This is a genomic window from Roseateles aquae, from assembly GCF_032337115.1.
Classification (GTDB): domain Bacteria; phylum Pseudomonadota; class Gammaproteobacteria; order Burkholderiales; family Burkholderiaceae_C; genus Roseateles_C; species Roseateles_C aquae.
Window position 1 is genome coordinate 111758 of sequence record NZ_JAVXZY010000012.1, and the last position, 56871, is coordinate 168628.

The 56871-nt window shown below is 67.7% G+C and carries 45 protein-coding genes (1 of these 45 running past the window's edge); 24 read left to right on the plus strand and 21 right to left on the minus strand.

Annotated elements, in window-relative coordinates:
* Window positions 1–941, minus strand: the beginning of a protein-coding gene (locus tag RQP53_RS22395) for an aminotransferase class V-fold PLP-dependent enzyme (protein ID WP_315652931.1). The gene continues 1351 nt to the left of window position 1, outside the view; the window shows 941 of its 2292 coding nt (coding positions 1–941); it begins with the start codon at window positions 939–941; the stop codon falls past the left edge of the window.
* Window positions 942–1136: 195 nt separating this feature from the next.
* Between RQP53_RS22395 and asd the strand changes: the two genes are divergently transcribed.
* Window positions 1137–1994 carry an archaetidylserine decarboxylase gene (asd, locus tag RQP53_RS22400; RefSeq protein ID WP_315652932.1) on the plus strand — a complete coding sequence of 286 codons (858 nt, stop codon included), beginning with the start codon at window positions 1137–1139 and terminating at the stop codon, window positions 1992–1994.
* Window positions 1995–2206: 212 nt separating this feature from the next.
* Window positions 2207–3346 carry a hypothetical protein gene (locus RQP53_RS22405; RefSeq protein ID WP_315652933.1) on the plus strand — a complete coding sequence of 380 codons (1140 nt, stop codon included), beginning with the start codon at window positions 2207–2209 and terminating at the stop codon, window positions 3344–3346.
* 34 nt (window positions 3347–3380) lie between these two features.
* On the opposite strand, the gene RQP53_RS22410 is transcribed toward RQP53_RS22405, so the two are convergent.
* Complete coding sequence (locus RQP53_RS22410) at window positions 3381–4280, minus strand: LysR family transcriptional regulator (RefSeq protein WP_315652934.1); 900 nt, start codon at window positions 4278–4280, stop codon at window positions 3381–3383.
* Between the two features lie 743 nt (window positions 4281–5023).
* Between RQP53_RS22410 and RQP53_RS22415 the strand changes: the two genes are divergently transcribed.
* Window positions 5024–6040: an aldo/keto reductase gene (locus RQP53_RS22415; RefSeq protein WP_315652935.1), complete on the plus strand. Its 1017-nt coding sequence runs from the start codon at window positions 5024–5026 to the stop codon at window positions 6038–6040.
* On the opposite strand, the gene RQP53_RS22420 is transcribed toward RQP53_RS22415, so the two are convergent.
* Window positions 5995–8292: a putative bifunctional diguanylate cyclase/phosphodiesterase gene (locus RQP53_RS22420; RefSeq protein ID WP_315652936.1), complete on the minus strand. Its 2298-nt coding sequence runs from the start codon at window positions 8290–8292 to the stop codon at window positions 5995–5997. The genes RQP53_RS22415 and RQP53_RS22420 overlap by 46 nt on opposite strands.
* A 147-nt stretch (window positions 8293–8439) precedes the next feature.
* Here RQP53_RS22420 and RQP53_RS22425 point away from each other — a divergent pair, with 147 nt between their 5' ends.
* From RQP53_RS22425 to RQP53_RS22445, 5 genes are all read left to right on the plus strand, one after another.
* Window positions 8440–9765 (plus strand): tryptophan--tRNA ligase, encoded by a 1326-nt coding sequence (locus RQP53_RS22425; RefSeq protein ID WP_315652937.1) that lies wholly within the window; start codon window positions 8440–8442, stop codon window positions 9763–9765.
* Between the two features lie 13 nt (window positions 9766–9778).
* Window positions 9779–12319, plus strand: coding sequence for a serine/threonine-protein kinase (locus RQP53_RS22430; RefSeq protein WP_315652938.1), 2541 nt, complete (start codon window positions 9779–9781; stop codon window positions 12317–12319).
* 102 nt (window positions 12320–12421) lie between these two features.
* Window positions 12422–14122: an AMP-binding protein gene (locus RQP53_RS22435; protein ID WP_315652939.1), complete on the plus strand. Its 1701-nt coding sequence runs from the start codon at window positions 12422–12424 to the stop codon at window positions 14120–14122.
* A 93-nt stretch (window positions 14123–14215) separates the two neighbouring features.
* Window positions 14216–14695 carry a hypothetical protein gene (locus tag RQP53_RS22440; RefSeq protein ID WP_315652940.1) on the plus strand — a complete coding sequence of 160 codons (480 nt, stop codon included), beginning with the start codon at window positions 14216–14218 and terminating at the stop codon, window positions 14693–14695.
* Between the two features lie 204 nt (window positions 14696–14899).
* Window positions 14900–15565: a VC0807 family protein gene (locus tag RQP53_RS22445; RefSeq protein ID WP_315652941.1), complete on the plus strand. Its 666-nt coding sequence runs from the start codon at window positions 14900–14902 to the stop codon at window positions 15563–15565.
* A gap of 2 nt (window positions 15566–15567) precedes the next feature.
* Here the strand turns inward: RQP53_RS22445 and RQP53_RS22450 are convergent, their stop codons facing one another.
* From RQP53_RS22450 to RQP53_RS22460, 3 genes are read right to left on the minus strand one after another with little or no spacing between them, the layout of a single operon-like run.
* Window positions 15568–16665, minus strand: coding sequence for an MBL fold metallo-hydrolase (locus RQP53_RS22450; protein WP_315652984.1), 1098 nt, complete (start codon window positions 16663–16665; stop codon window positions 15568–15570).
* A 34-nt stretch (window positions 16666–16699) separates the two neighbouring features.
* On the minus strand, window positions 16700–18388 hold the full coding sequence (locus RQP53_RS22455; RefSeq protein WP_315652942.1) for a mechanosensitive ion channel family protein: 1689 nt from the start codon (window positions 18386–18388) through the stop codon (window positions 16700–16702).
* Between the two features lie 40 nt (window positions 18389–18428).
* The gene (locus RQP53_RS22460) at window positions 18429–19040 is read right to left on the minus strand and encodes a LysE family translocator (protein ID WP_315652943.1); all 612 of its coding nucleotides are present in this window, start codon (window positions 19038–19040) and stop codon (window positions 18429–18431) included.
* 417 nt (window positions 19041–19457) lie between these two features.
* Between RQP53_RS22460 and RQP53_RS22465 the strand changes: the two genes are divergently transcribed.
* Window positions 19458–19943 carry a hypothetical protein gene (locus RQP53_RS22465; RefSeq protein ID WP_315652944.1) on the plus strand — a complete coding sequence of 162 codons (486 nt, stop codon included), beginning with the start codon at window positions 19458–19460 and terminating at the stop codon, window positions 19941–19943.
* A gap of 113 nt (window positions 19944–20056) precedes the next feature.
* On the opposite strand, the gene RQP53_RS22470 is transcribed toward RQP53_RS22465, so the two are convergent.
* Window positions 20057–20497: a hypothetical protein gene (locus tag RQP53_RS22470; protein WP_315652945.1), complete on the minus strand. Its 441-nt coding sequence runs from the start codon at window positions 20495–20497 to the stop codon at window positions 20057–20059.
* A gap of 389 nt (window positions 20498–20886) precedes the next feature.
* Here RQP53_RS22470 and RQP53_RS22475 point away from each other — a divergent pair, with 389 nt between their 5' ends.
* The 3 genes from RQP53_RS22475 to RQP53_RS22485 are packed head-to-tail and all read left to right on the plus strand — an operon-like array spanning window position 20887 to window position 23539.
* The gene (locus tag RQP53_RS22475; RefSeq protein WP_315652946.1) at window positions 20887–21546 is read left to right on the plus strand and encodes a response regulator; all 660 of its coding nucleotides are present in this window, start codon (window positions 20887–20889) and stop codon (window positions 21544–21546) included.
* On the plus strand, window positions 21546–22976 hold the full coding sequence (locus RQP53_RS22480; protein WP_315652947.1) for a sensor histidine kinase: 1431 nt from the start codon (window positions 21546–21548) through the stop codon (window positions 22974–22976). The genes RQP53_RS22475 and RQP53_RS22480 overlap by 1 nt, the downstream gene beginning before the upstream one ends.
* Window positions 22973–23539, plus strand: a complete 567-nt coding sequence (locus RQP53_RS22485) for an outer membrane beta-barrel protein (protein WP_315652948.1) — start codon at window positions 22973–22975, stop codon at window positions 23537–23539. Before RQP53_RS22480 ends, RQP53_RS22485 begins: the two co-directional genes overlap by 4 nt.
* Before the next feature lie 288 nt (window positions 23540–23827).
* Here the strand turns inward: RQP53_RS22485 and RQP53_RS22490 are convergent, their stop codons facing one another.
* The gene (locus tag RQP53_RS22490) at window positions 23828–25090 is read right to left on the minus strand and encodes a D-alanyl-D-alanine carboxypeptidase family protein (protein ID WP_315652949.1); all 1263 of its coding nucleotides are present in this window, start codon (window positions 25088–25090) and stop codon (window positions 23828–23830) included.
* A gap of 1031 nt (window positions 25091–26121) precedes the next feature.
* On the opposite strand from RQP53_RS22490, the gene RQP53_RS22495 reads away from it, so the two are divergent.
* The 3 genes from RQP53_RS22495 to RQP53_RS22505 are packed head-to-tail and all read left to right on the plus strand — an operon-like array spanning window position 26122 to window position 28894.
* Complete coding sequence (locus RQP53_RS22495) at window positions 26122–26523, plus strand: GntR family transcriptional regulator (protein WP_315652950.1); 402 nt, start codon at window positions 26122–26124, stop codon at window positions 26521–26523.
* Window positions 26520–27449: an ABC transporter ATP-binding protein gene (locus RQP53_RS22500; RefSeq protein WP_315652951.1), complete on the plus strand. Its 930-nt coding sequence runs from the start codon at window positions 26520–26522 to the stop codon at window positions 27447–27449. The genes RQP53_RS22495 and RQP53_RS22500 overlap by 4 nt, the downstream gene beginning before the upstream one ends.
* Window positions 27449–28894: a hypothetical protein gene (locus tag RQP53_RS22505; RefSeq protein ID WP_315652952.1), complete on the plus strand. Its 1446-nt coding sequence runs from the start codon at window positions 27449–27451 to the stop codon at window positions 28892–28894. The genes RQP53_RS22500 and RQP53_RS22505 overlap by 1 nt, the downstream gene beginning before the upstream one ends.
* A gap of 45 nt (window positions 28895–28939) precedes the next feature.
* Here RQP53_RS22505 and trxC read toward each other — a convergent pair whose 3' ends face one another.
* Together trxC and RQP53_RS22515 are read right to left on the minus strand one after the other, a co-directional pair.
* The gene (trxC, locus tag RQP53_RS22510) at window positions 28940–29353 is read right to left on the minus strand and encodes a thioredoxin TrxC (protein ID WP_315652953.1); all 414 of its coding nucleotides are present in this window, start codon (window positions 29351–29353) and stop codon (window positions 28940–28942) included.
* 30 nt (window positions 29354–29383) lie between these two features.
* Window positions 29384–30328 carry a LysR family transcriptional regulator gene (locus tag RQP53_RS22515; protein ID WP_315652954.1) on the minus strand — a complete coding sequence of 315 codons (945 nt, stop codon included), beginning with the start codon at window positions 30326–30328 and terminating at the stop codon, window positions 29384–29386.
* 81 nt (window positions 30329–30409) lie between these two features.
* Here RQP53_RS22515 and RQP53_RS22520 point away from each other — a divergent pair, with 81 nt between their 5' ends.
* Both RQP53_RS22520 and RQP53_RS22525 read left to right on the plus strand, forming a co-directional pair.
* Window positions 30410–30577 carry a hypothetical protein gene (locus RQP53_RS22520; protein WP_315652955.1) on the plus strand — a complete coding sequence of 56 codons (168 nt, stop codon included), beginning with the start codon at window positions 30410–30412 and terminating at the stop codon, window positions 30575–30577.
* 12 nt (window positions 30578–30589) lie between these two features.
* Window positions 30590–30985, plus strand: a complete 396-nt coding sequence (locus RQP53_RS22525; protein ID WP_315652956.1) for a hypothetical protein — start codon at window positions 30590–30592, stop codon at window positions 30983–30985.
* On the opposite strand, the gene RQP53_RS22530 is transcribed toward RQP53_RS22525, so the two are convergent.
* The 6 genes from RQP53_RS22530 to RQP53_RS22555 are packed head-to-tail and all read right to left on the minus strand — an operon-like array spanning window position 30954 to window position 43264.
* The gene (locus RQP53_RS22530; protein WP_315652957.1) at window positions 30954–33404 is read right to left on the minus strand and encodes a CHASE domain-containing protein; all 2451 of its coding nucleotides are present in this window, start codon (window positions 33402–33404) and stop codon (window positions 30954–30956) included. The two genes, RQP53_RS22525 and RQP53_RS22530, sit on opposite strands and share 32 nt — an antisense overlap.
* A 34-nt stretch (window positions 33405–33438) precedes the next feature.
* Window positions 33439–34470: a GGDEF domain-containing response regulator gene (locus RQP53_RS22535; RefSeq protein ID WP_315652958.1), complete on the minus strand. Its 1032-nt coding sequence runs from the start codon at window positions 34468–34470 to the stop codon at window positions 33439–33441.
* 18 nt (window positions 34471–34488) lie between these two features.
* A complete protein-coding gene (locus RQP53_RS22540; protein ID WP_315652959.1) occupies window positions 34489–34914 on the minus strand; it encodes a response regulator in 426 nt (141 codons plus the stop codon).
* A complete protein-coding gene (locus RQP53_RS22545; protein ID WP_315652960.1) occupies window positions 34911–37835 on the minus strand; it encodes a GAF domain-containing protein in 2925 nt (974 codons plus the stop codon). Before RQP53_RS22545 ends, RQP53_RS22540 begins: the two co-directional genes overlap by 4 nt.
* A complete protein-coding gene (locus tag RQP53_RS22550) occupies window positions 37832–40864 on the minus strand; it encodes an ATP-binding protein (protein ID WP_315652961.1) in 3033 nt (1010 codons plus the stop codon). Before RQP53_RS22550 ends, RQP53_RS22545 begins: the two co-directional genes overlap by 4 nt.
* Window positions 40865–40873: 9 nt before the next feature.
* A complete protein-coding gene (locus tag RQP53_RS22555; protein WP_315652962.1) occupies window positions 40874–43264 on the minus strand; it encodes an ATP-binding protein in 2391 nt (796 codons plus the stop codon).
* Window positions 43265–43503: 239 nt separating this feature from the next.
* Between RQP53_RS22555 and RQP53_RS22560 the strand changes: the two genes are divergently transcribed.
* Window positions 43504–45084: a sensor histidine kinase gene (locus tag RQP53_RS22560; RefSeq protein WP_315652963.1), complete on the plus strand. Its 1581-nt coding sequence runs from the start codon at window positions 43504–43506 to the stop codon at window positions 45082–45084.
* Window positions 45081–45773, plus strand: coding sequence for a response regulator (locus tag RQP53_RS22565; RefSeq protein WP_315652964.1), 693 nt, complete (start codon window positions 45081–45083; stop codon window positions 45771–45773). Before RQP53_RS22560 ends, RQP53_RS22565 begins: the two co-directional genes overlap by 4 nt.
* Before the next feature lie 104 nt (window positions 45774–45877).
* Here the strand turns inward: RQP53_RS22565 and RQP53_RS22570 are convergent, their stop codons facing one another.
* Window positions 45878–46483, minus strand: coding sequence for a chalcone isomerase family protein (locus tag RQP53_RS22570; RefSeq protein WP_315652965.1), 606 nt, complete (start codon window positions 46481–46483; stop codon window positions 45878–45880).
* A gap of 79 nt (window positions 46484–46562) precedes the next feature.
* The gene (locus RQP53_RS22575; RefSeq protein ID WP_315652966.1) at window positions 46563–48119 is read right to left on the minus strand and encodes a methyl-accepting chemotaxis protein; all 1557 of its coding nucleotides are present in this window, start codon (window positions 48117–48119) and stop codon (window positions 46563–46565) included.
* A gap of 350 nt (window positions 48120–48469) precedes the next feature.
* On the opposite strand from RQP53_RS22575, the gene RQP53_RS22580 reads away from it, so the two are divergent.
* Together RQP53_RS22580 and RQP53_RS22585 are read left to right on the plus strand one after the other, a co-directional pair.
* Entirely contained in the window at window positions 48470–50365 is a 1896-nt protein-coding gene (locus RQP53_RS22580; protein ID WP_315652967.1) for a potassium transporter Kup, read from the plus strand.
* Between the two features lie 67 nt (window positions 50366–50432).
* Complete coding sequence (locus tag RQP53_RS22585) at window positions 50433–51302, plus strand: ParB N-terminal domain-containing protein (RefSeq protein ID WP_315652968.1); 870 nt, start codon at window positions 50433–50435, stop codon at window positions 51300–51302.
* A gap of 162 nt (window positions 51303–51464) precedes the next feature.
* Here RQP53_RS22585 and RQP53_RS22590 read toward each other — a convergent pair whose 3' ends face one another.
* Window positions 51465–51977 carry a flavin reductase family protein gene (locus RQP53_RS22590; RefSeq protein WP_315652969.1) on the minus strand — a complete coding sequence of 171 codons (513 nt, stop codon included), beginning with the start codon at window positions 51975–51977 and terminating at the stop codon, window positions 51465–51467.
* A 184-nt stretch (window positions 51978–52161) separates the two neighbouring features.
* On the opposite strand from RQP53_RS22590, the gene RQP53_RS22595 reads away from it, so the two are divergent.
* From RQP53_RS22595 to RQP53_RS22605, 3 genes are all read left to right on the plus strand, one after another.
* Window positions 52162–52602, plus strand: a complete 441-nt coding sequence (locus RQP53_RS22595; protein ID WP_315652970.1) for a hypothetical protein — start codon at window positions 52162–52164, stop codon at window positions 52600–52602.
* Window positions 52603–52646: 44 nt separating this feature from the next.
* Entirely contained in the window at window positions 52647–54251 is a 1605-nt protein-coding gene (locus RQP53_RS22600; RefSeq protein ID WP_315652971.1) for an AmpG family muropeptide MFS transporter, read from the plus strand.
* 90 nt (window positions 54252–54341) lie between these two features.
* A complete protein-coding gene (locus RQP53_RS22605; protein WP_315652972.1) occupies window positions 54342–55313 on the plus strand; it encodes a M48 family metallopeptidase in 972 nt (323 codons plus the stop codon).
* A gap of 15 nt (window positions 55314–55328) precedes the next feature.
* Here RQP53_RS22605 and RQP53_RS22610 read toward each other — a convergent pair whose 3' ends face one another.
* Both RQP53_RS22610 and RQP53_RS22615 read right to left on the minus strand, forming a co-directional pair.
* The gene (locus RQP53_RS22610; RefSeq protein WP_315652973.1) at window positions 55329–55985 is read right to left on the minus strand and encodes a Crp/Fnr family transcriptional regulator; all 657 of its coding nucleotides are present in this window, start codon (window positions 55983–55985) and stop codon (window positions 55329–55331) included.
* A gap of 98 nt (window positions 55986–56083) precedes the next feature.
* Window positions 56084–56770 (minus strand): helix-turn-helix transcriptional regulator, encoded by a 687-nt coding sequence (locus RQP53_RS22615; protein WP_315652974.1) that lies wholly within the window; start codon window positions 56768–56770, stop codon window positions 56084–56086.
* Window positions 56771–56871: the final 101 nt, after the last annotated feature.

Genomic DNA, 56871 nt, shown 5'->3' on the forward strand with positions numbered 1-56871 from the left:
GAGCTGAGGCCGGGCACCGAGAAGTTCAGCGTGGTCGGCAGGCTCAATGGCAGCGGGGCATTGAACACCAGGCTGGGAAAGGCCTGCTGCAAGGCCTCGGCCAGGCGGGCACGGAAGCGCTCCAGTGTGGCCGGGTCGCGGAAGCTGCGGCCATCGTCCAACGCGGCCAGCACGGCGCCGAGGGCGGCAATGCCGGACATGTTCTCGGTGCCCGAGCGCAGGCTGCCTTCCTGGCCGCCGCCGGCCATCAGCGGCGTGAACGGCGCCGCCTCGCGGACGTAGAGCAGGCCGATGCCCTTGGGTGCATAGAGCTTGTGGCCGGAGAAGGGCGCGTAGTCGATGCGCCGCCCGGCCAGCCGCAGGCTCAGCTTGCCCAGGGCCTGCACGCCGTCGACCATCCAGAAGCAGGTCGAGCCGGCCAGCGCCGCTTCGATGCCGTCCAGATCGCTGATCACGCCGGTTTCGTTGTTGGCGGCCATGGTGCAGACCATGCCGGCGCGGGCGGCATGGCGGCGCAGAAAGTCCAGGTCGTGACGGCCATCGCGGTCGACCGGAATGGCCTGAATGTCGAGATTCAGGCCGAGCAGCTGGTTCCAGTGCTTCAGCGCTTCGGGCACCGCCTTGTGCTCGGTGGCGCCATAGAGCAGCAGCTCGGCACCCCGATCACCCAGCTCGCGGCGGGCGCGCAGGGCGCTCAGGGCCGACAGCACGCTGGTCTGTATGCCCTCGGTGGCGCCGCTCAGGAACAGCAGCTTGCCACCGCCGGTGCCGAGCAGGCGCTGGGCGCGCTGGCGCACCGCATCCATCAGCGCGCGGGCCTTCAGCCCGGTGCTGTGGATGCTGCTGGGGTTGCCGAAGTCTTCCGCCATGGCCGCCAGCGCGGCCTGGCGGGCCTGGGCGAGGACGGGGGTGGTGGCATTGGCGTCGAGATAGATTTCCATGCAGGGCTCGCTGAAGGGCCTGGCGCCATGACGGTCTGTCGCGGCCCAGGCAGGCATTCGCGCCGGCTTGTGGCCAGCAGGTCGGCAATGGTACTCAGCCGCCGCCACGTCGTCATTCGTCAATGGTGAGGCCGGCCTACAATTCCGGGCCGGTTTGCTCCTTGGTACCGGTATCAAGAGAAAGTGATTGACGCCGTGTCCGACCGCCTTGCCGTCCTGCCCCAGTACCTGATGCCCAAGGGCCTGCTGACCCGCCTGGCCGGCAGCTTTGCGCGGGCCCAGCTCGGCGGCCTGACGACGGCCGTGATCCGCCGCTTCATCGCCCGCTACAACGTGAACATGGCCGAGGCCGCCAATCCCGATCCGGCCGCCTATGCCAGCTTCAACGATTTCTTCACCCGCGCGCTGAAGCCCGGCGCCCGGCCGCTGGCCAGCGGCGCGCTGATCTGCCCGGTGGACGGCGCCATCAGCCAGTTCGGCCCTATCGAGCGCGGTCAGATCTTTCAGGCCAAGGGCCACAGCTTCAGCGCCACCGCGCTGGTCGGCGGCGATGCGGCGCTGGCCGCGCAGTTCGACGACGGCTATTTCGCCAACCTCTACCTGAGCCCGCGCGACTACCACCGCATCCACATGCCCTGCGCCGGCCGCCTGCTGCGCATGATCCATGTGCCGGGCGAGCTGTTCTCGGTCAACCCGACCACCGCGCGCGGCGTGCCGGGCCTGTTCGCGCGCAATGAGCGGGTGGTCTGCGTGTTCGAGTCCGACGCGGGCCCGTTCGTGCTGGTGCTGGTCGGGGCCACCATCGTCGGCTCGATGGCGACCGTCTGGCACGGTGTCGTCAACCCGCCGCGCCCTGGCCAGCCGCGCAGCTGGCATTACGAAGACGGCGACATCCGCCTTGCCCAGGGCGAAGAAATGGGCCGCTTCCTGCTCGGCTCGACGGTGGTGATGCTGTTCCCCAAGAGCCGCCCCCTGCAGTTCAATCCGGCCTGGCAATGCGAAGGCACGCAGCGTGGCAGCGCGGTGCGGCTGGGTGAGTTGATGGCGAGCTGAACCTCGGACCGGCGCGATTCCGTCCACTAGCCCCCCAATTGAGGGGCTGCGTCTGTGTATGGATGGAAGCCGCCAAGACTGCGGGTTAGCATCGTCCCCGCTTGCCGTGAACCACCCCGACAATCAAACGGCAGTACGCATGACTGTCCCGCTGTCGGCGCTTCAGCAAGCCGGCGCAGGGGCGTCGCTCTATCCATCAAGAACACACATCGATGAAGCTTCTTCTCGCCGGCATTCCTATCGCCCTGGCCCTGTTTGCCAGCCAGGCTCAGGCCCAGGCGTCGACACCTGTCTACACGTGGCGCAATGTCAGTCAGGCGCTGGGCGTTCAGGCTGAGAACCTGCAGATGAATGCGCGCGGGCAGCTCTCGGGCAGTGTTCGCTACGAAGGGCATCACTTTGCCTTCCTGTCCAACAGGGACCTGACTGGTATTCAGCGCTGGCCTCAGCTTGGCGCTTCAGACAGCATCGCCAAGGCCATCAACGGTGCTGGGCAGATCGCAGGAACGGCAAAGCTTGGCGAGTACAACTGGCAGGCCTTCGCGACCGAAGCGGGCGGCGAGCACCCCTATCTCTTGGCCGGAGCCCGAGGCGAGTTCAACGCGGCGGTTGGCATCAACGAGGCAGGTGCTGTGGCTGGCAATCGCGGCTATTGGGGCGGGCAGCCCAACAGCGCCACGAAGTGGATCGATCATGGGCAAACCGTGATCGAGCTGCCCTCGCTGGGTGGCGCCAGTACGCTGGCGGCGGGCATCAATGCGGCGGGTCAGGTGGTCGGTGAAGCGCAAGACCAGAACGGCGATCTGCATGCGGTGCTGTGGAGCGTCAGTGGCCGGGAGGTGCAGGACCTGGGCACCTTGGGTGGGCGTTGGAGTACCGCCAGGGCCTTGAACGACCAGGGGCTGGTCGTGGGCGGCTCGTTCACGGGTGACGCGGTCGGCTTTCACGCCTTTGCCTACGACAGCGCCAGCCAACAGATGCGCGACCTCGGTACCCTGGGGTGGGGCCAGAGTTTTGCCCGCGCGATCAACAACACAGGCATGGTCGGTGGCACGCTGGCGAACGGCTTTATCAGCCCGTCCGATCCCTCGCTCATCGGCCACGCCTTCATCACTGGGGCTCATGCCCAAGGCATGTGGGACCTCAACAGCTTTGTCCATCTGCAAGACGGCCACTATCTGGCCGATGTGCTGAACATCAACGACGCGGGCCAGATTCTGGCCTTGGACGAACAAGGCGCAGGCTATCTGCTGACACCACTGCCCTTGCCGGTGCCCGAGCCAGCCGCGTTCAGCTTGCTGCTGGCCGGCCTCTTCGCGCTGCGCGGCGTGCAACGACGTCGCGGCCACTGAGCCTGATCGTCGCTGTCGCGCGCGGTGTTGCTTGCTAGGCCAAGGCCGGCAGCATCGCAATAAAGGCGCGCAGCGCCGGGCTGGTCTGGCGGCGGCCGGGGTAGTAGAGGGCGAAGCCGGTGCCGTCGGGGCACCAGTCGCCCAGCACCTGGACCAGCCGGCCGGCGGCGAGGTGCTCGCGGGCCGCGCATTCATAGACATAGGCATAGCCCACGCCTTCCAGCGCCGCCGCGAGCGCGACGCTCTGGTCGTCGACGATCAGCGGCCCGGGCGGGTCGAGCTTGAGCGCAGCGCCGTCGCGCGGATCGCTGAATTCCCACTGGAACATCGCACCGCTGGCAAAGCGCTGGCGCACGCAGGGCCGCTGCATCAGCTCACGCGGCTGCAGCGGTGCGGGCTGCGCCACCAGCACACCCGGCGCGGCGACGACGACAAAGCGCTGCGCCGGCCCCAGCGGCACGGCCACCATGTCTTGCGGCAGCCGCTCGGCAAAGCGCACGCCGGCATCGAAGCCCTGAGCGACGATATCGACCAACGCATCCTGGGTGCACAGCTCCAGCTCGATCTGTGGATGGGCGCTCAGAAAGCGCGCCGCGATCGGTGCCAGCAGCAGCCGCGCCGCACTGCGTGGCACCGACAGGCGCAGCACGCCGCTGGGCGCTTCCTTCATCGCTGCCACGTTGGCAAAGGCCTGATCCAGGCTGGCCAGCGCCGGCGCCGCCTGCGCCAGCAGCCGCTCGCCGGCCGCCGTGAGCGCGACGCTGCGGGTGCTGCGGTTCAGCAACGCCACCCCCAGCTGCGCCTCCAGCCTCTGCATCGCCTGACTGACCGCCGAGGGGCTCAGGCCCAGCGTCAGCGCGGCGCGGCGGTAGCTGCGGGCGTGGGCGACGGCGGCGAAGATGCGCAGGGGTTGGAGTTCGGGGGTGGGGGTCATGGGGGGATTGTTGAGCAAGTCTGCGTCCCATAGGACTGCGACTCGTGAGCGGTGCCTTTGTTTCTTTTTTGATTCGCTTCGCGTAGGTGCCGAAGTGGCGTGCATGTGAGCCCGCCGGGATTCCGCCCCGGCTGGCGGGTAACTTTCTTCTGTCCGGCGACAGAAGAAAGTCACCAAAGAAGAACGCCTGAACGTGCGACTTTACTGAGCAGGTTGCTCGCTAGCGCTCGAACCGAGGTAGCGACACAAGGGGCAGCTGATCACCGCTAGACGGCTCATAGGGCGGTTCGGCATGCTGGGCTCTGGCAGAACAGCCAACAGCCAACAGCCGCATGTCTTCGGATGATTGGGTATTCGGTCTTCTTCCAGAGCCCAGCATGCCGAACCAGCGGTGTAGCCGTTTGGCGGTGATCAGCTGCCCCTTCGCGCCAGTGCTTGCCACGAGCGTGAGCGAGCGTGCCGCTCGGTCAAGTCGCACGTTTGCATTTCGGGCTCTCTTCTTTGGTGACTTTCTTCTGAGCCAGCAGAAGAAAGTTACCCGCCAGCCGGGGCGGAATCCCGGCGGGCTCTCACGCACAACGTAAGACCACCAGCGGATAGCTGCTCAACCAAAGCCAAGCCGGCACAACGAAACAGCCCCCCACTGTTAAGCCCCACCACACACCCCATTCACCTCCCCACGACTTGTGCCCAAGCCCCCCCACCCCGACGATGCAAGCACCTCTTCCAAGGATGCTGAAACGATGAACACCACTGCCACAACCACCCGCCCCCTCACCACCCAACAAGTCCCCGCCGTCGGCCTCGGCTGCATGGGCATGAGCGAGTTCTACGGCGATAGCGACGAGGCGGAATCGCTGGCGACGCTGCATGCGGCCTACGAGATGGGCGTGCGGCACTTCGACACGGCCGATACCTATGGCTCCGGCCACAACGAGCAGCTGCTGGGTCGCTTCCTGGCCGAGCTGGGGCCGGCGCGGCGCAGCGAGCTGGTGCTGGCGACCAAGTTCGGCATCCAGCGGCCGCCGGGCACCTACGAGCGCCACATCGTCAACTCGCCGGCCTATGCGCGGGAAGCCTGCGAGGCCTCGCTGCGCCGGCTCGGTGTCGAGCAGATCGGGCTCTACTACGTCCATCGGCGCGACCCGGCGCTGCCCATCGAGACAGTGATGGGTGCATTGGCCGAACTGAAGCAGCAAGGCAAGATCGCTGCCATCGGCCTCTCCGAGGTCAGCGTTGAGACGCTGCGCAGGGCCCATGCCGTCCATCCGGTGGCGGCGCTGCAGAGCGAGCTGTCGCTGTGGGAGCGCGGTGCCGAGCGTGAGATGCTGGCGCTGACGGCCGAACTCGGCACTGCCTTCGTCGCCTACAGCCCGCTGGGCCGCGCGCTGCTGACGGCCGAGCTGCCGGCCACGCAAGACCTGGCCCCCAACGACTTCCGCCGGGCATTGCCGCGCTTCAATGGCGAGGCCGGCGAGCACAACCGCCAGCTGGCCGAGCGCCTGGCCGCGCTGGCGGCCGACTGGGGAATGAGCGCCGCGCAGCTGGCACTGGCCTGGGTGCTGGGCAGCGGCGAGCATGTGCTGGTGATTCCGGGCACGCGCCGGCGCCGCCACCTGGCCAGCAACTGGGCCGCCGGCACGCTGCGGCTTGGCGCGGCGCAGCGTCAGCAGCTGGACCAACTCTTCGCCCCCGGTGCCGTGGCCGGCGCGCGCTATACCGAGCTGGGCTGGGTGGGCATCGAGTCAGCGCGCGACTGAGCGGCGAGCAAGGCCGTCGCCGCCGCCGCCGGCAGCGGGCGGCCGAGGTAATAGCCTTGCAACTGCGTGCAGCCCAAGGCCTCCAGTGCGCTGGCCTGCTCTTCGGTCTCAACGCCCTCGGCCACGATTTCCAGGCCCAGCGACTGGCCCAGCGCACAGGTGGCGCGCAGCACTGCGGCGGCGTCGGGCCGCGGCAAGGGCTCGACCATGCTGCGGTCTATCTTCATCGTGCTGATCGGCAGCTTGCGCAGCATGGTCAGCGAGGACTGGCCGGTACCGAAGTCGTCCAGTGAGCACAGCACGCCGGCCTCGTGCAGCAGCCGCAGCTGCGGCAGCACACGATCGAGCTGGCCGATGGCAGCGGACTCGGTGATCTCAACCTCGACGGCGGAATGGGGCAGCCTCGCCTCATCCAGCGAGCGCAGCAACCGGGCGGCGAAGTCGACATCTTCGAACTGCAAGGGCGAGACGTTGACGGCCACCGTTGGCAGCTCACCGAACTGGCGCTGCCAGTCGCACAGCTGCCCGATCGCGATGGCCAGGATCAGTTCGCCCAGCCGCTTGATCTGACCGGTGCGCTCGGCCGCCGGCACAAAGTCCATCGGGCTGATTCTTGTGCCATCGGGCCGCTGCCAGCGCACCAGCGCCTCGAAGCCGCAGAGCCGGCGTGCCCCGGCGCTGAACTTGGGCTGGTAGTCGAGCACGAACTCGCCGGCGGCTATCGCCTGAGCCAGCGACTGCTCGGCCTGCAGCCTCGCCTCGGCAGCACGGTTCATGCCGCGGTCGTAGAACACCGAGGCATTGCCGGCGATCTGCTTGGCGCGGTGCATGGCGGCGTCGGCGGCGCGCAGCAGCGCGGTGCCGTCGCGGCCGTCCTGCGGATAGAGCGCCACGCCGGCGGACAAATGCACCAGCAGCTCATGGCCCTCGACCCGCAGCGGCGTGCCCATCAGCGCCAGCATGTGCTCGACCTCGGCCTGCGCATCCTCTGGAGTAGCCACCTGTTCGATCAGCAGCAGGAATTGATCTTCGCCCAGTCTGGCCAGCTGGGTGCCGGGGGTCAGGCCTTGCCGCAGGCGCTGCGCAATCGCCTGCAGCAGCGCATCGCCGACCTGATGGCCCAGCGTCTCGTTGACCAGCTGAAAGCGGTCGACATCGGCCGAGATCAGCGCAAACGGCTGGCCGCGGGCGCTCAGCCGCTGCAGCTGCTCGACCGCATGGTTGCGGTTTGGCAGATCGGTCAGCTCGTCGTGCAGGGCCTGGCGGCGCAAGGCCTCCAGCGCCGTTTGCCGCGCCGTGTCGTCGATCATCACCAGCAGCTCGGCCGGCTTGCCGTCCCAGTCGATATGGCTGGACAGGCTGCGCAGGAACAGGCGCCGCCCGTCATGCGTCTGCCGCAGGCCCTGCCAATCAATCCTGGCGTCGGGGTCAGCCAGCACGGCGGCGTGGCGGCGCAGCGCCTGCTCGCGATCCTCGGCCTCGACCAGCTCGGTCACCACATCGGCACGGCGCGCAGCGGCCAGTGTCGGATAGCCAAAGATCTGCAGTGCGGCTGGATTGGCGTAGAGCACGCGGTGCTCGCGCAGCACCGCCAGGCCCTGCAGCGAATGCTCGGCCAGCCGGGTGAAGCGCTCGGCCTGCTCGGCCGCCTCGCGGTGGGCGCGGGCCACGGCGACGATGATCAGCGCCAGGCTCAGCACCGTCTGCACGACCAGGCCGGAGCCATGGGTGATCGGCGAGCGGCTCATCGGGTCGAGCAAGGGCCCGCTGACATGGACCATGCCCGAGGCGATGAAGCAGGCGGCCAGCGCCGTTTCGCTGCGCCGGCCGTGCAGGCCAATCCAGGCCGCGCACAGCCAGTTGCCCAGCGCCAGCACGGCGGCGGCCGCGGCAATGCCCCAACGCATGTCCTGGATGCCGATCAGCGCCGTCGCCAGCGTGACCACCGCCAGCGTGATGCTCCAGAAGCGTGCTGACCAGGGCCGGCTGCGGTACTGGCTGGCGCCGGCCATGTACAGATACAGCGAGGCCATCACCGCCGCCGAGGCGCCAAAAGCCTGGGCCTTCAGACGCAGGCCGGCCATGTTCGGCTCGGCCATTCCCAAGCCCAGCGCCAGGCCCACGCCCAGCAGCAAGGCGCTCCAACCCCACAGCCGCACATAGCCGTAGCGGCGGTCGATATGCCAGAGCACCAGCAGCGTGGCGCCCATCAGCACTTGCAGGCAGGAACTGATCAGAACCAGATGACTCATCCGGGATCCTTGCCGCCATGACAGCCGCGGCATCGGGCCATCCTAGCCGAGGCGACCGGTCCAGGGCCAGGCTTTCCCCCGGGAGCGGGAGCCGCTTTGCTGGGACAATGACGGCTTTGTTGCCTTTTGCACCCACAGCTGCACACCATGACCCAGCGCGTTCTGACCGGCATCACCACCACCGGTATCCTGCACCTCGGCAATTACGTCGGCGCCCTGCGCCCGGCCATCGCGGCCAGCCGCGAGGCGGGCGTCGAGAGCTTTTTCTTCATGGCCGACTATCACGCGCTGATCAAGTGCGATGAGCCCGAGCGCATCGAGCGCTCGCGCCTGCAGATCGCCGCCACCTGGCTGGCCGCCGGGCTGGACACCGAGCGCGTGGTCTTCTACCGCCAGAGCGATATCCCCGAGATTCCCGAGCTGACCTGGCTGCTGACCTGCGTGACCAGCAAGGGCCAGATGAACCGTGCCCATGCCTACAAGGGCGCGGTCGACGCCAATCTGGCTGCCGGCGAGGACGCCGATGCCGGCATCACCATGGGCCTGTACAGCTACCCCATCCTGATGGCGGCCGACATCCTGATGTTCAACGCCCACCGCGTGCCGGTCGGCAAGGATCAGGTTCAGCACATCGAGATGTGCCGCGACGTGGCCCAGCGCTTCAACCATCTGTTCGGCCGCGGCAGCGGGTTCTTTGTGCTGCCCGAGGCCCAGGTCGACGCCGAGATGGAGCTGCTGCCGGGCCTGGACGGCCGCAAGATGAGCAAGAGCTATGACAACGTCATCCCCTTGTTCGAAGGCGGCGCACGCGCGCTGAAGGACGCCATCGCCCGCATCGTCACCGATTCGCGCCTGCCCGGCGAGCCCAAGGAGACCGAAGGCTCGCACCTGGTCAGCATCTACGACGCCTTTGCCACGCCGGCCCAGCGCGAGGCCTTCCGCGCCGAGCTGCGCGCCGGCCTGGCCTGGGGCGAGGCCAAGCAGCGCCTGTTCGAGCTGATCGACGCCGAGATCGGCCCGATGCGCGAGCGCTACGACTCGCTGATGGCCAATCCCGAGCGCATTGAAGAGATCCTGCAGCAGGGTGCGACCAAGGCCCGCGCCATCGCCGCGCCCTTGCTGGCACAGCTGCGCGAGGCCGTCGGCCTGCGCCGCTTCCAGCCGCTCAAGGCCGCCGTGCAGGAGGCCAAGCTGAAGGCGGCGCTGCCGGTGTTCAAGCAATACCGCGAGGCCGATGGCAAGTTCTACTTCAAGCTCAACAGCGCCGAGGGTCAGGTCTTGCTGCAAAGCCAGGGCCTGGAGCAGGGCCGTGAGGCTGGCCAGTGGGTGGTGCGGCTGAAGCGCGAGCCGGCCGCGCTGGCTGAGGCACCGGTGCAGCTGGGCGAGGGCGTCAGCGCGGCCGCTGTGGCCGAGGCGCTGTCCGCGCTGGCGGCGGCCGAGCTGGCCGCGGAAGCAGCCAAACAAAAGGCCTGATCCCGCGCCGCCCATGAGCGCCGCCGAGCCGCTGCCCGACGAGGCGCCGCGCATCCAGGGCGGCGATCGCCTCGGCGCCTGGCGGGTGCAGCGCCGCATCGGCATGGGCGCGATGGGCGAGGTCTGGCTGGCCCGCCGCGACGACGGCCTCTACGAATCCGAGGCCGCGATCAAGCTGCTGCGGGCCGATGTCAGCGGCCCCGGCCTGGGGGCCCGCTTTGCCCGTGAGCGGGCGTTGCTGGGGCGGCTCCACCACCCCGGTATTGCCCGGCTGCTGGATGCCGGTCACGCCGAGGGCCAGGCCTATCTGGTGTTGGAGTTCATTGCCGGGCAGACGCTCAGTGCCCATGTGGCGCGCCGCCATCTGCCTGTGGCCGAGCGGGTGCAGCTGCTGATCGGCATCGGCCAGGCGGTCGAATACGCCCATGGCCAGCTGATCGTCCATCGAGATCTGAAGCCGGGCAATGTGATCGTCAGCGAGGCCGGCCAGCCCAAGCTGCTGGACTTCGGCATCGCCGCCATGCTGGAAGATGAGGAAGCCGGCGACAGCGCGCTGACCCGCGTTGCCGGCCGCCGCCTGACACCGGCCTACGCGGCGCCGGAGCAGATCCTCGGCGCACCGCTGGGCGTGGCCGCCGATGTCTATGCGCTGGGCGTGATGCTGTACGAGCTGCTCAGCGGCGAGCTGCCGTTTCGGCCCGAGCACGACACCCGCCAGGCGCTCGAACATGCGGTGCTGCACACCGAGCCGCGGCGCTTTGCCGAGCTGATCGCCGCCGGCCAGGCCCGCGCCGGTGGCCCCGGCCTGCCGCCCGATGCGCGGCTGGCGCTTGGCGACCTGGAGGCCATCTGTGCCAAGGCGCTGCGCAAGACGCCGGCCGAGCGCTACGCCAGCGTGCGCGCCTTGATCGACGATTTGCAGTGCTGGCTGGATCACCGCCCGGTCAGCGCGCGGCGCGAGGAATGGCGCTACCGGGCCAGGCTCTGGCTGCGCCGCAACCGGGTGGCGGCGCTGGCGGCCAGCGGTGTGCTGCTGGCGCTCAGCGCCGGCCTGGCCGTCAGCCTGTGGCAACGCCAGCGCGCCGAGCACGAGGCCGAGATCGCCGCCCAGGCCACCGACTATCTGGGTGAGCTGCTCGCCTCGGCCGACCCCAACACCCATGGCGGCAAGCCGCCGACGGTGCTGGACCTGCTGGAACGCAGCCGCGCCGAGCTCGATCAGCGCTTCGCCAGCCAGCCCGAGCTGCAGCTGCGCCTCTACAGCGTGCTGACCGACACCTACCGCTCGCTGCACCGTTTCGACATTGCGCTGGGCCTGGGCGAGCGTGCGCTGGCGCTGGCCCGCTCGCTATGGGGCGAGCGCGACCCGCGCAGCATCGAGGCAGCGATGGACCTGGCCAAGGCCTACACCGCGCAGAACAACCCCACCCGGGTGGTGGCGCTGGCCGAGCCGCTGCAGGAGCGGGTGCGCCAGCTCTATGGCCCGAGCTCGGACCAGTACAGCGAGATGATCCATGTGCTGCTGCCCGCCTATGCCCGGCTGGGCCGCTTTGCCGAGGCTGAAGCCCTGGTGCAGCCGGGCCGGGCGATCGACGAGGCGCTGTTCGGCAAGCAGGACTTTCGCTCGCTCTACTTTTCCAACTACGTGCATGGCCTGCGTGTGGCCCAGGGGCGCTGGCGCGAGGCCGAGGCGCTGCTGGAACAGATTCGCCCAGGCTGGCAGACCCCGCAGGCCGAGGCCGAGTACGCCACCTATGTGCTGACGCTGCGGCGCAATCTGCTGGTGGTGCAGATGCGCCGTTTGAAAGACGCCGATCTGGAGGGCCAGGCCCGTGCACTGATGGCCGAGATGGATGCCAAGCTCGGCGCCGCCAACGAGATGCGGCCGGCGCTGCAGACCGAGCTGGCGCGCTACCTCGGCGAGCGTGGCGAGTACCGCCGCGCCTGGGCCGAGCATGAGGCCATGGACGCTGCCGCGCCGGCCCAGCAGTACGAAACCCGCCGCTTGCCGCGCCAGATCGCCCTGCTGCTGGCCCGCGCGCTGGCCGGCCAGCCGCTGCAGCTGGCGCCGCAGGCCCTGGCGGCGCAGTTGCAGGCCTCGACGCTGCTGGTCGGCCCCAACCGCGTCGAGCAGTGGCTGCGCCTGGCCCAGCTGGGCCTTTTGCTGCAGGACGGCGGGCTGGCCGATCAGGCCTTGGCGGCGCTGCAGGCCGAGCCCAGCCTGGCCGGCAATCCGCCGCAACGCAGCCGCTACGAACAGCTGCTGGGCGAGCGGGCACGCCAACGGGGCGAGCTGGGGCAAGCCCTGACCCTCTTGCACCGCCGCGCCGCCTATTTCGACGGCCTGGGCGAGCCGCAATACCTGCCGCACTGGCTGGCCCAGCTCGATCTGGCCGCCACCCTGCTGCGCGCCGGCAAGCCCGAGGCCGCGGCGGCGCTGGCCCGCGCCGATGCGCTGCGCCCGGCCAGCTTGCCGCCAGGCCATCCGCTGGATCAGCTGCGCCAGGCACTGGGCCGGCAGGATTTCACAGCCTCGCTTGACGGTCGGCTCTAAAAGGCTGTTGCTCGCGCGCAAACCCGCTGGTCAGGCCTGGCCTCAGCGGCTAGCCTCTGGCTCAGCATTGCCCACACAAACAGCAGTATTGGAGACAAGACAATGGCCGCCATTTCCCCCGACACCCTGGCCCTGCAACGCCTCTACCACTGGGAGCGCACGGCGGCCGATCAGCTGGTGCTGACGCAACCGATGGGCGGTGGCCAGGTGCAGACCTGGACCTGGGGCCAGGTGGCCGATCAGGTGCGCCGCATGGCCGCGCATCTGCAGCAGATGGGCCAGGCCCAGGGCTGGGGCCCGGGCGCCAAGGTGGCCATCCTGTCGAAGAACTGTGCCTGGTGGCTGATGAGCGATCTGGCCATCTGGATGGCCGGCTATGTCTCGGTGCCGCTGTACCCGACGCTGGCGCCGGAAACCATCCGCCAGATCCTCGAACACAGCGAGGCCCGCGCCTGCTTCATCGGCAAGCTCGATGGCTGGGCCGGCATGAAGCCCGGCGTGCCGGCCGGCCTGCCCTGCATCAGCTATCCGCTGTCGCCCGACGATGCCCGCAAGGACTACCCCGGCTGGGACGCGATCTGCGCCAAGGTGGCGCCGCTGCAGGGCCAGCCGCTGCGTGGCGGCGAGGACCTGGCCACACTGATCTACACCTCGGGCACCACCGGCGCACCCAAGGGCGTGATGCACAGCTTTGGCAATTTCGCCTGGGCGCTGACGGCGGCCATCGGCCGCGTGCCCATGGGACCGGACGACCGCCTGCTGTCCTATCTGCCGCTGGCCCATGTGGTCGAGCGGGTGCTGGTGGAACATGGCTGGCTGCGCGCCGGCTTCAAGGTCTATTTCGCCGAGACGCTGGACACCTTCACCACCGATCTGCAGCGCGCCCGGCCGACGATCTTCTTCTCGGTGCCGCGGCTGTGGGTCAAGTTCCAGCAGGGCGTGCAGCACAAGCTGCCGCAGGCCAAGCTGGACAAGCTGCTGGGCATTCCGCTGATCGGCTGGCTGGTCAAGCGCAAGCTGATGAAGGCGCTGGGCCTGGATCAATGCCGCGTGGCCGCCGGCGGCGCGGCGCCGATGCCGGTGGCGCTGCTGCACTGGTATCGCAAGCTGGGGCTGGAGGTCAACGAAGGCTACGGCATGACCGAGAACCTGGCCATCTGCAATATCACCATCCCGGGCAAGGACCAGACCGGCACCGTCGGCCCGGCCTATGACGGCGTGCAGCTGCGCATCGATCCCAGCAACGGCGAGCTGCTGATGAAGAGCCCGGCGCTGATGCTGGGCTACTACAAGGAGCCGCAGATGACTGCCGAGGTCATCGATGCCGAAGGCTGGCTGCACACCGGCGACAAGGCCGCCATCGACGGCCAGGGCTGCCTGCGCATCACCGGCCGGGTCAAGGATCTGTTCAAGACCAGCAAGGGCAAGTACGTCGCCCCGGCGCCCATCGAAGACCGGCTGATGCTGAACAAGGACATCGAGGCCTGCGTCGTCACCGGCGCCAATCTGGGCCAGCCGGTCGGCATCGTCATGCTCTCGCCTGACGCGGCCGAGCGCAGCGGCTCGGCGGCCGACCGCGAACAGCTGATGGCCCAGCTGAGCAAGCATCTGGACGACATCAACGAACGCCTTGACCCGCATGAGCAGATGGACTGCCTGGTCGCGGTCAAGACACCCTGGACGGTCGACAACGGCTTCATCACGCCGACCTTCAAGGTCAAGCGCAACCGCATCGAAGAGGTCTATGGGCCGCAGCTGGAGGCCTGGGTCGGCTCACGCAAGAAGATCATCTTCGGCGACTGAGCTTCTTCCCTCGCCGCGGCAGGCTGCCGCACAATCGGCGCGGGCCGCCGCAGCGGCCGGGAGTCTGGCATGCAGCAGCTGATGGATCGCGTCTTGCAACCCCTTGCCCTTGCGCTGGCCGGCATGTTGCTGGCCCTGGCGGCACCCAGCCTGGCGGCAAGTTCGGCCGAGGGCCGCGCCGCGGCGGCTGCGGCCGCCAAGCTGGCACCCGGCGTGCGCTGGCAGGCCGACAGCCTGCTGCGTGCCGACATCGACTGCGATGGCCACGACGACCTGATCCTGCTCGGCAAGGGCCAGGACGAGCTGGTGCTGCTGATCCTGCCCGACCACTGGCACAAGAAGCCGCTGTGGTGGCGTCAGCCCTGGCGCGATATTGCTCTGGCCGATCTGCAGCTGAGCGTGGAGCCGCTGGATGTGAGCGACAGGGAATTCGCCAATATGCAGGGCTTTGTGCCCGAGGGCTATCGCCGCTCAAGCAGCTGCCGGGGCCTGCTGCTGAACCAAGGCGAGATCGACCCGCTGCACTTCTACTGGAACCATCAGCGCGGCCAGCTGAGCTTCTGGTCGCTGTGAGCGAGTGCCGGCCTGCCCAGGCAGCGGTCGGCACAAAGTCGTGGCCATGGAACACGCCACAGAGCCACGGAGTCACAGAGGAAACACAGAGGAAACACAGAGAAAATTCACTTTGAATTTCTCTGTGTCTCTGTGCTCTGCTTCCAGCCGACCGTTTCGCACGGCTTACAGTCGCTCACCCTTGGCCTGCAAAAGTACCCGACCATGACCGACGCGAAGCGCCAGCAATGGCTCAAGCTGATCCCCGAACTCGTCGTCAACTTCGTGCTGCCCTGGGTGGCCTACAAGCTCGCGCTGCCGAAGTGGGGCGAGGTCGATGCGCTGCTGGCCTCGGCGCTGCCGCCGCTGCTGTGGAGCGTGGTCGAGCTGATCCGCTTCCGGCGCATCGATGCGCTGAGCCTGATCGTCATTGCCGGCATCGTGCTCTCGCTGGCCGGCCTGGCAATGGGTGGTGATACCCGGGTGCTGTTGATGCGCGAATCGCTGGTCTCGGGCTTGCTGGGCCTGGCCTTCCTCGTCTCGCTGCTGTTCCCGCGGCCGCTGATCTACCACCTGGCGCGGGCCACGGTGGCGCGGCAATCGGCCGAGGCGCTGGCGGCTTTCGAGGCCAATCTCGATCAGCCGCCGGTGCGCCGCGGGCTGTTCACGATGACGCTGATCTGGGGCGGCGGGCTGACGTTTGAAATGATCATTCGCGCGGCGCTGGCCTGGAGCTGGCCGACCGAGCGCTTTCTGCTCGTCTCGCCCTTCATCAGCTACGGGCTGATGGGCCTGCTGGTGCTGCTGACGCTGTGGCAGCGCCGCCGCATACAGGCCGAGATGGCGCCGCCGCTGCAGGCGCAGTCTGCCGCAGCGGCCCCCCAGGGCTGAGCTCAGTCCCGCCCGCCCTCGACCGGCAGCCCGGCCGCATGCCAGCGCAGCATGCCACCGGCCAGATTGGCCAGCTGCTTGAATCCGGCTTTTTGCAGCAGCACCGTGGCCTGGGCCGAGCGGGCGCCGGAGCGGCAGATGGCGACCACCGGCTGGCTGGCATCCAGCTCGGCCAGCCGGGCGCTCAGTTCGGCCAGCGGCAGCAGCCGGGCACCGTGGATGTGGCCCAGGCCGGCCTCGAACTCGGCCGGCTCGCGCACATCGAGCAGCTGCAGCGGCACGGCGCTGGCGGGCTGCGTCTGCGCCTGGGCCAGGCGCTCGGCCAGCGCATCGGGCTGGATCTCCCAGATGCCGCTGAAAGTCTGTGTTAGCGGTGCCCAGCCGGGCTCGTCGCTGCTGTTGGCCTGATCGGGCTGGCCGCAACGCAGATTGGCCGGCACGGCGATGTCCATCAGCTTGGGGTGGGGCAGGCCGAGGTGGTTCATATAGCCGGCGAAGTCGTTCTCGTTGACGTCGCCACCCAGCCGTGGGTTGAAGCGCAACTCCTCGGCCACGCTGGTCACCGTCAGGCCGCGGTAGTCGTGGCCGGGGTAGAGCAGGCAGCTCGGCGGCAGCGTCAGCAATTGCTCGCGCACCGAGTGGAACAACCGGCTGGCGCTGCCCTGCTGGAAATCGGTGCGGCCGCAGCCGCGTATCAGCAGGCTGTCGCCGGTGAAGGCCATGCTGTGGTCGTCCAGCACATAGCTCAGGCAGCCATTGGTGTGGCCCGGTGTGGCGCGGACTTCCAGATAGCGGCTGCCGAAGGCGACGCGATCGCCATGGCTGAGCAGACGATCGGCACCGCTGGCACCGCTGGCCTCGGCCAGCAGGATCTGGCTGCCGCAGCGCTGCTTGAGCCGCCAGGCGCCGGTCACATGGTCGGCATGGACATGGGTCTCCAGCGTGGCGATCAGGCGCAGGCCCAGCTCGCGCAGCAGCGCCAGGTCGCGCCGTTCGTGCTCGTAGACGGTATCGATCAGCAGCGCCTCGCCGGCCGCCGCGTCGGCGAGCAGGTAGGTGTAGGTGGAGGAGCTGGGGTCGAAGAGTTGGCGGAAGATCAGCATGCGGGGCTTTCAGGCGGGCGTGGCGAGAGCTTCAGTCGGCAGCATGCGGCGCGGGCGGCCGGACGGCGGCCGGTGCCAGCGGTGGGTTCCACAGCGAGGGCGGCACCTTCTGCGGCGAGGCCGGGTCGTCGCGGTAATGGGGGGACATGATCTGCACGTCGTTCTCGTTGAAGACGTCCTGGATATTGCCATGCAGCTGGTTCAGCGCCTCGATGCGCCGCCGCGGCGCCAGCCGGTTGCCCTGGGCGCACAGCCGGTATTCCACATAGAAGTCCGACAACGCCGTCTGCACCACATAGGGCGCCGGCTCGGTGGCCACGCCCGGCGTGCGCCGCGCCGCTTCGAGCAAGAGCGCATGCACCTGGCGCCAGGGCGTGCCGTAGCCGATGGTCACCGCCGTTTGCAGCATGAACTGGCCGTCGTCCACCAGGCGCGAGAAATTGCGCACCGGCTGGCTGAACACCGCCGCATTGGGCAGGCTGACCTCCTCGCCCATGCCGGTGTGGATGCGGGTGGCGAACATGCCGATCGCGGCCACGGTGCCCTCGACCTCGCCCACCCGCACATACTCGCCGACGCGCAGCGTGCGCGAGTACATCAGGCTCATGCCCGAGATCGCCTGGCCGACCAGGCCCGAGCCGCCCAGCGACAGCATCAGGCCGGCCAGCACCGTGACGCCGCGAAACGCCTCGCTGTTGGCGCCGGGCAGGTAGGGGTAGGCCATGGCCAGCGCGAACAGCCAGATCAGCACATTGGCCAGGCGCCGCGTCGGGCCGGCGGTGTCCTGGTCCAGCCAGCGCAGCTGCAGCTCGCCGCGTTCGACCCGCGCCAGCAGCAGCGCATTGGTGCGCGTGGCCAGCCGCGCCAGGCCGAAGATCAGCGCCGCCGTCAGCAGGCCCGGCAGCGCACTGGCCGCCGCCGCGGCGAACTGGCCCAGCAGGCCGAGCAGCCAGTCCTGCGAGCGCTCGCCCCAGGGCCGGGTGTAGGCGAACAGGCTCAGCACATGGCTGGCCCAGATGTCGATCAGCAACAGCGCCAGCGCCCAGCTCAGCAGTGTGGCCAGGTACTGCGCGCCGGACTGCGCATGCTCGCCATAGCCGGCCAAGAGCTGCGGTTGCTGGCGCTGCCAATCGGCCAACCGCACGGCCAGCCGGGCCAGCGCGCGGCGCCGGGCGGCGAAGATCAGGCGCAGCAGCCCATAGGCCAGCGCCGTGGACACCAGCGCATAGGCGGCCGCCAGGGCCAGGCGGCGCGGATCATGCAGCTCGCGGCTTTCCAGCACGGCCACGCGCAGGCGCCGTTCAACGTCCAGCGCGCCGCGTTCGAACTCGGCCGCCGCTTGGGGGCCGGAGAAATCGGCCCCGCTGAGGAAGAACAGCGGTTTGCCGTCGACATCGAAGCGCAGCAGCTCGCCCTGCGCCACCCGGCTGATCTGGCCCGGCCCCTGGTCGACGCCGGCCGACTCGAAAGCCAGCCGCGCCAGCTCGGCGCGCTGCTCGGGCGCGTTGCCCAAGAGCGTGGCCTGAAAGGTGACGATGCGGCGCTTGTTCAGCCATAGCGTGCGGCGCTGCAGGGCCGCGTCGTCGAGCGCGGGCGCGCTGGCCGCCGCCGCTGGCCCGTTCACGGCCGTCGTCTGCGCCAGGGCCGGGCTGCCCAATAGCAGGCCTGATAGCAGGCTCAATAGCAGCGTGGCGCCCAGCGCCCGTAGCCACTCAGTCATCGTCAATCCTCTCAGTTTGCGGTTTCGGTGGGGCAGGGCTTCAGCGCGTTAGCGGCAACGCCGTACCCATGGCGACGAACAGGCCGCCGCAAATCTTGTTGAAACGCCTGCCCAGCTTCTGCAGGCCGCGGCGAATCCGTTGCGCCAGCGAGGCCAGCAGCATTTCGACCAGGCATTCAACGATGACGAACACCGTGGCCATGATCAGAAACTGCGGCAGCAGCGGCCGCTGCTGATCAATGAACTGCGGCAGAAAGGCGCCGTAGAACAACAGCGCCTTGGGGTTGGAGATCGCCGTCAAGAGGCCCAGGCGAAACAGCGTGGCGCCGCTCATCGTGGCGCTGTCGGCGCTGGCCTCCAGCTGGATGGCCGGCGCACGCCAGAGCTGCACGCCCAGCCAGATCAGGTAGGCGCCACCAAGCAGCTTCAGCGCACTCAGCGCCCCCGCCGAGGCCTGCAGCAGCGCGCCAATGCCCAGCATCGACAACGCAATCAACAGCGCAAACCCAATCGCCCCGCCCGCCACCGTCCACACCGTCTTGCGCTGGCCATGCAGCGCGCCATGGGTCAGCACCAGCAGGCTGTTCGGGCCGGGGGTGAGCGACAGGCCGAGGGCGGCCACCAGATAGAGCAGAAACGTGTGCCAGGCCATTGAAATCCCGCCGTTGCTTGGATGCTGGGTGGAGAGTCTAGGGCTTGGCGGTGAGGTGGCGGGATCAGGTTGGCTTGGATGGCGGCGCCATTCCTGTTCCGCGGGATGCACCGGACGGGAAGCTGCTGCCACGGTGACGTCGATCGCCATTCCTCCAACCGTCCAAGCTGACGGACAAGGTGCGAGATTCCTGATACTTGGCCAGGTTCCTTGCAAACTCTCAACGGCCCGGCAGGTCGCCCGCCAACGGCCTTGCCTTCGCTCGGCGGCTCCAGCGCTCGCCAGCAGCAGATCGCATGACCGAGTTCACGAGGCGATTCCGTGTAGGCCGCCAGTTGGATGTCCTCGTCAATTCTGCGGATGCGTTCTGCCCCTGTGCTGGCATCGTTGCTGGCATTCAATCTGAGACTTGCCGTCATGAGCGACCCAACAAGTTCTGCTGCGCCCGTCCAAGACGGCTCGCACGAGATTTCAGCACCGCCGCTGGTTCGGCGTCTTCTCTATGGCGTCTTCCTCTGGTGCCTGCTGGGAATCTCGGCCGGCTACGGAATGCGATTCTGGAATGACTCGCCTGTTCACCCGAGCTTCCTGCCTCTGGTTGGCGTGGCCTTTGCTGCGATCTTGGCGTTCTCGGTGGTCATGGCATTTCGTTCCTTTGCGGGTGAAATCCAAGTGGAGCTTTCGTCGATCAAATTCAGAGGTGCCTCAGGACCGGTTTTGTTCTGGGCTCTTTGTTTTCTCACCGTATGCACTGGGGGAAATCTGCTCGGCATGTCGGAGGCTGTTAAGGCGCCAGCAACGGTGCATTACTGGTCATGTGGCGCGTTTGAAGTAGCAACAGGCAAGTGTGTGCCGCAACTCCAGAACGGCGCTCCGACGGCAGCCAGCTCGCCGTCGCGCTAGGCATTTTGCTGCCGAAGGTGTGCAGCTTTTTGCCGTGACGACGCTCTATTCAGCGATCCCTGCGTGAGCGTGAGCCCGAGCCCGCAGGCCTGATCTCTGCGAGGTTGGGACGCTCATACCTTGGCGAGAAAAGCTGCCGCATCAGGCGCTTCACACGGCCAGTCGGCGAAGACGCCGACCAGATTGCATTCCACGCAGTGGCAAGCGATGTAGTACCAGCGCACCTTGTGCGTGCCCTCGTGCACCGCGACGCCGGACACCAGCTCGAACACCTCGTTCTCGCACACGCACTCGTGCGTCTCGGGCGCGGCGCCGTCCATGTAGTCCGCGCTATTGCCCATCAGGTGTTCCTGGCCGCAGTCGGTGCAGGTGCGGATGGCCACGCCGGCTTCTTCATCGCTCTGCAGCGCGAAGGTCCGGCAGCCGCAATCGCATTTGGACGCGGCAAAGCGGACGGCCTCATGACGATTCGCAATGCTGTAGCTGCGCAGCTCCGCTTGGGTGTCGCCCGACGTCGTCCCGTACCAGAACTCGCCTTTTTTCGTCAGTGCCATTGATGGTGCTCCATGCTTCAAAGGGCTTCCCGGCAGGCCTGACGGCATGCGCGCCCCGATCATTTGGATTCTGCCTGGAGGACCGGCGCTCGATCAGCGCGGCCGTGAGCACGGTCATCCGACACGCGTAGGCCGGGTTAGCCGCAAGCCTAACCCGCCTTACAGCGGTGGCACTTCGCCAAGCCGTCAATCACCGGTTTCAGATTCCACCAATGGCGGCGTTTCAAGACCCAGCGCGGGTCAAACGACCCGCCCTACCGGGCTGTCGTTTGAGCGAGGAGCGCTGCGCCGAGCGCCAAGCGAGGGCTGAGTTTCAGCCTGGGCACGCAGGATTGGTACTATCGCGCCCCGATTTGACCGAGGGCAGCGTCGATCCGACTGCCGCTCCCATGCATATTCTCTTGATCGAAGACGATCTCGACCTGGGCCGCGCGCTTCAAGTCGCCCTGCGCAGCGAGGGATATAGCAGTACCTGGCTGCGGCGCATGAGCGATCTGCCACCCAGGCTAGACCCGTCCGGCCAGGACGCCGTGCTGTTGGATCTGACCATGCCTGATGGCGATGGTCGGCAACTGCTGACTCGTTGGCGTCGCCAAGGCAACGCTGTTCCGGTCATTGTGATTACGGCACGCGCCTCGCTGGAGGACCGCCTGGCCGGCTTCGACGGGGGAGCCGACGACTATGTAGTAAAGCCGTTTGAGATGCCCGAGTTGATCGCGCGGCTACGCTCGGTACTGCGACGATGTGCCCAGCAGGCATCGGATCTGTGGACGCTAGGCGAACTGACGATCGAGCCGCGCCGGCAGCGGGCCATGCTGGGAGGCAGTGAACTGTCGCTATCACCCCGTGAGTTCCAGTTGCTGCTGGAACTTGCCCGCGAACGGGGTGGGGTCGTGGCCAAGCACCTGCTGGCTCAGCGAATGGCGCCATTGGGCGAACCTCTGGAGCTCGGCACTCTTGAAGTGCATCTGGCAAACCTTCGGCGCAAGATCGGCACAGCGCGCATTGGCACGATGCGCGGTGTAGGCTATTGGCTGGAATGCGCGTGATGCCGCAATGGCTGCAGCCTACATTGACGCGGCGGGTGGTCGGTGCCTTGCTGCTGGCCATCTTTCTGTTTGCCGTGCTGATCCTGGTCGAAGATCAAATGGATCTGCAGCAGACCATGTCAACGGATCCCGGCATTGGTCAGTTCGGCCGAGAAATTGCCGTGGGGCTTGATGTCATTGACGACGCTGCGCTGGCGGCACGGGTGCTCGACGCGCACCTACAGCACGTCAACCGGCTTCGAGCACGGCAGGCCCTGTCACCAGGCCCCCTGTTGGCCCACCTTGTCGATCATGCGGGCGCCACGGTCTATCCCTCTGCTCTTGCATTCAACATTGGCAAGATTGGCAACGGCGAGCAGCAAATAGCGGGGAAGGCCTATTGGACCTACCGTCAAGACGGAGCGCGCTGGTCCTTACGCATGGCCGAGCCCGCGTTGTCGCGCACACAATTGCTGAGTTTTGCCAGTTGGGCATTGGGCAAGCAGCTGATGTTGGCTTTCCCGCTGATGCTGCTGCCACTCTGGCTGGCGGTGTACACCGGGCTCGCGCCACTGCGACGCTTTGCACGTCGACTGCATCAGCTGGATCCGAAGCATGACCTCGCGCCACTGCAGGCTGACCTGCGTTACAGCGAACTGCGCCCCGTGGGTCAGGCCTTCGATGTGTTGCTAGATCGCCTGCGCCAGCGACGCGCCCGTGAGCGTGCCTTTGTTCACGAGGCGGCGCACGAATTGCGTACCCCATTGGCTGTTGTTGCCACCCAAGCCCATGCGCTGATGAAGGCGCCAGATGACACTGCCCGCGCCAGCGCTGCCTCGGCACTCAATGCGGCCATCGCCAGAAGTGCCCACCTGTCCAGCCAGTTGCTGGATCTGGCCAGTCTCGACAATGAACAGCCCAGCGTCCCCACAACGCTCGACCTGACTGGCTTCTGCGCATCGCGCCTGGCCGAGCAGAGCGCCCTGGCCCGGGAGCGCGGCATCTCGCTTGCACTCGACGCGCCCGAACATTTGCATGCTTGCGTCGATGCCGTGGCGCTGCATTCGGTGTTGCAGAACTTGCTCGACAACGCGCTTCGCTACGTGAACCGTGGCGGGCACGTCGAGGTGACCCTGGGCTCTGGAGCGGATGGCCTGACGCTGTCCGTGGCCGATGATGGCCCAGGCATCGCCGCCGAAGACCACCCCATGGTGTTCGAGCGCTTCTGGCGAGGTGTTGGGCATGAAGTACCAGGCAGCGGACTCGGGCTGGCCATCGTGGCGCGAGCCGCCGAACGGATGGGGGGGCGGATCTGCATCGGCGACGGGCTGGCTCGCCCGGGCGGCTGCGGCGCTAGATTCGAGCTGCAACTGCCGCTCTTGGGTATTCCTTCAGGTACGGCTTTGAACAATGGCTCGGTCGCAATTTCAGCCGACCAGGAGTCCACTTGAATTACAGAGAATTTTCTTTCTGCGCAGCAGCATTTGTCTTTGCCGCCGCAGCCCATGCTGCCGAACCCTATGTGGGCTTCAATCTCGCCACGCCGGGTGAGGCGAACTTTCGCATCAACAACCGACTCGTTCCTAACGACAACCATCCGCATGCGGTGAAGCTGTACGCCGGCCTGCAATTCACACCCACCTGGGCAGCCGAAGTCGGCTACGGTGCATTCGGCACCTGGCGTGCCAGCGACTCGACAAGCGGGTCAGCGCTGCAGGCCAAGCTGTCGTCAAAGGTTGCCTATCTGGCGGCACGGGCGACGCAGCCTTTGAGCGAATCGTTTGACTTGTTCGGCAAGGCTGGCCTTGCGCTGAATCGGGTGAGCAGACAGGATTCGCAGGGCTTCTCTGCGCGCGAGTCCTTCGTGCGACCGATGCTTGGCGCCGGTCTGGCCTGGAAACTGACACCCCAGATGTCTGCCACTGTCGAGTATGCCCACTACGGCTCGCGCCGCACTGACGGTGACAAATTCACGCAGCAAAAGCTCGAGTTAGGCGTTGCCCTCAGCTTCTAGTCGCGGATCCGTTTGCAGCAGTTTCATGACCTGCCGGCCGCCAAGTGCTCAATGATGTGCCAGTTGAACAACGGCGGCAGGCAGCTCTTGAAATGAGACTCAAGATGAAGGTGTTGATGCAGCAGGAGCGATCAGCCTTGTAGGGCGGGCCACTCGGCCCGCGCGGCATGAACAAACTCAGCTGAGCCCGGTTCCATGGCGTCAAAGTCGCGCCTCGCAACGGCAAGCACATGTGCCTGCCGCCGCTGGTCACGCCTGCCAGCGCGACCTCGACGCCCGCCTGCCGCCTTACTTCGAGAACCACCCCACCACGCGCTGGCGCAGCCGCTCAAAGAAGCCCGCGCGTTCCACGTCAGCCAGTGCCACGACCTGGGCTTCGCCAAGCGCCTTGCCGTTGGCCGTGGCGACGATCTTGCCGATCACGGTGCCCTTGGCGATGGGCGCTTCGATGGTCGGATTCAGCGTGAGGGCGGTCTTGACGGCGGCGGCCTGGCCCTTGGGCACTACCAGGGTCCAGGGCTGGGCGAGGCCGGCATTGACGGCCGGGGCCACGCCGTAGGTGACCTTGGCGCTGGCGAGCGTGGCGCCAGCCTGTGCGGGGGTGGCTTCCTCGAAGTTCGCGTAGCCCCAGTTGAACAGCACGCGGGTCTGGTCGGCACGGGCCTGCTTGCTGTCGGCATTCATGATCACCGAGATCAGGCGCATGCCGTTGCGCTTGGACGATGCCGTCAGGCAGTAGCCGGCTTCCTCGGTGTGGCCGGTCTTGAGGCCGTCCACCGTCGGGTCGGTGTACAGCAACGCATTGCGGTTGCCCTGCTTGATGCCGTTGTAGCTGAACTCGCGCTCGGCGTAGATCGGGTAGAACTCGGCGCTGTTGCGGATGATGGCGGCGGCCAGCACGGCCAGGTCGCGGGCCGAGGCCTTGTTGTTGGGGTCGGGCAGGCCGGCCGAGTTGGCGAACTGGGTCTTGCTCATGCCCAGCTTCTTGGCCTCGGTGTTCATCATCGCCACGAAGCCGGCCTCGGAGCCGCCGATGTGCTCGGCCAGGGCCTTGGAGGCGTCGTTGCCACTGGCGATCACCACGCCGCGCAGCATGTCCATCAGCGAGGCCTGCGCGTTGAGCGGCACGAACATGCAGCTGTCACCGTCCTTGCCGCCGCGACACCAGGCGTTCAGGCTCATGGTGACCGGATCGGTGGGCTTGACCTTGCCGCTCTTGAGCGCCTGCTCGACCAGGTAGCTGGTCATCATCTTGGTCAGCGAGGCCGGCGGCAGCGGCTCGTCGGGGTTCGACGAGGCCAGCAGCTGCCCGGTATTGAAGTCCATCAGCACCCAGGCCTTGTTGGCGAGCAGGGGCACCGATTGCCCGTTGGCGTCGGTGGTCATCGCCGGTTCAGCGGCGGCCTTGTCGGCCTTGTCGGTCTTCTGCTTGTGCGCGGCGGCACGCGGCTTGGCGTGCGGGGCGCTGAGCGCCGTCGTGGGCTGGGCAAGCAAGAGGGCGCTGGCAAGCACGGCAGAAAGCTGGAAGGCAGAGTGGGAGCGGGAATTCATCGAGAGGTGCTTTTTCAGGAAGGCGACAGCGGGGAGCATCAAAGAGCCGGCAAGGGGCACGGGGCGCCAGACCGCCGGAACGGGCATTGTGCCAATGGATTCTTGCAGGGCGGTCCAGGCGGCCCATGCAGGCAGAGTTGCAGGCGGAGTTGCAGCGCGTGGTGATGTGCATCGGGGCTGGGCTGCGCGCGTGTTCGTGGCGGGTGTTTGCCCTGCGCTCAGGGAGAAATGGGCAACATGGTTGTCGCAGTTCAGTGATGACTGAACCGCAACGGTCGGCAAATCATGGACTTGCCCGATCCGTGATCGGCGCTCTCTGAACGCGTGGTTCATGCATGTCTGAACAAACCCAAACTTGGCTCGTTACCTTGCTCGAATGCTGGCAAGGACTTGCGGCGCAAGCGCGCTTGTCGGATCTAAAACAGGCCTCAAGACCGAGCCCTTATACTGGCGGCAGTTTCCGTCTTCGGTGCCGTGTCGGGCACGGTGTGGTTCGGAGACCTCCTCAGCGCAGGTCTGGTGTTGTTTGCCTCCTTGTTCCTGGTCATCGAGATCTCTTTGGAGATCGAGAGCCAAACCAAGGGGAAAAAATGAAACTGAAACTCAAGCTGAAAAGCAATCGAAGGGGCGCGGAGTACCTGGGGGATGCGCACCAGACACTGCAGGGAGGTCACGGCTTCGCCGGGCTCGAATTAGGCCCAAAGAGGGCTCCACCCCCGCCAATACTGAAAAACGCCCGTCAAGGGCGTTTTTTTTGCGCTGCGTCTTAGCGGTCGCCCTTCTTGCAAGCTCCAACCTGGCGGGAGCAGAACCTCAGTACGTGCTTACCGGTGGACTAACTGCCCCCGACTCAACAACACAGATCTTTCGCTGCAAAAGGCTCGAAAAGTTCGGCGTTGAATGAACAAAGTTCAGACCTGAATGGTTTTCGACAGTGAAGTGAAGGGGGCGCTGTGCTTGCCAAACACCGCCTATGTGTACTACAGTACTGATACACGTAGTCAGCAACCCAACGCAGCCCCCCCATCACCGTGCAGCACGACGCGACCCTGTTCAGCATCAACACCGGTTCCACCGAGCCGATCTATCGCCAGCTGCTGGAGCAGTTGCGAAGGCGCATCGTCGCTGGCCAGTTGGTGGCCGGCGACGAGATGCCCTCGGTGCGCGAGGTGGCGCAGGCGCTGGCGGTGAATCCGATGACGGTGTCCAAGGCCTTCAGCCTGATGGAGGCCGAGGGCCTGGTCGAGCGGCGGCGTGGGCTGTCGATGGTGATTGCCCAGCAGCACCGGCGTGCCCAGACGCAGAGCTCGCGGATCGAGCTGCTGCGCCCCACGCTGGAGCGCGCCGCCGCCGAAGCGCAGCAGCTGGAACTGCCGGCCGCCCAGGTGCTGGCCCTGTTTGAACAACTTCTTGCCAAGGGGGAAACCCGATGAACTCAGTCCTGATCGGTGCGTCCACCACCATGGCCTCCATGCCCACCAGCGCCGAGCACCTGGCGCTGGCACACAGCGCGCAGCTGCGCGGCGTCAACCTCAGCTATGGCGAGAAACCGGTGCTGCGCCAGCTGGACTGGCAGCTGCTACCCGGCCAAGTGATTGGCCTGCTGGGTCGCAACGGCGCCGGCAAGACCACGCTGCTGGAAACCCTGCTGGGCCTGCGCGAACCGAGCAGCGGCGAGGTGCAGCTGTTCGGCCAGCCGGCCCAGCGCCTGGACGATGCGGTGCGGGCGCGCATCGGCTATGTACCGCAGCAGTCCACGCTGTTCGAGGCCTTCACCGCGCGCCAGCTGCTGGCCTACTTCAAGAGCTTCTACCCGCGCTGGAACGAGGCCAAGGTGGAGGGCCTGCTGTCGCGCTGGGAGCTGCCGCTGGATCAGCAGATCGGGCGCCTGTCGGGTGGCCAGCAGCAGCGGCTGTCCATCGTCCGTGCGTTGGCCCATGACCCCGATCTGCTGGTGCTCGATGAGCCGGTGGCCAGCCTGGACCCGGTTGGTCGGCGCGACTTTCTGCGCGAGCTGGTCGAGCAGGTGCTGGAACGCGGCACGACGGTGGTGTTTTCGACGCACATCCTGTCGGATCTGGAGCGTGTGGCCTTCAATGTGGCCTTTCTGCGCGAGGGCCGCATCGCGCTGCAGGCACCGCTGGATGAGTTGCAGGAGCAGCTGCGTGTCGGCACCGGCACGCCGGCCGAGCTGGCCGCGCTGCAGCAGCGCCTGCAGGCCGAGCTGCTGCGCCGCACCCCGCTGGACGCCGGGCGCGAGCGCTGGCTGCTGCGCCTGCCGCAGGCGCCGCTGGCCGGCGAGGCGGCGCGCGAGCTGCCGGCGATGAATCTGGAAGACCTGTTCATGGAGCTGAGCTGATGAGTGCGCTGCAACAGTACGGCCGTCTGCTGGCCGCGCCCTGGCAGCAGCGGCGCAACGAGAGCTGGCCCTGGGGCCTGCTGCTGATCGCGCTGGGTCTGCTGGCACTGCCGCTGACAGTGGGGCTGGCCGAATCGTGGGCAGCCGCTCGCTTCATGGCCTGGGTCAGCCTGCTGGCCGCGGTGCTGGGCCTGTGGGCGCTGCAGATCGGCAGCCTGCTGAGCCAGAACGATGCCATGCTGGCCCGGCTCATGCCGCAGCAGCTGCGGCGCTTGCGCGAGCTGGCACTGATGCTCAGCGCCGTGCTGCTGGCGCTGACGGCCCTGCTGGCCGGGCTGCTCGACAAGGACCCCTTGTTGTGGGTGGCCCTGTGCATCGGGCTGCAAATTCAGCTGATCGCCTTCATGCGTGGCAGCTACTGGGGTCAGCTGATCTGGTGTGCGCTGTTCGCCATGAACAGCCCGATTTGGCCGCCTTTGGTGAATGCCTGGAGCACCTGGCGCGCCGAGCAGCCATTCGGTCTGGCGCTAGGCGTGCTGCTGTCTGGTGCCTATGCAATCCGACGATTGTTCGGCGAAGGCGGGACGACTCATCAACGGCGTCAGGCTCGCCGCGAGCGTGAGCTGAAGACGCTGCGCCTGACGGTCAGCGGCCAGTCCGGCGTGCTCCACGGCGGGCGACTGAACCGCGCAATCATGGCCTTCTTCAATGCGCCCTACCGCTGGCAGATGGCCCGGCTGTTGCGCCACCCCGGGCACGATGCAGCGTCCGCCCTGGCTCGCGCCGAGCTGAGCCTGGGCGCGGCCACGCACTGGGCGACGCAGCTGGCCAGCCTGCTGGTCTTTGCCGCCTTGCTGCTGATCACCGGCGTGGTGCTGTGGCTGACACTGGGCCCTTCAGCCTTTGAAGCCTTGGACAAGGGCGCCAGCGTCGGCCTGAGCATTGCCGCCGTCAGCATTGCCTTGAACCCCTTGCTCGGCCTGCGCGCGGCACTGTGGCGCACCCGCCATGAGCAGGCCTTGCTGATGCTGCTGCCGGGCATGCCGCAGGGCAGCCAGCTGAACCGCATGCTGGCGGCACGCTGGTTGCGCCAGCTCGGCTGCTTGCTGCTGCCGGCGGTGCTGCTGCTGGTCATGCTGGATCAGCTGGGTGGTTCGGCCAGGCAGTTTGTCGGTTATCTGATTGCCATGCTGCCCTACAGCCTGTGCCTGGTCGACGACTGGTCGCGGCTGCGCGAACGCAGCGGCCAGCTGCTGGCGCAGATGCTGGTCGGCATGGTGGTGGGCGCGCCGCTGATCAATGGCCTGATCCGCAGCCTGGGCTGCTCACCCTGGTTGGCGCTGGCGGTGGTGATGGGCCTGGTGGGCCTGCTGCTGTGGCGCGCCTGGAAGCGACTGGATGGCTACCCGCAGGCCTGGCCGGCGGGGCGATTGAACGTGGGTTGAACGTGGGCTGAATGGTGCTTGAGCGTTGGCTGAGCGCGGGCAGCGTCAGCGCAGCCAGCCGATGATCTGCGCGGCCTGCAGCGCGCCGCTGATGCGCCGCACTTCGCGGCCGCCCTGCAGCTGGATCAGCGTCGGGATGCTGCGAATGCCGTAGTGCTGCGAGAGCCGTGGCGCTTCGTCGCTGTTCACCTTGAGCAGCAGGGCCCGGCCCTTCAGCTGGCGCGCTGCGGCTTCGAACTGCGGTGCCATCGCCCGGCAGGGGCCGCACCAGGGCGCCCAGAAATCGACCAGGACGGGCAGCTCGCTGCCGGCGACGATGGCGGTGAACCGCGCTTCGTCAACCTCGATGGCGTGGCCCGAGAGCAGCGGCTGCTTGCAGTGGCCGCAGCTGGGGTCGTCGCCGCAGCGCTCGTCAGGCACGCGGTTCTTGGCAAGGCAGTGGGGGCAGGTGATCAGCATCGCTGGCAGATAGGGGCGCCACGTGGCAAGTCAAGGTGCAGCTTTCAGCAGCGCTTCAATGCCGGCGCCCACCTCCTGCATGAAGGCGCGCACCCGGGCGGTCTGGCGCAGGTCGGCATGGGTGAGCAGCCAGACCGGCGTGCTCACGTCTTCCAGCACCTCGGACACCGGCAGCAGCTCGGGCTCCTGCGCCTCGATGATGGTGGGCAGCAGGGCCAGGGCCAGGCCGGTGCGCGCCATCGCCACGGCGGGGTGCAGCAGATCGAGCCGCATCACGATGCGTTCGGGCGCGACGTGGTCCAGCATCCAACGATCAAAGAAGCGGCGGCGCCGTTCGCGGTCAAAGCCGATCCAGGGATAGTCGCGGCACAGCTGTTCGACCGGCGTGATCGCCTGCGGCAGCCCCGGCGCGCCGCGGCGCGCATAAACGCGCATGCGCAGCTCGCCAAGCCGGCGGCCGACCAGATGCTCAGGCACCTCGCGGCTCATGCGCAGCGCCACGTCGGCGTCGCGGCTGGACATATCGACCAGGGCCGAGTTCTCCTGCACCTCGACGGCAATGCCCGGATGGCTGCGCGCAAAGGCGGCCAGCGGCTCGGGCAGCAGGTAGAGCGTGGCGACGAAGGCGGTGGACAAGCGCAGGCTGCCCTGCAGCTGCAGATCGCGGCCGATGATGCGCCGCTGCAGCTCGGCAATGCCGGGCTGCATCTCGCGGGCCTGCGCGGCCATCAGCTCGCCGGCCTCGGTCGGCGCATAGCCCTGGCGGTGCCGCTCGAACAGCCGGGCGCCCAAGCGCGCCTCCAGCGCGTCGAGCCGGCGCAGCACCGTGCTGTGGCGCACGCCCAGGCGCTGCGCGGCGCCATTGAGCGAGCCGGCGTCGGCAATCGCCAGCGCCCAGCGCAAGTCGTCCCAGTCCAGCGCCGGGCCGGTGTCCTCGGCCGAGCTGCCGGCCGGGTGGCTTGTGCGTTTCTGCATTTTCGTAAAGCGCAGCAGGTGGTTGTTTGAGCGAGATTGCAAACATAGCATGGCCTCACTCGATCACCACGGAGTTTTGCCATGAGCGTCATCCGCCCTTTCCAACGGCCGCCGCAAGCCGCGGCCGCAGCACCCACGGAGCGCGCCACGCCGGCGCCGCGACCCTTGCTGGACCGCTATTTCCAGGCCTGGTTCGAGCGCGCCTACCGCCGCTGGTCCAGCGCTGATCGCTATGCCCGTTACTACTGAAGGCCTGACACCATGCCGCATCTGCACCTGAGCCTCAGCGACGAGGCCGCCCCCGATCTTGCCCAATTGGCCGCCGCACTGACCGCGCTGACCGCCCGCACGCTGCACAAGGACCCGAGCCTGACGACGCTGCGGGTCGACCGCCTCGCGCCTGGCCACTGGTTTGCCGCTGGCGCAGCGCTGCCGGCTGGGCAGCACGCCCATCAGCTGGAGATCCAGGTCACCGCCGGCACCAATGGCGAGGCCGAAGTCGCCGCCTGGCTGGCCGGCGCCGATGCGCTGTTGCGCGAGGCGCTGGGCGGTGATGGGCATGGGCATCCGCCCTGCTATCTGGTCGTGCAGACGCTGGACGCCGCCCACTGGGGCTACAACGGCCTCAGCCAGGCGCAGCGCCGGCTGACGCGCTGACGATGGCGGCGGCGGCCGGGTAAGGCAGCCAGACCGAGAAGCAGCTGCCCTGGCCGGGCGCGCTGTCCAGCTCGATATGGCCGCCATGCTTGTCGACGATGCGCTTGACGATGTCCAGCCCCAGGCCGCTGCCCTCGCCGGCGGCCTTGGTGGTGAAGAAGGGCTCGAAGATGCGTGCACGCAGCTCCGGGGCGATGCCGCAGCCGCTGTCGCTGATGCTGACGACGGCAAAGCCGTCCTGCCGGCGCAGCCGCACGCCAAGCCGGCCGCGGTGCTCCATGGCCTGCAGCGCGTTGTGGATCAGATTGCTCCAGACCTGGTGCAGCTCATCGGGCAGGCAGGGCAGCGGTGGCAGGCCGTCCTCATAGTCGCGCACCAGCTCGACGGCCTGGCGCAGCTGGTTCTGGTAGAGCGTCAGCACGGTCTCCAGGCTCTCGCGCAGATCTGTCGGCTGCAGCTGGCCGGACACCTCGGCGCGCGAGAAGCGCTTGAGGGCAAAGACGATCTTGCTGACCCGGTCCACCGCCATGCCGATATTGCTGGCGCTGCGCGTCAAGGTCGCCACGGCCTCGGCCTGGCTCAGCAGCTGCTCGCGCAGCGGGTGGCGCAGCAGCGGCAGCAGCTCGGGTCGCAGCCGCTGCAGGCCGAGCTGAACCAGGACGGCGGCACTCTGGCGCGGCGCGGCTACGCCGGCCTCGCTCAGCGCGTCGCCGAGCTCGCGCACCCGTGCACGCTCCTCGCGGGTGCTCAGTGGCGCCTGCGCCTGCGGGGCTTGCTGCGTCAGTGCGATGAACAGCTGCTGCATCTCCGGCTCCAGCTGCTGCAGCAAGGGCGGCAGGCCGGCCAGGCAGTGCGCCAGGGCCTCGGTGAGATTGCTGCTGCTGGAACGGATGGCACCGATGGGCGTGTTGATCTCATGCGCCACATTGGCCACCAGCTGGCCCAGCGAGGCCAGCTTCTCGTGCTGGATCAGCTGGGCCTGGGCCGTCTTGAGCTCTTGCAAGGCCTGCTCGGCCTGGTGCAGGCTGGTCTGCAGCGCTGCATCGGCCTGCTTCTGCGCCGTGATGTCGTAGCTGACCCAGATCGAGCCGAGTTCGGGCTGGCCGGGCACCAGCAGGCTGCCATGCAGGCGGCAGGGGATCTTGTGGCCGTCCTTGTGTACCCATTCGACTTCGCCGATCCAGCGCTGGTGCTCGGCGATGGCGGCATAGGCGATGCGCCCGGCGTTCTCAAAGATCTGGTCGTTCTCGTAAAGGACGCGGGTCGAGGCACCAACCAGCTCCTCGGGGTGGTGGCCCAGCATCTCGGCCAGGCCGACATTGCAGGCCAGGATGCGGCGGTCCTTGACGAACTCGATGCCGACGGCGGCGCTGTTGAAGATCGCGCTCAGATCGGCCAGCGTTTGAGCCAGCTGGGCTGCCAGCGCACGCCGGCTGGCCCAGCCGGACACCAGCGCCGCGGCCAGCAGCGCGGTCAACAGGCCGGCGCCGAGGATGATCAAGGGCCGGGCCGCGTCGCTCTGGTAGCGCGGCCCTGGCAAGGCCTCGAACTGGAAGTCCCACCGGCGCTCGCCGACGCTCAGGCTGGCAGTGGCACTCAAGCCCGTGCGGGCGATGGCCGCCGGCGCGCTGTCGAACAAGAGCTTGGCCGGCGCTGTGCCACGGGCTTCGCTGGCGTAGCCGCTGTCGTGGATGCGCACCCGCATCGCCGGCAGCAGCTGCGCGTCGATGGCCTCGCGGACCAGATCGTCCACCCGGTAGACCAGGGCCGCGAAGCCCAGCAGGGCGGCCCGACGCTCGGCCAGCGTGTCCAGCCTGGCACCGGCGTGGTAGATCGGCTGGCGCACGACGAAACCGGCGCTGCCGCTGGGGTCCTGCACCAGCTTGATCGGCTCGGTGGCGACGGGCAGACCGCTGTCGCGGCCCAGCTCCAGCGCCCGCAGATGCGCCGGCAGCGAGGCCAGGTCAAGGCCGAAGGCGCGCTGATTGCCCTGCATCGGCTCGGTGTACTCGATCACGTAGTGCAGCTCGTGCGCTTGTTCCGGGTGGATCGCAAACGATGGGAAACCGTCGCTGCTGACCGAGCGATCGGCCCGTACGCGGGCGACAAAGGCCTGGCGCTGCCCGGCATTGACGGCGCGCACGAACTGCACCGCCTGGAAGCCCGAGTGATGCTGCTGCAGCTGCAGCTCGGTGAGAAAGCGCTGGAACTGCAGCCGGTTCAGCTCGGGCTGTACGGCGAACAGGCCGACCACCGCACGCAGCGCCTCGAAATGGGACTGCAGCCGGCCCTCCATCTGGGAGACCAGATGCTGGCTGTCCTGGGCAAAGCGCTGCTCCAGCTGACGCTGCTGCGCCTGTGCCACCAGCGCGGCAATCACGCCGGCCACGGCCAGCACGCCCGCGAAAGCCAGCAGCATCTGGAGCCGTTTGCCCCAACGCACCGGCTGCCCTTCAGCCGGGCGCGCGGCGCGGCTGGGCTTCGCTGACCCGCTCGCCGAACTCCACCCGATTGCGACCGTTGGCCTTGGCCGCGTAGAGGGCCTTGTCGGCGCGCGCTTCGACGGCGGCAATCGTGTCGCCCGGCGTGTAGACAGCAACCCCGAAGCTGCCGGTGCAGCGCTCGACGCGCGGGAACTGCTGCTCCTCGATGCGCAGGCGCAGGTTTTCGGCGACCTGCATGCCGCCGGCCGCATCGGTATCGGGGCAGATGATCAGGAACTCCTCGCCGCCCCAACGGCCGACCACATCGCTGGCCCGCACGCGCACCTGCAGGATCTGCGCCAGCGTGATCAGCACTTCGTCGCCGACATGGTGGCCATAGGTGTCGTTGACCCGCTTGAAGCGGTCCAGATCGAGCAGGATCAGCGCGAAGCTACGCCCGGTGCGGCCGGCGGCGGCGAACTCGCGTTCGAGCACGCGATCGAGGAAGAGCCGGTTGTAGAGCTTGGTCAGCCGATCGGTGACCGACAACTCTTCCAGCTCGCGGTTCTTCTCGACCAACTCCTGCGTGCGCTCGGCCACCGTCTGCTCAAGCTCCTCGTTCATCCGGCGCAGTTCCTGCACATGGCGCTGCAGCTCGGCATTGAGCTGGAAGGCGCGCAGGGCCGCCTGCGTGGTCAGCACCACATCCTCGTTATGCCAGGGCTTCTCGAGAAAGCGAAACAGATTGGCCTCGTTGATCGCGCGCTTGACACCATCGAGGTTGCTTTGGCCGGTCAGCATGATGGTCAGCACATCGGGCAAGCGCTGGTGCACGCGCACCAGCAGCTCGTCGCCCTTCATGCCGGGCATGATGTAGTCGGCCACGATGACGGCCAGCGTCTGGCCCTCGCGCTCCATCTCGTCGATCAGCTCCAGCGCCTCGGCGCCGCTCTCGGCAATCTCGATCAGCTGCCCATGCAGCAGGTTCTTGCTGAGCAGCGAGCGCAGCGAGGTCAACACGCCGCTGTCGTCGTCGACACAGAGAATCACTTCTTGGCCCATGCTACTCATCTCCTTGGCTCAGACGCCCAGTTCGCTGGGGCGGCTGCTGGCGAAACGGGCCAAGCCCTCGTCAATGCTCTGCACCAAGGCCTGTGCGTCCCAGGGCTTGGCAATCAGGCTGCTCAGATGCCCCTCGCAACGCACCCGGTTGACCGCCGCATCGCTGACCTGGCCGGACAGCATCACCGTCACGACATAGGGAAAACGCCGACTCGCCTGGATCAGGAATTCGTCGCCCTTCATGCCCGGCATCTGGAAATCGGAAATCACCACCAGGGGAATCAGGCCCTGTCCGGTCAGCTCGTCGAGGATTTCCAGACCCTCTTCGGCACTCTCGGCAATCTCGATCAGATGCTGGCTGCCGTAGGCCTTGCGCAGCTGATCGCGCAAGGCGCTCAGCACGATGACCTCGTCGTCCACACACAGCAATATCCCCTGCTTCATGTGTTCTCCCTGGTGTATGGCAGGCGTACGGTGAATTTCCGCCCCTGTGTGATGGTACGTTCGACGGTGATGTTTCCGCCATGGCTGGCAGTGATTTTCTGCATGGCCGGTGGCAGATCGGTATCAATGCCGGCAGCGCTGCTGCAGACGGTCAGCCGCGCATGCATGCCGTCCCGGGTCAGCGTCCATTCAAGCCGGCCCGGCGCGCGCAGCCCCTGCATCGCCGCGTCCAGCAGCAGGGTCCAGAGCCGGTGCAGCTCGGCAGCATGGGCATGCAGCGGCGGCAGCGCCTCGAAGCGGCTGCACAGCTCGATGCCGTGGCGGAAGCGATGCTGGTACAAGGTCAGCACGGTATCCAGGCTGTCGCGCAGATCCAGCGCCTGCAAGCCCTGACTCTGCTCCAGCCGGGCGTAGCACTTCAGCGCATGGACGACCCGCGTCGCGCGATCAGCGGCGGCGTTCACATTCGCGGTACTGGAGAGCAGCAGTGCCAGCTTGCGGGCCAGGTAGAGGATGCGCTCCCGCTGCGGATGGCGCAGCAGCGGCAGCAGCTGGTCAAGGGGCTCGCCGGCCCCAAGCGGCAGCAGCACGTCGGCCAGCTGGCGGGCATCGCTGAACCCCGCCTGCTGCAGGGCCTGAGCGAGTTGTCGTCTTTGCATGCGTTCATCGCGGATATTCAGGCTTGTGTGGCTAGCGCTCAAGCGTTCCAACAGCTCAGCCAGCAGACCTTGAGCGACCGGGTCCAGTTGCTGCAGCAGTGGCGGCAGCTGTTGCAGCAGCTGATCCAGCAACTCGGCGATGCCGCGCCCGCCTGCGCTGATGACGGCCATCGGCGTTTGCACTTCCTGAGCCAGACTGACCACAAGCTCACCAAGGCTGGCCAGTTTTTCCTGCTGAGCCGTCTGCACCTGGGTGCGGCGCAGCTGCTCGAGTCGCTGCGCATTGGCCAAGCCGATGGCAGCGAAGGCGCTGAGTGAGCGCAGCATGGCCTGCTCGCGCTCGTCATAGGCGTCTTTATGCCTGGCCTGGATCGTCAGCACGCCGAGCAAGCGGTCGTCAAGCATCAGCGGTGTGAACATCGCGCTCAGCATGGCTTGAGTGCCGGGCAGCAGTTGCATGGCGTCGCCATTGAGCTGCCGGCGCTCGCGGGCACAGCGCGCGGCGAGGGAGCCGGCTTGGTCCAGATCCCGTCGTATCGGCGCCATGGGCCGGCCGGCCTCGCGGGCGAAAAGGCTTTGCAGGCAACGCTCCTGTGCTTGCACGCGATAGAGGATGAAGCAGTCCACGGCCATCAGAGCCTGGGTGTGGGTGAACAGGCATTCACAGACCGCCAGCGGGTCTTGCTGAGCAAGGATGTCGCGACCGATCGCCCCCAGCCTCTCCAGCGCCTCATTGGCCTGCTGCAGCAGCGCGCTGCGTCGCGACTGCGCCTCGGCCTCCAGACGCTGTCGCTCGGCCTCGACCTGCATGCGCTGGGCGTCGCGTTGCACCCCCAGCGCCAGCGCGCGGTGACTGCTCGCCTTCTGGTGCAGCGCCTGGCGGGCCGCATTGGCCTGCTGAGCAAAGTCCAGCGCCTGCGCATACTCGCCGCGCTTGGCGTGGGCGCGTGCCAGCGCATCGAGCAGGCTGACCGGCACCCGATAGTCGGCCAGGCCCCGCGCCAGCTGGTGGGCCTCCATCAGCAGCCGCAAGGAGGTGGCCGCGGCGGTGTCGCCGGAGGGCGTCGGATAGCTGGGGTGAAGCTCGTGCAGCTTGGCCAGCAGCTCGAAGGCCGCAATCCGGCGCGTGGTGGCCACCCGCGGTCGCTCCACAACGGCCTGCGCGAAGCCCTGCGCTTCCTTCAGCCGGCCTTGCTCGAGCAGGGCGGCCGCCAGGCCGACATGAGCGTGGTCAAGCAGATCGGCGTTGCCGACGGCCTGCGCATGGGCCTGTAGTTCGACAAAGCAAGCTTCGGCGTCGCTGACCTGCTGATCGGCAAGATGCAACTCCCCCAGGCGCAACAACAGGGTGCCATGGCCTCGCGCATGCGGCTGATGGGCGACCAAACCTCGCGCTTCCTGCAGCAATTCACGCGCGTCGGCAAGACGATCGAGCCGGCGCAGGCAGTCCCCCGCAGCGGACAAGGCGGCGGCGCGGCCGCTGCGCAGCCCCAACCGGCCGGCCACATCCTGCGCCAGCGCCGACCATTCCAGCGCCGCCTGGTAGTCCTGAATATTGCTGAAGCCAAAGGCAATATTGCAGGCGAGCAGGATGCTGGCATGAAGCTGACCGCTGTCCTGCGCCAAGCGAAAGGCCTCGATCGAATGAGGCACGGCGACGCCGAAGTCCCCTTTCAGGGCTGCAAGCGTTGCGTGCAAACTCTCGACCTGGGATCGCGCCGACGACGGCAGTGCGCGCGGCATCTCGGCCGCAATGGCCGCGGCGGCCGTTTCGGCGCCGGCCAGATCCGCAAAGGCCAGCACACGGGCCTGCCAGGCGGCCGCAGCAACGGCCCTTTCGATATCGTCACCAGCCGCGATCTGCATCTCTCGCAGGGCCGCCAACTGGCGCTGCGGATCGCCGCCCTCGTAGGCAAGCACGGCATGCAAGGCATGCGCGTCGGCGCAGCCGATGCCAGATCCGATGGCCGCAAAGTCCGCCAATGCAGCGGCGCCGGCACGTTGCGCACCGGCCAGATCACCGCCTGCCAAGGCCAGCTCGGCACTCAGCAGCAGGCGCCGCGCGGCGGCCTCGGGCGGCAAAGGCTGCGCGTTCAAGGTCTCCAGCAAGGCGCTGGCCCGGGCCGGTTGGCGTTGGCGTAGTTGCCAGGCCAGCGCAAGCTGCAGCTGCGACACCGCTGGCCCAGCGGCCGCCTGTGCCACCTCGCGCTCCAGAGCCGTCAACGCGGCCTCGCTGGCATACCAGGGCAAGGGCGTGCTCATGGGCGGCTATCCCGCAGACGCGGCAGACGGACCAGAAAGCAGCTGCCCTGACCCGGTACGCTTTGCACACTGATCTTCCCGCGATGGCGCTGGATGATCTTGCTGGCGATGTCCAGGCCCAGACCGCTGCCTTCACCGCTGGGCTTGGTGCTGAAGAATGGTTCGAAGATGCGCGCCAGTGCGGCCTCGGGGATGCCGCAGCCGGTGTCGGCGATTTCCACCTCCAACCACTCCTGATTGCCGCTGCAGCGCAGGCTCAGCCGGCCCTGCTGCTTCATGGCCTGCAGCGCGTTGTGGATCAGATTGCCCCAGACTTGCACCAGCTCGTCTGGCTGGCCGCGCAGGTACAGGCCGCGCTCCAGATCAAGCGCCAACTCGACACCTTGGCGCAGCAGATGCTGGTAGCTGTGGAGCGCCTGCTCGATATTGCCGCGCAGCTCGAAGTCGAGCGCCTCGGCGGGGGGCGACGGCGCCGCATAGCGCCGCAGCGCAAAGGCGATCTTGGCCATTCGCGTGACAGCGGTGTTGATGTTCGCGGCACTGCGTACCAGCGTGGCAAGACCATCGGCCATGCCCAGCAACTCGGCGGCGCGTGGATGGCGCAGCATGGGCAGCAGCGCGAGCCAGTCGTCCTGCGCGCGCAAGCGCAGCAACAGATCGGCCTGGCGGCGGGCGTCCGCAATGCCCTGTGCCTGCAGCTGCAGGCTCAATGCACGGGCGCGGTTTCGTTCCTCGCGCGAACTCAGCAGTTCGGCCTGTTGGCGGGCCTGCTCAACCAGGCCGAACAGCGCTGCCTTGCTGGCCTCATCCAGACTGAGCAGCAGCGCGGGCAGTCGGGCCAGGCTGTGCGTCAGCCCATCAGCGATGCTTTCGCCGCTGGACTTGACCACGGCCATCGGGGTGTTGATCTCATGGGCCACGTTGGCCACCAGCTGGCCCAGCGAGGCCAGTCTTTCCTGATCCGCCAACTGGCTCTGTGCCTGTTGCAGCTCTTGGCTGGCGTCGGCATTGGCCAGCGCGATGGCCGCATAGGCAGCCAGATTGCGGAAGATCGCCCGCTCATGTTCGCCATAGGCATGGCGCTCGAAGGACTGAACCGTCAGCACTCCAAGCAGGCGCTGGCCCGCGAGCAAGGGGGCATAGAGCTTGCTCGGCGTATGCCGGGTGCCGGCAAAGACCAGCGGACCGGGGGGCTCATCGTCAACGACGATCTCGCAGCGTTCGCGGGCGCAGCGCGGCACATTGCGCTGCTCATCGTCGAGCGCGAAAACGCGTTCGGGCAGCGCGATGCCGGCCTCGACGCCGTAGACCATGCTCAGCGAGGCGCCGCCGGGGTCGAGCCTGAAGACGGCAAAGGTCGCCACATCGAGCAGCTTTTGTACATGGCGCTTGAGCGTTGCCAGCAGCGTTTGCTGATCCTGTTGCGCACTGATGTCGCGCCCGATATCGCCCAGCGACTGCAAGGTGGCTTGCAGCCGTTGCAAGGCCTGAACCCGTTCGCGCTCGCGCTGCGCCTGCTCCTGCGCACGTGCATGCTCGTCGCGCGCGCGCGCGGTCTGTTGGGCCAGCTCTATGGCGCTGGCGCGGCTGACCGCCTGTTCGTGGTGGCGACGCTCCTGCGCCTGCCCGGCCTGCACGGTGTAGGCATAGGCTTGCGCCCTATCACCCACGCCAGTGCTGACCTGCGCCAACGCTTCGTAAAGCGAGGCCTGTGGCACAAAACCCTCAGTCTGCTCGGCCAGTTGCAGCGCCTGTTGCAGTACCTCGAACGCCGCGGTCTGAGCGGCAGCCGTGGGCATGGCGCCCGGCTCGGCCAGCAGCAGCAACTTGGCACGCAGTTCCAGGGTGTCGACGCGCAGATGTCGGGCGCCGCTGGCGTCCAGCATGCGCTGGGTCAGTTGCAGACCGGCGGCCTGCCTGCCCAGCGCCAGATAGGCGCGGGCCTGCGCTTGCTGGATCTCGGCCATGACATGGGCGCTGCCAAGCGCCCGGCATTGCTGCTCGCAGTCATGCAGCAGGGCCAGGGCCTCCGCATGCCGTCCCTCGTCCAGCGCAAACTCGGCCATCAGCAGGCCGGCCATCAGCCACTCCCGCAGGGGGCGCCTCGGTTCCAGCAGTTGCAAGGCCTCAGCCGTCAGCGTCCGGGCGGTGTCCTGTCGGCCCAGTGCCCGCAGCGCCGCGGCCGATCGCAGCAGCGCCCGGGTCTGGGCATCGTGTGCGCCGGCCAGCCGCGCCAGTTCCAGCGCCCGTTGCGACCATTCGAAAGCTGATTCGTGGGCATGCATCAGCTCGAAGCTGGTCGCCGCATTGGTGGCCGAGTGGGCAGCCAAGAGCAGCTGGCCGGTTTGTTCGGCGGCTCGGCAGGACTCGATGAAGCGTTGTGCCGAACGGCCCAGTGCGCCGTGGAGACCAAATGCAATGCCCTGGCAGTTGCTCACCCAAGCCGTCAGCGCGGGCTCGGCATCGACGCTGAGTTGCCTAAGACGCGCTGCCCAGCGCGGCTCGGCGCTGGCCAGGTCTTGCAGCAGCTCGGCATGCGCCTGTTTGCACTGGGCCAGCGCGTGGCGCAGTGGATCGCGTGAGTGCATGGCGACCATCACATGTTCAAGCTCACGCTGCAGTTCGTCGTACTCGCCCCGGTCAGCCGCCAGGCTCGCCAGCAGCAGCCGGGCATCGGCCGCAGTGACTGCGTCGGCGCTGCGCAGCGCCTGAAGCAGCACCTGCTGGCTCAGCGCGGTGGCGCCGTGCTGTTCGCCGGCCAGCGCGCGGGATTCGGCTTCGATCAGCCGGCAGCGGGCCGCCAGCCTGGCCTGCACCGTCGCCGTCAAGCCAGCCTGCGGCAGCAACGCCTCGGCCTGCTGCCGGAGCTGCTGGGCACGTTGCGGCTGGCGTTGGCGCAACTGCCAGGCCAGCGCCACCATGGCCTCCAGCTGCGCCGGCAAAGCGCCCTGATGAGCGGTCGCGGCCAGGGCCTGTTCCAGCGGCAGCAGCTCGGCGTCGGTGACCGCATAGGCAGGCGCAGCGGGCATGGCAGAACGTCAGGTGCCGGGGATCAGATGGGCGGCAGGCTTGATCGGCAGGAAGACGCTGAAGGTGCTGCCCTGGCCGGGCTCGCTCTGCACCTCGATCCGCCCCTGATGCTTGGCGACGATCTTGCTGACGATGTCCAGCCCCAACCCGCTGCCCTCGCCGACCGGCTTGGTCGTGAAGAAGGGCTCGAAGATCCGTGGCATCAGCTCCGGCGCGATGCCGCAGCCGCTGTCGGCGATGCTGACCCGCGCCTCGTCGCCCTGGCGCGCAATTGCGATACGCAGCACGCCCTTGTATTGCATGGCCTGCAGCGCGTTGTGGATCAGATTGGTCCAGACCTGGTTCATCTCGTCGCGCAAGCACCAGACCGGCGGCACCTCTCCGTAGTCGCGTTGCAGCTCGATGCCGCCGCGCAGCTTGCTCTGATAGATGGTCAACACGGTTTCAATGCCTTCGCGAAGATCGACCTCGGCGAATTCGGCGTCGCGGTCAAAGCGGGAGTAGGACTTGAGCGCAAAGATGATCTTGGCGACCCGTTCGACCGCCAGGTTGATGTTCTCGGTATTGCTGGCGATGGTGGCAGTACTGTGAGCGGTGTCCAGGATCAGTTCGCTGTGCGGGTGGCGCAGCAAGGGCATCAGCTGCTCCATGAGCGGCTGGGCCCGCATCTGCACCAGCAGGCCGGCCTTGTGGCGGGCGCCGGCGATGCCGGCGGCGTCGAGCTGCTGACTGAGTGCACGCACCTCGGCACGCTCCTCGCTGGAGCTGAGCACGGCGCTGGCCTGATGCACCTGCGCGATCAATGCACTGAAGCGCCGGCCTTCGTCCTCGTTGAGCAGGGCCAGCACCCGTGGCAGGTTCTCCAGCGTGTAACGCAGCGCGTCGGCGATATTGCGACCGCTGGACTTCACCGCGCCGATCGGCGTATTGATTTCATGGGCCACGCCGGCAACCAGCTGGCCCAGCGCCGCCATCTTCTCGGATTGCACCAGCTGGCCCTGGGCCTGGCGCAAATCGTCCAGGGCCCGGGCCGCCTCGCCGCGCGCGGCCTCCACCGCCGCGTAGGCCGAGGCATTGGCCAGCGCAATCGCGGCATAGGACGCCGTCGAGCGCAGCACCTCCAGCTCGGCGGCCTGGTAGGCCTGTGCCTGATGACTTTGGCAGACCACGACTCCGATGCGTTTGCCATTGGCCACCAGCGGGCGCAGCACTGCGGACCGCGTTGGCGCCTTGGGCACGATGCCCTCGGGCGTCGGCGCGGCCAGCGTCAGCGCCTCGTCGGCGACGACGAATTCGCGCTCTTCCAGAAAGGTCTGCACGGTCAACCACTTGAGGTCGTTGAGCATGAAGCTGGAGCGTGGCGCCCGCAGGCCGTCCTCAACGTAGTAGATCAGGTCGAGCCGGTCGCCACCGGACGCCAGCACAGCGACGCCGAAACTGTCCAGCGGCAGCAGCGCCTGCAAATGGCGGTGCAGGGCCTGGCAGATGTCGTGCTGGTCCAGGCTGGTCGTCAGCTCGCGGCCGATATCGCCGACCTGGCGCAGCATGTCGGCCGACTTGGCCAGCGCCTGGTTGGCGGTCGAGAGTTCGGCGGTGCGTTCGCGCACCAACTCGGCGAGGTGGTCGCGGTGCTTGGCCAGCTCGCCTTCGTAGCGACGTTGCTGCAGCAGGTACTCCTGCAAGCGATCCTGCAGGTGGTTGACGCCGTTGACCAGCTGGCTGAGTTCGTCCTGGCTGCCACCGCGCCGCTGCAGTTTCAGCCGCTCGCCGAGTTCTTCCGGCCGCAGCCGCGACAGATGGGCGGCAATCCGGCGCACATGGATGGTGATCTGGCGGCTGAACAACAGCAGGATGAAGCCCGACAAGAGCAGCGACTGGATCAGCTGCGTCACCACAATGGCCTGGGCGGCGCTGCGCAGTGAAGCCCAGAGCTGGCGTTCATCGCCTTGCAGCGTCAGCTCGCCCAGCACCTGCACCGGCCCGCCGGGAAAGGCCTGGTGGAACAGCGTCTGCGTCTGCGTCGGCATATCACCGGTGGCCAACCAACCGGGGCGGGTGAAGTCCAGCAGTTCGCTGTCGACTTTGTTGGCGCGCAGCCGGATGGCCATATGGCCGATCGACTTGACGTTGGCAGCGCTGCCCAGATGGGCCTGGATGGCCTCGCGGTCCATGTCCCAGACGGCCTTGGACAGCGTCGTCTGGTAGATCTTGGCCAGCAGCTCAAGCTCGGTGGCCATGGCGCTGCGGCCCGAGCGCCAGGCCGACCACATATGAGCGCTGCCGGCCAGCAGCGTGAACACCAGGCAAAAGGCCAGCATGGCCAGCACCATGCGGGCGCCGAGCGAATGGCGCGTTGGCGGCGGGCGGCTGAACAGGCGCACGATGGGGCTGGAACTCAAGCCGGCCTACTTTCTGTGCGGGCGCGCCCTTTTGCGCACAGCAAGTCTGCGCTGCGCAGCCGGGCCAGGCTTTGTCCGACGACAGTGGCAAGCGGGGGCGACACGGACAAGCACATCTCCAGGGCCTGAGGTCTGCGCGGATCTTAGCGAGGCGGCGGCACGGCGCCAATCGATGCTTGTCCAGCCTGGCAGACCGGCCACATACGCGATCCTGATGTGGGGCCTGCTATGGTGCAGCGATGATCGCCTCGCTCAGCAGCTACAGCAAGAAGGACTATGCGCTGGCCGCCCTGGTCTGGGGCCTGGCCTGGACGCTGATGCTGGGCTTGGACGAACGCCTTGAGCTGGTCAATCTGGCCCTGCTGCCGGTGCTGGCCGGTGCCCTGGCCTCGATCTGGCTGCCCGCCTGGCTGTCGATGCTGAGCAGCCTGCTGGCCGTGCTGGCCTTCAACTGGCGCTTTCTGCCACCGCGCGGCAGCCTCGAGGTGGCGCTGCCGCATCATGGCCTGCTGCTCGGCTCGATGCTGGCGCTGAACTGGATCACGGCCGTGCTGCTGGCCCGCCTGAGCTGGCAGGCGGCACAGGCGCGGCTGCATGCCCAGCGCGCCGAACAGTTGCGGGCCTTCAGCGAGGCCTTGCGCGACGCCACCCAGCCGCTGGCGCAGGCGCCCATGCTGCAGGCCACGCTGTCGACCCTGCTGGCCGGCGAGGTTCGCCTGCTGCTGCTCAAGGACGCGCTGCCGCCTACCAATGATGCCAGCGCCGCCATATTGCTCGGGCCTGCGCCAGATGCCGATCAGTTGGCCGGTTTGTGGGCCTGCCTGCGTCAGAGCAGCGACTTCGGGCCCGGCACCGGCCGCCATGAGGAACTGGCCTGTTGGTACCTGCCCTTGCGCGGGCGTACCCGCGCCAACGGCGCGGTGCAACTCGCGATTGCCGATCCGCTGGCGCCGGATGCCTCGCTGCGTCGCCATGCGCAGACGCTGTGCGACCAGTTCGGCCTGGCGCTGGAACGGCTGGCCAGCGAGCGGGCGGCGCAGCGCGCCCACGACGAGGCCGAGAGCCAGGCCACGCGCAATGCGCTCTTGGCCGCCATCTCGCACGACTACCGCACGCCGCTGGCGACGATTCTGGGCGCGGCCTCGGCGCTGCTGGAGCAGGACGAGCGGCTCAGCGCCGCGCAGCGCCGCCGGCTCAGCGCCACCATCATCGACGAGACCCGCCAGCTCAGCCGGTTGACCGACAACACCTTGCAGCTGGCACGGCTCGACGCGCCCGGCGTGACGCTGAAGCTGGACTGGGAGTCGGCCGAGGAAATCGTCGGCGCGGTGCTGCACCGGGTGCGCCAGCGCCATGCCGGCAGCGATGCCCCCCCGCGGCTGCGCGCACGGCTGGAGCCGGGCCTGCCGCTGCTGCGCTGCGACGCGCTGCTGCTGACCCAGCTGCTCGAAAACCTGGTCGACAACGCACTCAAATATGGCGGCGAGACCGGCGTCGAACTGCTGGTGCGCTGTGAGCAAGGCGATGGCAGCGGTCCGGCCCAGCTGGTGCTGGCCGTGCGCGACCGCGGCCCCGGCGTCAGCCCGGCCTGGCGCGAGCGGATCTTCCAGGTCTTCCAGCGCGGTGCCGAGCTGAACCGCGAACGCCCCGATGGCGAGCAGCGCCGTGGCGCCGGCGTGGGCCTGGCCGCCTGCCGGGCGATCGCCCGCGCCCATGGCGGCGAGATGCGCTACCGTGCGCGCAGCCACGGCGGCGCCAGTTTCGAATGCTGGCTGCCCCTGCTTGACACCGCCCAGCCGGCGCTGATGGAGAAGGAATGAGTCTGAACGTGCTGCTGGTCGAGGACGACCGCGAACTGCGCACCACGCTGCGCGATGCGCTGCGGGTCGAGGGCTATGCGCTGCAGACGGCGGCCAGCCTGGCCGAGGCCGAGGCACTGCTGGCCCATGCGCAGCCGCCTGACCTGGTGTTGCTCGATCTGGGCCTGCCCGACGGCGAGGGCGAAACGCTGCTGGCCAGCCTGCGCCAGCGCAAGAGCGTGCCGGTGCTGGTGATCTCGGCGCGCGAGCAGGACGGCTCCAAGGTGCGCCTGCTCGATGCCGGGGCCGATGACTATCTGGTCAAGCCCTTCAGCGTCAGTGAATTGTTAGCAAGGATGCGGGTGGCGCTGCGCCACCGCGGCGTGCACACCCAGGCGGCGGTCACGCGCTTCGAACACCTGGGCCTGCTGGTCGATCTGGCCGCCCACCGGGTGGCCTTGAACGGCCAGGCACTGCACCTGACACCGACCGAATTCAATCTGCTCGCCCGGCTGGTGCGCAGCGCCGGCCAGGTGGTCACCCATCGCACGCTGCTGGCCGATGTCTGGGGGCCGGAGTTCACCGAGCACACCCACTATCTGCGCCTCTATATGGGCCAGCTGCGCGCCAAGCTGGAAGCCGATCCGGCCGACCCGCAGTTGCTGCTGACCGAGCCGGGCGTGGGTTACCGGCTGGCCGAGGCGCGCTGAGCCAGGCAGTGGCAGCCAGCGCGTGGGGCGGCTCGGCCTGTGGATAAGGCTGTTGGCAACTTGTGCGCGGCGGCTGAATAAGTCGGCCGCGCTCCTGCGATGCCTCAGCCCTTGCTCTGCCCCAGCAGCGCCGGCTTCAGCGAGGTGTCGACCGGCTTTTCGCCCAGCCAGATCTTCAACACGGCGTTGTAGAAGGCGATATCGGGCAAAACCTCGCCGACCTGCTTGCCGTTGACGGCCATCACCATGCCGCTGCCTGGAATCCAGTCGCAGGTCAGCACCTCGCCCTTGCCCATCTTGCCGACATTGACGAAGACTTCGCCGAACTGGCCCAGCTGGTTGACGAACTTGGAGCGTTCGGCCTTGTCGGTATTGGCGGTGATACCGGCCATGAAGGCCTGGCCGAAGTCTTCGCCGGTCACCTCACGCAGCATGGTGATGGCGAAACGGCGCGGGCCCTGGCTGTCAAACACCGCTGCCGGCGTGTCCTTCTTTTCGGGCAGGTACAGCGCCATCGTGTAGACCTTGACGATCACTCGCGTCCGGATGCCAGCGCCGTTCAACTTCAGCTCCTTGCCGGCGACCTTGGCCGTGGGCTCGATATTGACGCCGGCCAACTCCAGCGCCTGGGCGGGCAGGGCGCAGGCCGCGGCGAACAGGGCAATAGCGCTCCAGCGCGCAAACAGACGGGACGCAAAGCTGAGGTTCATGGGCACTCCTTGTGCGTGGGGGATCTGGCGTTGGGAAACGGCGTGGGGAAATGGCATTGGGGATTGGCGGGATTGCTGCTCAGGCCGAATGCGCATCCAGCGTGAACAGGCTGACGACCTGCTCCAGCGAATCGGCCTGGGTCTTCATCGAGTCGGCCGCCGCGGCAGCCTGCTCGACCAGGGCCGCGTTCTGCTGGGTGCTGCGGTCCATGTCGTTGATGGTCTGGGTGACGCGCTCGATGCCGGCCGTCTGCGCGGCGCTGGCGCTGGTGATCTCGCCCATGATGTCGGTCATGCGCTGCACGCTGGCGACGACGCCATGCATGGTCGTGCCGGCCTGCTGGACCAGCTGGCTGCCCTGGGCGACCTTCTCGACCGAGTCGCCGATCAGCGTCTTGATCTCCTTGGCGGCCGAGGCGCTGCGCTGCGCCAGGCTGCGCACCTCGGCGGCCACGACGGCAAAGCCGCGGCCCTGTTCGCCGGCACGTGCCGCTTCCACCGCCGCATTCAGCGCCAGGATATTGGTCTGGAAGGCGATGCCGTCGATGACGCTGATGATGTCGACGATCTTCTTCGACGAGGCATCGATGGAGCCCATGGTGCTGACCACGCGCGACACCACCTCGCCGCCCTCGTGGGCCACATGCGAGGCCTCGCGGGCCAGCTGATTGGCCTGCTGGGCGTTGCGGGCGTTCTTGCGCACTGCCTCGGTCAGCTCGTTCATCGAATGCAGGGTCTGTTCCAGTGCGGCGGCCTGCTGCTCGGTGCGGGTCGACAGGTCGAGGTTGCCGCTGGCAATCTCGCTCGAAGCGGCGGCGATCGATTCGGTACCGTCGCGCACATTGCCGACGATCTGCTTCAGGCTGGCATTCATCTCGGCCAGCGCCTGCAGCAGCTGGCCGGTTTCATCTGCGCTGCGAACCTCGATGGTGCTGGTCAGATTGCCCGAGGCGACCTTGCGCGCAATGGCCACCGCACCGCGCAAGGGGCGGGTGATGCCGCGGGTGACGATCAGGCCGATCAGCACGCTGGCCGTGGTCGCCCCCAGCGCCAGCAGCGCAATGACGACACCGGTCTTGTTGGCCAGACTCTTGGCGGCCAGACCGGCCGCTTCCATCTGCGCGTTCTGTGACTCGACGAACTTGTCCATCGTCGCCAGGTACTTGAGTTGCAGCGCGCGCACCGAGAACAGGAACTTCAGCGTCGCCTGATCCTTGTCGCCCTCGGCCACCAGCTTCACAAAGCTGGCCTGGGCCGGCATGAACTTGGCGCGTACCTCGGCCATGGCCTTCAGCGCTTCGCGGCCGGCCTCGTCGTCAACCAGCTTGTCGAGATCGGCAATCGCCTTCTCATGCGACTGCAGCAGCTTCTCGACCGAGGCCAGTTCCTTTTTGACCTGCTCCTCGTTGGTCATGATCAGCGTGCTCATCATGCCGCGCGAGGCGTCGCCAAGCTCGGCCTTGGCACGATTGGCCAGCTGGGTCTTTTGGTAGTCGTGGCTGACCAGATTGGTCATCTCCGAGCTGAGCGACTGGGTGCTGTAGTAGCCCAAGCCGGCCATCGACAACAGGAACACGATCACCACCGCGAAACCCAGGCTCAGACGCTGGCCGATGCGCAAAGATTTCAAGCTCATCACGGTACACCTCGCTCCGTTCTAGAACCGCCGGCTGCCGTGTTGGCGGCGCCGGATCGACCGTCGCCCACGGGCCGGCCAGTGCGTCGCAAATCCTAAGCCTGTGCGGCATGCGCCAACAAGGAATTTGCACGGCTTCAGTGTTTCATATTTAGCATTTAGGAGGGTCGGTAGATTTGTGACATTTGGCGCGCCGGCATTGGCTATCTGCGCGGCTCCCCGTGGACGGGGCTTGCGCGAGGCTGCAGCTGCGGAGGACGAGGGCCCGCACTTAGCCCATCCATATGCGTTCCTGATGCGCGTGCAGCGATGCTGCGCCCAAGTTCACTTCAGGCCCTGCCGTTTTCCCCATGTCCACCACCCCTTCCGCCTCAGGCGCTCCGGCCCGCCAAGGGCTGGCCGCACTGACGCTGGGCGCCATCGGCGTCGTCTATGGCGATATCGGCACCAGCCCGCTCTACACGGTCAAGGAAGTCTTTCTGCCCGCCACCGGCGTAGCCTTGAACCCTGCCAATGTGATCGGCGTGATCTCAACCATCATCTGGGCCTTGATGCTGGTGGTGACGCTGAAATACGTCATCCTGATCCTGCGTGCCGACAACCGCGGCGAGGGTGGCGGCCTGGCGCTGACCGCGCTGGCCACCCAGGCGGTGGGCGGCAAGCCGCGACTGCGCCAGTTCCTGCTGTTGATGGGCGTGTTTGGTGCGACGCTGTTCTATGGCGACAGCGTGATCACACCGGCCGTGTCGGTGATGGGCGCCATCGAGGGCCTGGAGGTCATCACGCCAACGCTCAAGCCCTTTGTGCTGCCGATCTCGCTGGCGATACTGGTCGGCCTGTTCCTGATTCAGCGTTTTGGCACCCATACCGTCGGCAAGCTGTTCGGGCCGGTGATCCTGCTCTGGTTTGCGGTGCTGGCCGTCGTCGGCGCTGGTCATATTGCCCAGCAGCCGCAAATCCTTGCGGCGCTGAACCCGCTGCATGCCTGGCACTTTCTCAGCGAGCGCGGCTGGCATGTGTTTGCCGCCGTCGGCGCCATCGTGCTGGCCCTGACCGGCGCCGAGGCGCTCTATGCCGATATGGGCCATTTCGGCGCCACCCCGATCCGCCTGGCCTGGACGGTGATCGTCTTCCCCGCGCTGATCCTCAACTACATGGGCCAGGGCGCACTGCTGATCGCCGACCCGACGGCGATCGAGAACCCCTTCTATCGACTGTTCCCCGAGTCGCTGATGCTGCCGGCGGTGGCGCTGGCCGCCTTTGCCGCGGTGATTGCCTCGCAGGCGGTCATCTCCGGCGCCTATTCAATGACCAAGCAGGCCATTCAGCTCGGCTTCCTGCCGCGCATGGAGCTGCGCTACACCTCGGCCCGCGAGGCCGGCCAGATCTATATGCCGGGCGTCAACTGGGCGCTGCTGGCCGGCGTGATCGCCGCCGTGCTGCTGTTCGGCAACTCCTCGGCGCTGGCCGGTGCCTATGGCATTGCGGTGACGTTGACGATGATGATCACCACGGTGCTGACCTATTTCGTCGTTCGCGACGGCTGGCGCCTGCCGGCGCCGATCGCCATCGGCGCGACCCTGCTGTTCCTGGCGCTGGACGCCCTGCTGGTGGCCGGCTGCGCGATCAAGTTCCTTGATGGCGGCTGGTTCCCGCTGGCCATGGGCCTGGCGCTGTTCGTGCTGATGAGCACCTGGGCGCGCGGCCGCCAGCTGCTGATGAACAGCATCCGTCGTGATGGCCTGGAACTGCAGCCCTTCATCGAGGCGCTGGAACCCAGCGGCGCCAACCGCGCGCTGCGCACCGCCGTCTATGCGGTGGCCAATCCGGACACCGTGCCGCAGGCGCTGCTGCACAACCTCAAGCACAACCAGGTGCTGCACGAGAACAACATCATCCTGACGGTGATGTTCCACGAGGTGCCCTGGATTGCCGAGGCCGAGCGCGTTGAGGTGGCGCCGCTGGTGCCGGGCTTCTGGCGCGTCAGCGTGCACTATGGCTTCATGGACCAGCCCGATGTGCCGCAGGCGCTGACACTGTGCGCGGCCAAGGGCCTGCAGGTGCCGGCCTTCGAGACCAGCTATTTCCTCAGCCGCGAAACCGTGGTGCCAACCCCCGGCGCCGGCATGGCCGACTGGCGCGAGCGCCTGTTCGCGACCATGAGCCGCAACGCCAGCGGCGTGGCCGAGTTCTTCCGCCTGCCCGATAACGCGGTGGTCGAACTGGGCACGCGGGTGCAGATCTGAGCCGGGCCTGAATCGGGGCGGCCTTCTACAATGCGCGCCCCGTCCCTGAGCCCTGCAGTCGCCCGCCATGAAGATCGTTGTCAACGAAGAACTCAAAGCCTATATCGATCCGCTGACCGCGGACGAACACGAGGCGCTGGAACGCAGCCTGCTCGCCGAGGGCTGCCGCGATGCGCTGGTGCTCTGGGGCGATGTGCTGGTGGACGGCCACAACCGCTACGGCATCTGCCAGAAGCATGGCATCCCCTTCGAGACGGTGCAGAACACGCGCTTCAAGTCGATCGAGGACGTGCATCTGTGGATGATCGACCAGCATCTGGGCCGGCGCAGCGTGTCCGACTTCCAGCGTGGCGTGCTGGCGCTGCGCAAAAAGGAAATCATCGCCGAGCGGCGTGAGCGCCTCTTGGCCAGCTCGGCCGAGGCCGCCGCGCAAGACCTGGCCCCGGCGCCAGAAGCCGCCGCTGACGCACCGCCCTGGGCCGCCGCTGCCGAGGCGCTGCCGCCGCCCGACCCGCTGAACACCCGCGAGGCGATTGCCCGCGCCGCGCGCCTGAGCGCCAGCCAGGTGCAGATGATCGAGAAGATCCACAAGCAGGCCGCGCCCGAGGTGGTGGCGGCGCTGAAGGCCGGCGAGATTTCGCTGAACGCCGCTGCCGCCGTCGCCACCCTGCCCGCCGAGGAACAGGTGGCCGCCGCCAGCGCCGGCAAGGACGAACTCAAGCAGGCCGCCAAGCGGGTGCGCGAGGCCAAGAAGAAGCCGCGCGATCCGGCGCCGGCTGAGGCGGCCGAAGGCGAAGAGGCTGCCACCGAAGCCGCCCCGGCTCAGCCGCTGGGCGAAAGCGAGGCCGAGGAGCTGATCCGCCTGCGCCAGCGCGTCGCCGAGCTGACCGTCGAGAACAATGTGCTGCGCCAGCAGTTGGCGGCCCTGCAGCGCTAGGGCTTTGGCCCAACCCGCTTTCGCCAGCATGGCATCAGTGCGTTTGGAAAGGCCCGCTGCAGCGGGCCTTGACCCTTCCAGCGAGGCTCGCAGATCCGGCTCTGCCGGGCTGCCGAGCCTGCCCCCTTGGAGGGGGCGCGCGTGAGCGCGTAGGGGGGGGGCTCAGATCGGCAGTTCGGTATAGAAGCGCCCACCGTGAAAGATCAGCGGCTGGGCCTCGGCACGCCAGCTGCAGGACTCGACCTCGCCGACGAAGATGACGTGGTCGCCTTCCTCGTACTGGCTGCGGTTGGCACATTCGAAGACGGCGGCCACACCGTCCAGCACCGGCGCGCCGCCCGCCCCTTCACGCCAGGACACGCCGGCAAAGCGATCAACGTCGCGGGCGGCAAAGCGCTGCGCCAGCTCCTTCTGCTCGGCCGCCAGGATGTTGATCGCGTAGTGCGAGCCGCGGCTGAACACCGGCATCGAGCCCGCGCGCTGGCTCAGGCTCCACAGCACCAATGGCGGCGACAGCGAGACCGAGTTGAAGGAATTGGCCGTCAGGCCGACCAGGCTGCCATCGGCGGCACGCGCGGTGACGATGGTGACGCCGGTGGCGAACATGCCCAGCGCGGAGCGGAACTGCAGCGCATCGAGCGGGTTGGCGGGCGCGGCGTGAGGCGATGGCGGCATTGACATTTGTCTATTGTCAGGCCGCCGGCAAGCCCGGCGGCCGTGTAGGCGTATTCGGCGCAGATCAAGGCAAGCTTGAATCGCCGCCAAATGAGGCGGCAATGCCCACAAGCTTTGCGTTAGCGCAGAACCGCGGCGGCGCCCGCGGGCTTCACTGGCAGTACTGAGTTGCCGGGAGTGCGCCATGCTGAGTTTGAATCTGCTGCCGACCGGCCTGCCGCCCTCCGGCCCGCAGGGCGAGTCCGGCCCGTGTGAAATGACGCTGCTCAATAGCGAGCGGCTGCAGGGGCGGCTGCAAGCCTTTCACGACGGCGATCTGGCGCTGGATCTGCAGCTGGCCGGCCAGCGCTGGCCGCTGTGTGTGCCGCTGAAGCAGCTGCAATGGCTGCGCCTGAGCCCTGCCGACGAAGCCAATGCCGGGCCGGACGAGCCCTCCAAGGCGGTGAGCGCCGGCGTGCCGGTCTTGCTCAGCGGGCCGGCCAGTCAGCCGCTGCGAGCCGTCTGTACCGCCGCGCGGCCGGTGCGCGACGGCGCATGGCTGGAGCTGCGCCTGAGCGATGGCCCGCCGCAGCGCTGGTTCATCCATGATCTGCCGCGGGTGCAGCTGCTGACCCTGATCGACTGAGCCTCGGCCAGGGCGGCAGCGCGGCGATCAATAGAATCCGCGCGATGTCAGCGCCTTCCGCCTCACCGTCCGCCTCCCGCGCCACCCCGCTCAGCCTTCAGCAGCGGCTGCAACGCGCATACCGGCTGGCCGTCGTCTGCCTGCTGGGCTTCTTCTCCGGGCTGCCTTTGGCGCTGACGGCGCAGGCCATGCAGGGCTGGCTGTCGGCTGAGGGGCTGGACATCGCGACCATCGGCTTTCTGAGCCTGGTGGGCATGCCCTACACCTTCAAATTCCTCTGGGCGCCCTTGATGGATCGCTTCGAGCTGCGCTGGCTGGGCCGGCGGCGGGCCTGGATGGTGATCACCCAGCTGGGCCTGGCCGGCGCGCTGTGGGCACTAGCCGCCACCTCGCCGGCCGCCGCCACGCGCGCCTTTGCGCTGCTGGCGCTCTTGGTGGCCTTTCTGTCGGCCTCGCAGGACGTGGTGATTGACGCCTACCGCACCGATCTGCTGCTGCCCGCCGAGCGCGGCCTGGGCGCCTCGCTGAATGTGATGGGCTATCGGCTGGCGATGATTCTGTCCGGCGGCATTGCCTTCATCTGGGTGGATGCGGCTCAGGGCGGCGGCTGGAGCTGGCCCGATGTCTACCGGCTGATGGCCGCGCTGATGGCGCTGGGCGCGTTGTGTTCGGCGCTGCTGCTGCCGCGCTTGCGTCAGGCGGCGCAGCCGCAGAGCGTGGCGCGGCACGATATCGGCGGCTTCATCGCCGTGGTGGCCGCAGTGGCCCTGGGCTTTGTGCTGACCGATCAAGTGATCGCCCCGGCCGTGCAGGCGCTGCTGGCGCCGCTGTGGGCAGGCAGCAGCCTGGCCGCCACGCTTCAGCGCAAATGGACCGATCTGCTGGTGCTGCTGGCCGGCATCGCGCTGACGCTGCCGCTGGCCGCCTGGGCGGCACGGGCGGCGCGCTTCGAGACCCTGCTGGGCGGCCTGCGCGACTACTTCAGCCAACGCGGCGCGGTGGCGCTGCTGGTCTTCATCGTTTTCTACAAGCTCAGCGACGCCTTTGCGCTGTCGCTGATGACGCCCTTCCTGCTGCAGGCCATGCACTTCGGATCGGCCGAGGTCGGCGTGGCGCAAAAGGTGTTCGGCATGTGGCTGTCGATCGGCGGCGCCTTGCTGGCCGGCACGCTGATGCTGCGCATCGGCCTGTGGCGGGCCTTGATGCTGTTTGGCGTTTTGCAGGGCCTGGGCAATCTGGGCTTCTGGTGGTTGGCCAGCGTCGGCGCCGGCCATCTGGGCAGCGTTACGGTGCCGGCCTTTGACTGGGTGCTGGTGCGGCTGGCGCATGGCGTTGAGGTGGATGGCGGGCTGCTGCTGGTGGTGGGCATCGAGAACATCACCAGCGGCATGGGCACGGCGGCCTTTCTGGCCCTGCTGATGAGCTTGTGCACGCAGCGCTTCACCGCCACGCAGTTCGCGCTGCTGTCGGCCTTTGCCTCGGTGGGCCGGGTCTGGGTCGGGCCGCTGGCCGGCGTGGTGGCCGAGGCCATCGGCTGGCCGAGCTTCTTTGTGCTGGCCGGGCTGCTGGTGCTGCCGGCGCTGGCCCTGCTGCTCTATCTGCGCCCCAGCATCCTGGCGCTTGAAGTTCCGGCGGCCGCCGCCAAGTAAGGGAGCCAGATCGGTACCGGCCGATCAGATGTCAAGAAAGCCGTTCAGAATCGCAACGAGAATTGCCGCCGAGACTCACACGCACACACCATGTCCCAGCGCCCCGACTCGACTATTTTTGACCCCGCCGCCGAGCCGCTTTTGCCCAGCGCGCCGCGGCATGGTTTTGGCCAGTGCGCCTGCCATGGCGGGCCGACGCGCCGCCTGTTCAGCGGCCTGCTGATCGGCGGTGCGGCGCTGGCCTCTCTGCCGGCGCTGGCGCGTGAAGGCGTGGAGGTGGGCGAGAACAGCAAGTTCACCAAGCTGGTGTCGGCCGAGCAGGTCGAGGCGGCGGCGCAGCAGCAGTACCAGCAGATGCTGCGCCAGGCCGCGCAGCAGCGTGCGCTGGCGCCGCCGACGCACCCGCAGGTGCAGCGCCTGCGCGCAATTGCCGATCGCATCATTCCCTTTGCACAGCCCTGGAACGAGCGTGCGCGCAGCTGGCGCTGGGAGGTCAATCTGATCGGCAGCCCGCAGCTCAATGCCTTCTGCATGCCCGGCGGCAAGATCGCCTTCTACTACGGCATCCTCGACAAGCTGCAGCTGAACGACGACGAGGTGGCGATGGTGATGGGCCATGAGGTCGCCCACGCCTTGCGCGAACACGCCCGCGAACGGATGGGCAAGACGGCGGCCACGCGGCTGGGTGCCGGGCTGATCTCCAGCCTGCTGGGTCTGGGCAATGTGGGCGACAGCCTGCTGAGCATGGGCAGCCAGCTGCTGACGCTGGAATTCAGCCGCTCCGATGAGAGCGAGGCCGATCTGGTCGGCATGGAGCTGGCTGCGCGCGCCGGCTACAACCCGGAGGCCGGCGTCAGCCTGTGGCAGAAGATGGGCGCGGCCAGCAAGGGTGCGCCGCCGCAGTGGCTGTCCACCCACCCGGCTGGGCCGACCCGCATCAAGGACATCGAGGCCAATCTGCCCAAGGTGCAGGCCCTCTACCAGCGCGCCGACAAGCCGCCGCAGCGCTTCGAGCCGGCCAAGCCGCTGCGCCGCAAGGACGGGCCCAGCGAAGGGCAGTAGTACGCAAGCGAAGGCCTACCAGCGCGCCGGCAGCGGACGCTGCAGCAGATAGCGGCCGGCGCTGGCGCGTTCCAGATAGCCGCCCAGCTCCAGGTCCTTCATCAGCTTGGAGACCATCTCGCGCGAGCAGCCCAGGCGCTGTGCCATCGCCTGGTGCGTCATCTTCTGTTCGCCGGCCTCGCCCTCCAGCAGCGCCTTCAGCCGGCCATAGACATCGTTGAGCGCCAGCTGCTTGGTCGACAGCGTGGCCGCGCGGGCCCGGCGTATCACCTTGGCCAACAGCTCCAGCGCAAACTCGGGATGGGCGGCGATGTGATCGAGGATGCTGGCCCGCGTCAGCATCACGCAGCGGCTGGCCTCCTCGGTGATGACGCTGGCCGAGCGCGGCCCGCCGTCCAGGCTCATCTCACCCACGTATTCGCCCGGCCCGTAGCTGCCATAGGTGACCTCGCGGCCGCGGCTGTCGCAGCCATAGGCACGCAGCCGGCCGCTCAGAATCAGGTAGAGGCTGTCCCCCTGGCCGCCTTCCTCGATCAGCAGCGTGCCGCGCCGGTAGCTGCGCGCCTGGCCACGCTCAGCGAGGCAGCGCAGCATCGGTGTTAGCGACTGCAAAGCAGGGTCTGCGGCTGCGCCAAGCGCGTCGAGACCGAGCAACTGGGGCGTGTTCTTCATCGCTTCGCCTTGGTTCTTGTGATCCGGATGGGCGCATCACGGATTCGCTGCGCTAGCGAGCGATGGTAACCAGGCCGGGGCAGGCCCGGCAAGCTGGATCAGTACAGCTCCATCCGCAGCGCCGACATCAGCGGCGGCAACACGGCCAGCTGGCGTTGCAGCTCACCGATGCTTTGTGCGCCTGACTTGGCGCGAATGCTCTGGATCTGCGTGCGCACCGTGGAAATCGCCACGCCTTGCTGCTCGGCCACCTGATTGGGCCGGGCGCCCTCGGCGAGCAGCTTCAGCACCTCGGTCTCGGCCGGCGTCAGGCCGTAGCGCAGCGCAAACCACTGGGCGGCCAACGCGGCGCACAGGTGGCGTCGCTCCAGCACCAGCAGCACGGCAGCCTGATCGACATCGCGGTTCAGCGGCACCACCACCACATTGGCGCAGTCGTCCACCCCGCCCAGGCGCAGCAGACAGCGCCGCCCCTCCACCTCGGCCTTGCACAGCGCCTCATGAAGCGGCTGCAGGTCCTTGGCATGGCGGGCCCGCAGCCGGCCGCCGATCAGCTGCAGCGGGTGCTGCGGGTCCAGTGAGTGCCGCGCGGCCAGATTGCTGTGCAGCACCTCGCCGCTGGCATTGACGAGCAGCACGCCATAGTCCAACTCTTCGAGCACCAGGCTGAGCCAGTGGCTGCTCAGTGAAGTGACACGACGCCGCTCGCTGCCGAGGTGGCGCGGGAGCGTGAACTCATGCTGCGCCTGGCACGGCGCGGACTCGATGACAGCTGATGACCACATGGCAGTACCCCCTGAGCAATGCGCCGCTGTGCGCGGGCTTGGTATGGAGCAAAGCTTAGGGCGGGGTCATCCTCAAAGGCGGTGAATCTTGGTCTGTGCGT

What these genes read in the sequence shown, in the direction of transcription:
- RQP53_RS22590 (WP_315652969.1), bottom strand. Translation starts at nt 51,977, where the DNA reads ATGCCGCCATCGCCTCACGCCGCGCCCGCCAACCCGCTCGATGCGCTG.
- RQP53_RS22405 (WP_315652933.1), top strand. Translation starts at nt 2,207, where the DNA reads ATGAAGCTTCTTCTCGCCGGCATTCCTATCGCCCTGGCCCTGTTTGCC.
- RQP53_RS22410 (WP_315652934.1), bottom strand. Translation starts at nt 4,280, where the DNA reads ATGACCCCCACCCCCGAACTCCAACCCCTGCGCATCTTCGCCGCCGTC.
- RQP53_RS22420 (WP_315652936.1), bottom strand. Translation starts at nt 8,292, where the DNA reads ATGAGTCATCTGGTTCTGATCAGTTCCTGCCTGCAAGTGCTGATGGGC.
- RQP53_RS22535 (WP_315652958.1), bottom strand. Translation starts at nt 34,470, where the DNA reads ATGGGCCAAGAAGTGATTCTCTGTGTCGACGACGACAGCGGCGTGTTG.
- RQP53_RS22480 (WP_315652947.1), top strand. Translation starts at nt 21,546, where the DNA reads ATGCCGCAATGGCTGCAGCCTACATTGACGCGGCGGGTGGTCGGTGCC.
- RQP53_RS22540 (WP_315652959.1), bottom strand. Translation starts at nt 34,914, where the DNA reads ATGAAGCAGGGGATATTGCTGTGTGTGGACGACGAGGTCATCGTGCTG.
- RQP53_RS22505 (WP_315652952.1), top strand. Translation starts at nt 27,449, where the DNA reads ATGAGTGCGCTGCAACAGTACGGCCGTCTGCTGGCCGCGCCCTGGCAG.
- RQP53_RS22525 (WP_315652956.1), top strand. Translation starts at nt 30,590, where the DNA reads ATGCCGCATCTGCACCTGAGCCTCAGCGACGAGGCCGCCCCCGATCTT.
- RQP53_RS22435 (WP_315652939.1), top strand. Translation starts at nt 12,422, where the DNA reads ATGGCCGCCATTTCCCCCGACACCCTGGCCCTGCAACGCCTCTACCAC.
- RQP53_RS22500 (WP_315652951.1), top strand. Translation starts at nt 26,520, where the DNA reads ATGAACTCAGTCCTGATCGGTGCGTCCACCACCATGGCCTCCATGCCC.
- RQP53_RS22455 (WP_315652942.1), bottom strand. Translation starts at nt 18,388, where the DNA reads ATGACTGAGTGGCTACGGGCGCTGGGCGCCACGCTGCTATTGAGCCTG.
- RQP53_RS22605 (WP_315652972.1), top strand. Translation starts at nt 54,342, where the DNA reads ATGTCCCAGCGCCCCGACTCGACTATTTTTGACCCCGCCGCCGAGCCG.
- RQP53_RS22615 (WP_315652974.1), bottom strand. Translation starts at nt 56,770, where the DNA reads ATGTGGTCATCAGCTGTCATCGAGTCCGCGCCGTGCCAGGCGCAGCAT.
- RQP53_RS22595 (WP_315652970.1), top strand. Translation starts at nt 52,162, where the DNA reads ATGCTGAGTTTGAATCTGCTGCCGACCGGCCTGCCGCCCTCCGGCCCG.
- RQP53_RS22580 (WP_315652967.1), top strand. Translation starts at nt 48,470, where the DNA reads ATGTCCACCACCCCTTCCGCCTCAGGCGCTCCGGCCCGCCAAGGGCTG.
- RQP53_RS22445 (WP_315652941.1), top strand. Translation starts at nt 14,900, where the DNA reads ATGACCGACGCGAAGCGCCAGCAATGGCTCAAGCTGATCCCCGAACTC.
- RQP53_RS22560 (WP_315652963.1), top strand. Translation starts at nt 43,504, where the DNA reads ATGATCGCCTCGCTCAGCAGCTACAGCAAGAAGGACTATGCGCTGGCC.
- RQP53_RS22490 (WP_315652949.1), bottom strand. Translation starts at nt 25,090, where the DNA reads ATGAATTCCCGCTCCCACTCTGCCTTCCAGCTTTCTGCCGTGCTTGCC.
- RQP53_RS22430 (WP_315652938.1), top strand. Translation starts at nt 9,779, where the DNA reads ATGAGCGCCGCCGAGCCGCTGCCCGACGAGGCGCCGCGCATCCAGGGC.
- RQP53_RS22600 (WP_315652971.1), top strand. Translation starts at nt 52,647, where the DNA reads ATGTCAGCGCCTTCCGCCTCACCGTCCGCCTCCCGCGCCACCCCGCTC.
- RQP53_RS22475 (WP_315652946.1), top strand. Translation starts at nt 20,887, where the DNA reads ATGCATATTCTCTTGATCGAAGACGATCTCGACCTGGGCCGCGCGCTT.
- RQP53_RS22585 (WP_315652968.1), top strand. Translation starts at nt 50,433, where the DNA reads ATGAAGATCGTTGTCAACGAAGAACTCAAAGCCTATATCGATCCGCTG.
- RQP53_RS22550 (WP_315652961.1), bottom strand. Translation starts at nt 40,864, where the DNA reads ATGCCCGCTGCGCCTGCCTATGCGGTCACCGACGCCGAGCTGCTGCCG.
- RQP53_RS22465 (WP_315652944.1), top strand. Translation starts at nt 19,458, where the DNA reads ATGAGCGACCCAACAAGTTCTGCTGCGCCCGTCCAAGACGGCTCGCAC.
- RQP53_RS22530 (WP_315652957.1), bottom strand. Translation starts at nt 33,404, where the DNA reads ATGCTGCTGGCTTTCGCGGGCGTGCTGGCCGTGGCCGGCGTGATTGCC.
- RQP53_RS22610 (WP_315652973.1), bottom strand. Translation starts at nt 55,985, where the DNA reads ATGAAGAACACGCCCCAGTTGCTCGGTCTCGACGCGCTTGGCGCAGCC.
- RQP53_RS22415 (WP_315652935.1), top strand. Translation starts at nt 5,024, where the DNA reads ATGAACACCACTGCCACAACCACCCGCCCCCTCACCACCCAACAAGTC.
- RQP53_RS22515 (WP_315652954.1), bottom strand. Translation starts at nt 30,328, where the DNA reads ATGCAGAAACGCACAAGCCACCCGGCCGGCAGCTCGGCCGAGGACACC.
- RQP53_RS22470 (WP_315652945.1), bottom strand. Translation starts at nt 20,497, where the DNA reads ATGGCACTGACGAAAAAAGGCGAGTTCTGGTACGGGACGACGTCGGGC.
- RQP53_RS22570 (WP_315652965.1), bottom strand. Translation starts at nt 46,483, where the DNA reads ATGAACCTCAGCTTTGCGTCCCGTCTGTTTGCGCGCTGGAGCGCTATT.
- RQP53_RS22425 (WP_315652937.1), top strand. Translation starts at nt 8,440, where the DNA reads ATGACCCAGCGCGTTCTGACCGGCATCACCACCACCGGTATCCTGCAC.
- trxC (WP_315652953.1), bottom strand. Translation starts at nt 29,353, where the DNA reads ATGCTGATCACCTGCCCCCACTGCCTTGCCAAGAACCGCGTGCCTGAC.
- RQP53_RS22565 (WP_315652964.1), top strand. Translation starts at nt 45,081, where the DNA reads ATGAGTCTGAACGTGCTGCTGGTCGAGGACGACCGCGAACTGCGCACC.
- RQP53_RS22460 (WP_315652943.1), bottom strand. Translation starts at nt 19,040, where the DNA reads ATGGCCTGGCACACGTTTCTGCTCTATCTGGTGGCCGCCCTCGGCCTG.
- RQP53_RS22520 (WP_315652955.1), top strand. Translation starts at nt 30,410, where the DNA reads ATGAGCGTCATCCGCCCTTTCCAACGGCCGCCGCAAGCCGCGGCCGCA.
- RQP53_RS22575 (WP_315652966.1), bottom strand. Translation starts at nt 48,119, where the DNA reads ATGAGCTTGAAATCTTTGCGCATCGGCCAGCGTCTGAGCCTGGGTTTC.
- RQP53_RS22545 (WP_315652960.1), bottom strand. Translation starts at nt 37,835, where the DNA reads ATGAGCACGCCCTTGCCCTGGTATGCCAGCGAGGCCGCGTTGACGGCT.